Origin of the sequence: Pseudonocardia zijingensis, assembly GCF_042657305.1 — a bacterium.
GTDB classification, from domain to species: Bacteria; Actinomycetota; Actinomycetes; order Mycobacteriales; family Pseudonocardiaceae; genus Pseudonocardia; species Pseudonocardia zijingensis.
Genome location: NZ_JBHSKO010000037.1, coordinates 1 through 56,466, shown reverse-complemented (window position 1 = coordinate 56,466; position 56,466 = coordinate 1). Strand labels below are relative to the sequence as shown.

Annotated in this window: 49 protein-coding genes and 9 pseudogenes (1 of these 58 only partly in view); 34 read left to right on the top strand and 24 right to left on the bottom strand. The window is 71.2% G+C overall.

Annotated features, from left to right (window positions below; all coding sequences use genetic code 11):
* On the top strand, positions 1–940 hold the 3' portion of the coding sequence (locus ACFPL3_RS39225) for a tyrosine-type recombinase/integrase (protein WP_343947285.1). The gene continues 134 nt to the left of window position 1, outside the view; 940 of the gene's 1,074 nt are visible here — the last part of the coding sequence; the start codon falls outside the window, past its left edge; its stop codon occupies positions 938–940.
* Positions 826–1,305 (top strand): NAD-dependent epimerase/dehydratase family protein, encoded by a 480-nt coding sequence (locus ACFPL3_RS39220; protein ID WP_343947286.1) that lies wholly within the window; start codon positions 826–828, stop codon positions 1,303–1,305. The genes ACFPL3_RS39225 and ACFPL3_RS39220 overlap by 115 nt, the downstream gene beginning before the upstream one ends.
* 1,089 nt (positions 1,306–2,394) lie before the next feature.
* On the opposite strand, the gene ACFPL3_RS39215 is transcribed toward ACFPL3_RS39220, so the two are convergent.
* Positions 2,395–3,192, bottom strand: a complete 798-nt coding sequence (locus ACFPL3_RS39215; protein ID WP_343947315.1) for a transposase family protein — start codon at positions 3,190–3,192, stop codon at positions 2,395–2,397.
* Positions 3,193–3,339: 147 nt separating this feature from the next.
* Between ACFPL3_RS39215 and ACFPL3_RS39210 the strand changes: the two genes are divergently transcribed.
* Positions 3,340–3,939, top strand: coding sequence for an MFS transporter (locus ACFPL3_RS39210; RefSeq protein WP_343947287.1), 600 nt, complete (start codon positions 3,340–3,342; stop codon positions 3,937–3,939).
* A 56-nt stretch (positions 3,940–3,995) separates the two neighbouring features.
* Here ACFPL3_RS39210 and ACFPL3_RS39205 read toward each other — a convergent pair.
* The 8 genes and pseudogenes from ACFPL3_RS39205 to ACFPL3_RS39175 all read right to left on the bottom strand — a co-directional run.
* Positions 3,996–5,313 (bottom strand): annotated as a pseudogene (locus ACFPL3_RS39205) (peroxidase family protein); the annotation flags it as partial.
* Positions 5,310–5,474: pseudogene (locus ACFPL3_RS42075) on the bottom strand (transcriptional repressor); the annotation flags it as partial. The pseudogenes ACFPL3_RS39205 and ACFPL3_RS42075, both read right to left, overlap by 4 nt.
* Before the next feature lie 315 nt (positions 5,475–5,789).
* Positions 5,790–6,884 carry a 3,4-dihydroxy-2-butanone-4-phosphate synthase gene (gene ribB / locus ACFPL3_RS39200; protein ID WP_343947288.1) on the bottom strand — a complete coding sequence of 365 codons (1,095 nt, stop codon included), beginning with the start codon at positions 6,882–6,884 and terminating at the stop codon, positions 5,790–5,792.
* A 26-nt stretch (positions 6,885–6,910) separates the two neighbouring features.
* Positions 6,911–7,417, bottom strand: a complete 507-nt coding sequence (locus tag ACFPL3_RS39195) for a flavin reductase family protein (RefSeq protein WP_343947289.1) — start codon at positions 7,415–7,417, stop codon at positions 6,911–6,913.
* A gap of 46 nt (positions 7,418–7,463) precedes the next feature.
* On the bottom strand, positions 7,464–8,378 hold the full coding sequence (locus tag ACFPL3_RS39190) for a TIGR03620 family F420-dependent LLM class oxidoreductase (protein WP_343947290.1): 915 nt from the start codon (positions 8,376–8,378) through the stop codon (positions 7,464–7,466).
* A 44-nt stretch (positions 8,379–8,422) separates the two neighbouring features.
* Positions 8,423–9,190 (bottom strand): SDR family NAD(P)-dependent oxidoreductase, encoded by a 768-nt coding sequence (locus tag ACFPL3_RS39185; RefSeq protein ID WP_343947291.1) that lies wholly within the window; start codon positions 9,188–9,190, stop codon positions 8,423–8,425.
* 14 nt (positions 9,191–9,204) lie between these two features.
* The gene (locus ACFPL3_RS39180) at positions 9,205–10,215 is read right to left on the bottom strand and encodes an LLM class flavin-dependent oxidoreductase (protein WP_343947292.1); all 1,011 of its coding nucleotides are present in this window, start codon (positions 10,213–10,215) and stop codon (positions 9,205–9,207) included.
* 183 nt (positions 10,216–10,398) lie between these two features.
* Complete coding sequence (locus ACFPL3_RS39175; RefSeq protein ID WP_343947293.1) at positions 10,399–10,842, bottom strand: GlcG/HbpS family heme-binding protein; 444 nt, start codon at positions 10,840–10,842, stop codon at positions 10,399–10,401.
* A gap of 300 nt (positions 10,843–11,142) precedes the next feature.
* On the opposite strand from ACFPL3_RS39175, the gene ACFPL3_RS39170 reads away from it, so the two are divergent.
* From ACFPL3_RS39170 to ACFPL3_RS39145, 6 genes are read left to right on the top strand one after another with little or no spacing between them, the layout of a single operon-like run.
* Positions 11,143–12,006 carry an isocitrate lyase/PEP mutase family protein gene (locus ACFPL3_RS39170; protein WP_343947294.1) on the top strand — a complete coding sequence of 288 codons (864 nt, stop codon included), beginning with the start codon at positions 11,143–11,145 and terminating at the stop codon, positions 12,004–12,006.
* On the top strand, positions 12,006–13,433 hold the full coding sequence (leuC, locus tag ACFPL3_RS39165) for a 3-isopropylmalate dehydratase large subunit (RefSeq protein ID WP_343947295.1): 1,428 nt from the start codon (positions 12,006–12,008) through the stop codon (positions 13,431–13,433). The genes ACFPL3_RS39170 and leuC overlap by 1 nt, the downstream gene beginning before the upstream one ends.
* 7 nt (positions 13,434–13,440) lie before the next feature.
* The gene (gene leuD, locus ACFPL3_RS39160) at positions 13,441–13,977 is read left to right on the top strand and encodes a 3-isopropylmalate dehydratase small subunit (RefSeq protein WP_343947296.1); all 537 of its coding nucleotides are present in this window, start codon (positions 13,441–13,443) and stop codon (positions 13,975–13,977) included.
* A gap of 49 nt (positions 13,978–14,026) precedes the next feature.
* Positions 14,027–14,941, top strand: coding sequence for an acetaldehyde dehydrogenase (acetylating) (locus ACFPL3_RS39155; protein ID WP_343947298.1), 915 nt, complete (start codon positions 14,027–14,029; stop codon positions 14,939–14,941).
* Positions 14,938–15,972, top strand: a complete 1,035-nt coding sequence (gene dmpG, locus ACFPL3_RS39150; RefSeq protein ID WP_343947299.1) for a 4-hydroxy-2-oxovalerate aldolase — start codon at positions 14,938–14,940, stop codon at positions 15,970–15,972. The genes ACFPL3_RS39155 and dmpG overlap by 4 nt, the downstream gene beginning before the upstream one ends.
* Positions 15,969–16,754: a 2-keto-4-pentenoate hydratase gene (locus ACFPL3_RS39145; protein WP_343947301.1), complete on the top strand. Its 786-nt coding sequence runs from the start codon at positions 15,969–15,971 to the stop codon at positions 16,752–16,754. Before dmpG ends, ACFPL3_RS39145 begins: the two co-directional genes overlap by 4 nt.
* 588 nt (positions 16,755–17,342) lie before the next feature.
* Here the strand turns inward: ACFPL3_RS39145 and ACFPL3_RS39140 are convergent.
* Together ACFPL3_RS39140 and ACFPL3_RS39135 are read right to left on the bottom strand one after the other, a co-directional pair.
* Entirely contained in the window at positions 17,343–18,137 is a 795-nt protein-coding gene (locus tag ACFPL3_RS39140) for an SDR family NAD(P)-dependent oxidoreductase (protein WP_343947302.1), read from the bottom strand.
* On the bottom strand, positions 18,134–18,475 hold the full coding sequence (locus ACFPL3_RS39135; protein ID WP_343947303.1) for a hypothetical protein: 342 nt from the start codon (positions 18,473–18,475) through the stop codon (positions 18,134–18,136). Before ACFPL3_RS39135 ends, ACFPL3_RS39140 begins: the two co-directional genes overlap by 4 nt.
* Before the next feature lie 406 nt (positions 18,476–18,881).
* Between ACFPL3_RS39135 and ACFPL3_RS39130 the strand changes: the two genes are divergently transcribed.
* From ACFPL3_RS39130 to ACFPL3_RS39110, 5 genes are all read left to right on the top strand, one after another.
* Positions 18,882–19,892: an ABC transporter substrate-binding protein gene (locus ACFPL3_RS39130; RefSeq protein ID WP_343947304.1), complete on the top strand. Its 1,011-nt coding sequence runs from the start codon at positions 18,882–18,884 to the stop codon at positions 19,890–19,892.
* A complete protein-coding gene (locus ACFPL3_RS39125) occupies positions 19,889–20,656 on the top strand; it encodes an ABC transporter ATP-binding protein (protein WP_343947305.1) in 768 nt (255 codons plus the stop codon). The genes ACFPL3_RS39130 and ACFPL3_RS39125 overlap by 4 nt, the downstream gene beginning before the upstream one ends.
* A gap of 92 nt (positions 20,657–20,748) precedes the next feature.
* Positions 20,749–21,495 carry an ABC transporter permease gene (locus ACFPL3_RS39120; RefSeq protein WP_343947306.1) on the top strand — a complete coding sequence of 249 codons (747 nt, stop codon included), beginning with the start codon at positions 20,749–20,751 and terminating at the stop codon, positions 21,493–21,495.
* 98 nt (positions 21,496–21,593) lie between these two features.
* Positions 21,594–22,328: an ABC transporter permease gene (locus tag ACFPL3_RS39115; protein WP_343947307.1), complete on the top strand. Its 735-nt coding sequence runs from the start codon at positions 21,594–21,596 to the stop codon at positions 22,326–22,328.
* Complete coding sequence (locus ACFPL3_RS39110) at positions 22,325–23,995, top strand: class I adenylate-forming enzyme family protein (protein ID WP_343947308.1); 1,671 nt, start codon at positions 22,325–22,327, stop codon at positions 23,993–23,995. The genes ACFPL3_RS39115 and ACFPL3_RS39110 overlap by 4 nt, the downstream gene beginning before the upstream one ends.
* A 35-nt stretch (positions 23,996–24,030) precedes the next feature.
* Here ACFPL3_RS39110 and ACFPL3_RS39105 read toward each other — a convergent pair whose 3' ends face one another.
* Entirely contained in the window at positions 24,031–24,825 is a 795-nt protein-coding gene (locus ACFPL3_RS39105) for an IclR family transcriptional regulator (RefSeq protein ID WP_343947309.1), read from the bottom strand.
* Between the two features lie 233 nt (positions 24,826–25,058).
* Here ACFPL3_RS39105 and ACFPL3_RS39100 point away from each other — a divergent pair.
* A pseudogene (locus tag ACFPL3_RS39100) lies at positions 25,059–26,308 on the top strand (IS256 family transposase).
* A 111-nt stretch (positions 26,309–26,419) separates the two neighbouring features.
* Here ACFPL3_RS39100 and ACFPL3_RS39095 read toward each other — a convergent pair.
* Positions 26,420–26,707 (bottom strand): annotated as a pseudogene (locus tag ACFPL3_RS39095) (transposase); the annotation flags it as partial.
* Between the two features lie 127 nt (positions 26,708–26,834).
* Here ACFPL3_RS39095 and ACFPL3_RS39090 point away from each other — a divergent pair.
* Together ACFPL3_RS39090 and ACFPL3_RS39085 are read left to right on the top strand one after the other, a co-directional pair.
* Positions 26,835–29,078, top strand: coding sequence for a S9 family peptidase (locus ACFPL3_RS39090; protein WP_343947311.1), 2,244 nt, complete (start codon positions 26,835–26,837; stop codon positions 29,076–29,078).
* A 30-nt stretch (positions 29,079–29,108) separates the two neighbouring features.
* Positions 29,109–30,287 (top strand): DUF418 domain-containing protein, encoded by a 1,179-nt coding sequence (locus ACFPL3_RS39085; RefSeq protein WP_343947312.1) that lies wholly within the window; start codon positions 29,109–29,111, stop codon positions 30,285–30,287.
* Between the two features lie 10 nt (positions 30,288–30,297).
* Here the strand turns inward: ACFPL3_RS39085 and ACFPL3_RS39080 are convergent, their stop codons facing one another.
* Positions 30,298–30,564, bottom strand: a complete 267-nt coding sequence (locus ACFPL3_RS39080) for a helix-turn-helix domain-containing protein (protein ID WP_379590745.1) — start codon at positions 30,562–30,564, stop codon at positions 30,298–30,300.
* A gap of 1,295 nt (positions 30,565–31,859) precedes the next feature.
* Positions 31,860–33,032 (bottom strand): AAA family ATPase, encoded by a 1,173-nt coding sequence (locus ACFPL3_RS39075; RefSeq protein ID WP_379590728.1) that lies wholly within the window; start codon positions 33,030–33,032, stop codon positions 31,860–31,862.
* 208 nt (positions 33,033–33,240) lie between these two features.
* Between ACFPL3_RS39075 and ACFPL3_RS39070 the strand changes: the two genes are divergently transcribed.
* From ACFPL3_RS39070 to ACFPL3_RS39050, 5 genes are all read left to right on the top strand, one after another.
* The gene (locus ACFPL3_RS39070; RefSeq protein WP_343942442.1) at positions 33,241–33,561 is read left to right on the top strand and encodes a WhiB family transcriptional regulator; all 321 of its coding nucleotides are present in this window, start codon (positions 33,241–33,243) and stop codon (positions 33,559–33,561) included.
* A 30-nt stretch (positions 33,562–33,591) separates the two neighbouring features.
* Positions 33,592–34,461, top strand: a complete 870-nt coding sequence (locus ACFPL3_RS39065; RefSeq protein ID WP_343942443.1) for a MerR family transcriptional regulator — start codon at positions 33,592–33,594, stop codon at positions 34,459–34,461.
* A 135-nt stretch (positions 34,462–34,596) separates the two neighbouring features.
* A complete protein-coding gene (gene bla / locus ACFPL3_RS39060) occupies positions 34,597–35,208 on the top strand; it encodes a class A beta-lactamase (protein ID WP_379590743.1) in 612 nt (203 codons plus the stop codon).
* 26 nt (positions 35,209–35,234) lie between these two features.
* The gene (locus tag ACFPL3_RS39055) at positions 35,235–36,113 is read left to right on the top strand and encodes an alpha/beta fold hydrolase (protein WP_343942444.1); all 879 of its coding nucleotides are present in this window, start codon (positions 35,235–35,237) and stop codon (positions 36,111–36,113) included.
* 43 nt (positions 36,114–36,156) lie between these two features.
* Positions 36,157–36,543 (top strand): LLM class flavin-dependent oxidoreductase, encoded by a 387-nt coding sequence (locus ACFPL3_RS39050; RefSeq protein WP_343942445.1) that lies wholly within the window; start codon positions 36,157–36,159, stop codon positions 36,541–36,543.
* A 26-nt stretch (positions 36,544–36,569) separates the two neighbouring features.
* Here ACFPL3_RS39050 and ACFPL3_RS39045 read toward each other — a convergent pair whose 3' ends face one another.
* Positions 36,570–37,088, bottom strand: a complete 519-nt coding sequence (locus ACFPL3_RS39045; RefSeq protein WP_343942446.1) for a MarR family winged helix-turn-helix transcriptional regulator — start codon at positions 37,086–37,088, stop codon at positions 36,570–36,572.
* A 91-nt stretch (positions 37,089–37,179) separates the two neighbouring features.
* On the opposite strand from ACFPL3_RS39045, the gene ACFPL3_RS39040 reads away from it, so the two are divergent.
* The 5 genes from ACFPL3_RS39040 (at position 37,180) to ACFPL3_RS39020 (ending at position 42,323) form a co-directional block, all read left to right on the top strand.
* Entirely contained in the window at positions 37,180–38,151 is a 972-nt protein-coding gene (locus ACFPL3_RS39040; RefSeq protein WP_343942447.1) for an aldo/keto reductase, read from the top strand.
* A 126-nt stretch (positions 38,152–38,277) separates the two neighbouring features.
* Complete coding sequence (locus ACFPL3_RS39035; protein WP_379590724.1) at positions 38,278–39,408, top strand: Gfo/Idh/MocA family protein; 1,131 nt, start codon at positions 38,278–38,280, stop codon at positions 39,406–39,408.
* A gap of 179 nt (positions 39,409–39,587) precedes the next feature.
* Positions 39,588–40,310, top strand: coding sequence for an alpha/beta fold hydrolase (locus ACFPL3_RS39030; RefSeq protein WP_343942449.1), 723 nt, complete (start codon positions 39,588–39,590; stop codon positions 40,308–40,310).
* A gap of 168 nt (positions 40,311–40,478) precedes the next feature.
* The gene (locus ACFPL3_RS39025; protein WP_343942450.1) at positions 40,479–41,621 is read left to right on the top strand and encodes a Gfo/Idh/MocA family protein; all 1,143 of its coding nucleotides are present in this window, start codon (positions 40,479–40,481) and stop codon (positions 41,619–41,621) included.
* Positions 41,622–41,801: 180 nt separating this feature from the next.
* Positions 41,802–42,323 carry an alcohol dehydrogenase catalytic domain-containing protein gene (locus tag ACFPL3_RS39020; RefSeq protein ID WP_343942451.1) on the top strand — a complete coding sequence of 174 codons (522 nt, stop codon included), beginning with the start codon at positions 41,802–41,804 and terminating at the stop codon, positions 42,321–42,323.
* A 56-nt stretch (positions 42,324–42,379) separates the two neighbouring features.
* Here ACFPL3_RS39020 and ACFPL3_RS39015 read toward each other — a convergent pair whose 3' ends face one another.
* From ACFPL3_RS39015 to ACFPL3_RS39000, 4 genes and pseudogenes are all read right to left on the bottom strand, one after another.
* Positions 42,380–42,712 carry a YkvA family protein gene (locus ACFPL3_RS39015; protein WP_343942452.1) on the bottom strand — a complete coding sequence of 111 codons (333 nt, stop codon included), beginning with the start codon at positions 42,710–42,712 and terminating at the stop codon, positions 42,380–42,382.
* A 316-nt stretch (positions 42,713–43,028) separates the two neighbouring features.
* Positions 43,029–43,934 carry an NADP-dependent oxidoreductase gene (locus ACFPL3_RS39010; RefSeq protein ID WP_379590721.1) on the bottom strand — a complete coding sequence of 302 codons (906 nt, stop codon included), beginning with the start codon at positions 43,932–43,934 and terminating at the stop codon, positions 43,029–43,031.
* Positions 43,931–44,833 (bottom strand): LLM class flavin-dependent oxidoreductase, encoded by a 903-nt coding sequence (locus ACFPL3_RS39005; RefSeq protein ID WP_343942454.1) that lies wholly within the window; start codon positions 44,831–44,833, stop codon positions 43,931–43,933. Before ACFPL3_RS39005 ends, ACFPL3_RS39010 begins: the two co-directional genes overlap by 4 nt.
* Before the next feature lie 3 nt (positions 44,834–44,836).
* Positions 44,837–45,891, bottom strand: a pseudogene (locus ACFPL3_RS39000) (TIGR03619 family F420-dependent LLM class oxidoreductase).
* 180 nt (positions 45,892–46,071) lie between these two features.
* Here ACFPL3_RS39000 and ACFPL3_RS38995 point away from each other — a divergent pair.
* The 4 genes and pseudogenes from ACFPL3_RS38995 to ACFPL3_RS38980 all read left to right on the top strand — a co-directional run.
* Positions 46,072–46,989 carry a CPBP family intramembrane glutamic endopeptidase gene (locus tag ACFPL3_RS38995; RefSeq protein WP_343942456.1) on the top strand — a complete coding sequence of 306 codons (918 nt, stop codon included), beginning with the start codon at positions 46,072–46,074 and terminating at the stop codon, positions 46,987–46,989.
* Complete coding sequence (locus tag ACFPL3_RS38990) at positions 46,986–49,694, top strand: AAA family ATPase (protein ID WP_343942457.1); 2,709 nt, start codon at positions 46,986–46,988, stop codon at positions 49,692–49,694. The genes ACFPL3_RS38995 and ACFPL3_RS38990 overlap by 4 nt, the downstream gene beginning before the upstream one ends.
* 544 nt (positions 49,695–50,238) lie before the next feature.
* Positions 50,239–50,448 (top strand): annotated as a pseudogene (locus ACFPL3_RS38985) (family 1 glycosylhydrolase); the annotation flags it as partial.
* 103 nt (positions 50,449–50,551) lie between these two features.
* Positions 50,552–50,734, top strand: a pseudogene (locus ACFPL3_RS38980) (family 1 glycosylhydrolase); the annotation flags it as partial.
* A gap of 32 nt (positions 50,735–50,766) precedes the next feature.
* Here ACFPL3_RS38980 and ACFPL3_RS42125 read toward each other — a convergent pair.
* The 3 genes and pseudogenes from ACFPL3_RS42125 to ACFPL3_RS38960 form a co-directional block, all read right to left on the bottom strand.
* Positions 50,767–51,423 (bottom strand): HAD-IC family P-type ATPase, encoded by a 657-nt coding sequence (locus ACFPL3_RS42125; RefSeq protein WP_465269450.1) that lies wholly within the window; start codon positions 51,421–51,423, stop codon positions 50,767–50,769.
* Between the two features lie 113 nt (positions 51,424–51,536).
* Positions 51,537–52,052 (bottom strand): annotated as a pseudogene (locus ACFPL3_RS38965) (P-type ATPase actuator domain-containing protein); the annotation flags it as partial.
* Positions 52,013–52,561, bottom strand: coding sequence for a cation-transporting P-type ATPase (locus ACFPL3_RS38960; RefSeq protein ID WP_343942460.1), 549 nt, complete (start codon positions 52,559–52,561; stop codon positions 52,013–52,015). The pseudogene ACFPL3_RS38965 and the gene ACFPL3_RS38960, both read right to left, overlap by 40 nt.
* Positions 52,562–52,798: 237 nt before the next feature.
* On the opposite strand from ACFPL3_RS38960, the gene ACFPL3_RS38955 reads away from it, so the two are divergent.
* The 3 genes from ACFPL3_RS38955 to ACFPL3_RS38945 are packed head-to-tail and all read left to right on the top strand — an operon-like array spanning position 52,799 to position 56,198.
* Positions 52,799–55,492: a cation-translocating P-type ATPase gene (locus ACFPL3_RS38955; protein ID WP_379590718.1), complete on the top strand. Its 2,694-nt coding sequence runs from the start codon at positions 52,799–52,801 to the stop codon at positions 55,490–55,492.
* The gene (locus ACFPL3_RS38950; protein ID WP_343942463.1) at positions 55,489–55,935 is read left to right on the top strand and encodes a CBS domain-containing protein; all 447 of its coding nucleotides are present in this window, start codon (positions 55,489–55,491) and stop codon (positions 55,933–55,935) included. Before ACFPL3_RS38955 ends, ACFPL3_RS38950 begins: the two co-directional genes overlap by 4 nt.
* Positions 55,932–56,198: a DUF1876 domain-containing protein gene (locus ACFPL3_RS38945; RefSeq protein WP_343942464.1), complete on the top strand. Its 267-nt coding sequence runs from the start codon at positions 55,932–55,934 to the stop codon at positions 56,196–56,198. Before ACFPL3_RS38950 ends, ACFPL3_RS38945 begins: the two co-directional genes overlap by 4 nt.
* 21 nt (positions 56,199–56,219) lie before the next feature.
* On the opposite strand, the pseudogene ACFPL3_RS38940 reads toward ACFPL3_RS38945, so the two are convergent.
* Positions 56,220–56,466, bottom strand: a pseudogene (locus ACFPL3_RS38940) (zinc-binding alcohol dehydrogenase family protein); the annotation flags it as partial.

The following is a 56,466-nucleotide window of genomic DNA, read 5'->3' as shown; positions in this document are numbered from 1 at the left end:
CTTCCACGACTACATCCCGATCGTCGCCGCCGGGGTTCGCCCCGGCACCCACCGGGTCTACAGCAGCTACTGGAACCGGATCGACAACCACTGGGGCGAACGCCGGATCGACGAACCCACACCCTCGCAGATCCGCCAATTCCTGGTCGACATGCAATCCGAGCTCGTGATCCGCCGCAGCGGACGCGGCGGCCACAGCGCCACCGAACACATGATCGCCGCCCTGCGCTGCCTCTACCGCCGCGCCGAAGAAGACGGCCTGATCACCGCCGCAGCCAACCCAGCCAAGAAGGTCGACAAGCTACGCCGACCACCGTCGACCCGACGCGCGGTCGCCGACACCCGCCTCGCCGAGATCGTCCAGGTGGCCGCCACCACCGGCGACGATCCCGCCCTGGACGCGTTGATCCTGCGCCTGCACATCGAAACGGCATGCCGCCGCGGCGGCGCGCTCGCGCTGCGCCGGATCGACCTCGACCCCGACCAATGCCTGATCACGCTCCGGGAGAAGGGCGACACCACACGATCCCAACCGGTCTCCCCCACGCTGATGAACCACCTGCTCACCCACGCCACCGAACGCGGCGCGGACGCGACACCGGCCGGACCGCTGCTGCGATATCGATCCGGGCAGCGGATCACCCGCCGCCGCTACGACTACATCTGGACCCGAATCGGCAGCCAGCTCCCCTGGGTCACCGCCCAAGGTGTCAGCACGCACTGGCTGCGTCACACCACGCTGACGTGGGTGGAACGCAACTTCGTGCCGCTGCGGCGCCGACAAGCCCGTACGCGTCAAGCAAACTCGCCGCCGACAACGCCGCTTTGGACCTCGCTGGCACCGGCGCCATCGGCGCAGTCAGCCTGCGCGCGTTCAACATCGCCGGCGCGCTCCCCGGACACTCCGATCCTGACGAGACGCGGCTCATTCCTCGGATGATGGCGGTCCAGCGAGGCACAGCGCCCGAGTTGGTCGTCAACGGCAACGGTGACGCCATCCGCGACTTCGTACACATCGCCGACATGGCCGAGGCGTTCGCTCTCGCCCTGGAGGCATGCGAGCCCCGTACTGCTCGTGCCTACAACATCGGCAGCGGCCGACCGACCCGCGTGCGGGACGTCATCGCCATGGTCGAGCAGGTCACCGGTCGTCCCGTGGCACGGCGACACGTGCCGCCCGCTGCTGAGCCACAAGAGCTACTCGCCGACAGCAAGGCGATCCAAGCCGATCTAGGCTGGAACCCGCACAGGTCTGGCCTGCGCGAGATCATCAACGACGCCTGGTCCGCGGCGACCGGCCAATAGTCGCCAGCAGAATATTCTGGTTGTCGATATTCCACACCGTCATGCCACCTCACGAAAGCTCGGCCCCGCTCAGGGGCACCATGCTCCTTGCCTGCAGGGGATGACCCGATCGCCGTGGCGATAGCGTTCGTCGCCGGTCAAGACGACGGACCAGGAAAAATTCTGCGACTACACGCATGCGACACGGATTCATACTGCTCCGCATGCCGCGTCCGTCCGGTGCGCTGGCCGTGCCCGGTGGCTGCGATCGCCCTGCACGCCCTCGAACTTCGCGGCTCCGAAACCGCCCCTGTTGATCCGCCCCGCGGGCGCCTCTCATGACCGCGACGCGAATGCGGCACCGCCGCAAGCGAAAGGACCGCGGACACGGCCTTCAATTCTTTCCACCCGACACGCCGTACCAGGGCATCGCTCGGCACGCCCGTCGTCGCAACGCGTCACCGACCGATCAGGAACCCCGTGGCGGGCATCGCTCGCAACTGCCGACGACTCCGCAAGAGCCTCCCGAGGAGGACCCACACGACCGCAGTGAGGAGTCCTCATGAGCTACCACTGGCTCGTCTTCTACGCCATCAGCCACCCTGTCACGCGCACGACCATCCATCGAGCACCGGACCACGGATCGGCCGCCGCTCTCGCTCCCCCGCCACTGGGACGAGCAGTACTCGCCTGCCGCTGCGGGGTCGTACTCGACCTGAACGACATGCGCCGGCCCGGCCGTCGTCCAGACCGCGACCGCAGCGGCATACGAATCGAGCCAATCTGCTGCGCCGAGTGCGCGCGCGGCGCGACAAGCGCATGATAGGTCTGTTATAGACCGCCGGGGGCGACAGCCATGCAGACTGTCATCCCAGGATCGAGGCAGATCTCCAGACCGGGCTTGACCTGCAGTAATGGAGGCGATCGGGCGCCACGTTCGAGGGTGCAGCTAAGCCGGGGTTTCGCGCTTCCGACCCCTTGGCCCCAGGGTCGCCCGACAAAATGCGCCGAGCTGCGGGAACACGATACTCGCAGGTAGGACCGGGACCGCCCCGAGCAATTCAGGAACGTTTCGGACGAGTCAGGACCAATGAGCCTTTGCCAACCTGATCAAGCGTTGGTGATCATGAGGGTCTGAACGGCGGCGACGAGCTCGGCGGCCCGGCTCGGGCTGGAGCGGATCTTGCGCAGGATCTTCCAGTTCTTCAGCTCGGCGTTGACCCGTTCGCCTGGTCCGCGCCGGCGGGCGTGCGCGGCGTTGACCTCGCGCTGGTTGTTCGACAGCCGCCGGTAGCGGCCGGTGTCCGGGTCGAGGCGCCGCCGCCGCTGCGGAACGGCCACTGCAGGTCCGGCGCCTTGGTAGGCGGTGTCGGCGACCGTCGGGATCGCGGCATCGCAGATCGCGTCGATGATGCCGTGCTCGCGGGCGGCGCCCATATCGTGGCGCGCTCCAGGCAGCGGTGGAGAGATCCACACCAACCTGCCGACAGGGTCGGCGATGACCTGCACGTTCAAGCCGTGGGCCTTGTGCTTACCGCTGTAGAACGGGCGGTCGCGGCCCGAGGCCATGGCGACCCGGTCGATGCGCAGCAAGGTCCCGTCGAGGATGACGAATGCCTTGGCTTGGGCGACGTCGATGGCCTGGGCGAGCGTGGGCGCCATCGCGGCGAGCAGGGCCAGCGCCTCGCGCACGTACCGGTAGACGGTCGAGGTGCCGATCTGGAAACCGCAGGCCAGGTCGGCGTAGGTCTCGCCCATGCGCAGGTAGGCCACGACCAGCAGGGCCTGGCGGCCAGGAGTGAGTTTGCGCCAGCGTGTCGCGCGCTGGTTGCGGTGCGCGCGTAGGGCGTCGGCGAGCAGGCCAAGCGCGCGATTGGACACGGTCATCCCAGACGGATAGGACAGCACCTTGAAGCTCCTGGTCAGGCGAGTTGATCTCAGCAATCGCCCGTCGACCAGGAGCTTCACCTATTCGAGGCCACGCCACGCCGCACAACCGCTGACCAGGCCGGACGCCAAGTTGGCAAAGGGGACCGGCGCGGCGCGGCGCTGCTCATGGCGCTCGTCACGGCGCTGGTGACCGTCCCGCACCGACCGGTCCCGGCCACGGTGGCCGCCGCACTCGTCGCCGGGGCGCTCACCGTGCACCTGCACAGGCGCCCCGACGGGTTCCTGCCGGCCGTCCTGGTCCGATCGCCGGCCTTCCTGCTCGCCGGGGGAACGGCACTGTTCCTGGCGATCGTCAACTTCGGGCTCTTCTACGCCGCGCCCACCCTTCTGGCCTGGCAGACGGGATGGTCACCTGCCGCGGTTGGCGCGGCCATGCTCTGGCCGTACCTGCTGGGCGGGGCGCTGTCCTGGTTGGTGGTCGCGCTCACCGCCCGCCTGCGCCTACGCACGGTCGCGGCCGGTCTCGCGGCGGCCGTCGTCGCGGCGGGCCTCGTCGCGTGGTCGATGGCCGCGGTGCCGATCCTGCTGGTCGCGTTCGCTGCCGGATCGGTGGCAGCGGCGGCCGGTCAGGGGGCGCTCGCGCGGCACGCGGCCGAGGCGGTCCCGGGGCCGTACCGCTCGCCCGCCATCGGCATGTTCAACCTCTGCTACCTCCTCGGCACCGCGTTCGGCCCCGCGATCGTGGCGCTGATCCTCACAGCGTGACCCGTGTGATTCCTTTCCGGCAGGCTCCTGCCGACAGGAGCCACCGCGGCGCCGAGTCAGGCGATGTCGAACCGGTCGAGGTTCATGACCTTGTCCCACGCGGCCACGAAGTCACGCACGAACTTCTCCTTCGCGTCCGCACTGGCGTAGACCTCCGCGATGGCGCGCAGCTGGGAGTTCGCGCCGAGGACGAGGTCCACGGCCGTGGCGGTCCACCTGACCTCTCTCGTGGCGCGGTCGCGGCCCTCGTACACGTTCTCCGTCTCCGAGACCTTCCACTCGGTGCGCATGTCGAGCAGGTTCCGGAAGAAGTCGTTGGTCACGTCTCCGGCCGCTCGGTGAGAACGCCGTGCGGTGCCCGCCCGACGTTCGCGTTCAGCGCGCGCATGCCGCCGACCAGGACCGTCATCTCCGGGGCGCTCAGGTTCAGCATGTAGGCGCGGTCCACCAGCAGGGTCTCCGCCGGCAGCTTCTGCCCGGCTGGCAGGTGGTTGCGGAAGCCGTCCGCCCTCGGCTCCAGCACCGCGAACGAGTCGACGTCGGTCTGCTCCTGCGACGCGTCGGTGCGCCCCGGCGTGAACGGGACGGTGATGTCGTACCCGGCGTCCTTCGCCGCCTTCTCCACGGCCGCGCAGCCGGCGAGGACGATCAGGTCGGCGAGCGAGACCTTCTTCCCGGCCTGCGAGACGTAGAAGTCCCGCTGGATCTGCTCGAGGGTCTGCAGCACCTTTCCGAGCTCGTCCGGGCTGTTGACCTCTGCGGCGCGAGCCGGATCCGGGCCCCGTTGGCCCCGCCGCGCTTGTCGGTGCCGCGGAAGCTGGCCGCCGACGCCCACGCGGTGGAGACGAGCTGGGCGACCGAGAGCCGCGAGCCGAGCACCTTCTCCTTGGGCGCGGCGACGTCGGCGTCCCCGACCAGCTCGTGGTCCACCGCCGGGACGGGGTCCTGCCAGAGCTGCGGCTCCGGGATCCACGGGCCGAGGTAGCGCGAGACGGGTCCCATGTCGCGGTGCAGGAGCTTGTACCAGGCCTTGGCGAACGCGTCGGCGAGCTGGTCCGGGTTCTCGTGGAAGCGCTTCGTGATCGGCCCATAGGCCGGGTCGACCTTCAGCGCGATGTCCGAGGTCAGCATCATCGGCGCGTGCCGGGTGGACGGGTCGTGCGCGTCCGGCACCGTGCCCTGGGCCTCGGCGTTCTTCGGCGTCCACTGGTGCGCGCCCGCGGGGCTGCGCGTGAGCTCCCAGTCGTACCCGTACAGGTTGTCGAGGTACCCGTTGTCCCACGTGGTCGGCGCGGTGGTCCAGGCGCCCTCGAGGCCGCTGGTCATCGCGTACCGGCCGACGCCGGATTCCACGCTGTTCTTCCAGCCGATGCCTGGTGGGACACGTCGCCGAGGTCGCCACGGGCGACCCCGATGATCGAGCCCGTGTCGGCGTGCGGATGGTCGTGCACCGCGGACAGCACGGCCACCCGAGGCCGCGTCACCCGCAGTGCAGCCCCGCGCAACATGTGCTCGAAGTCCGACGTCGTTGGCACTGCGGCCCAGCGTGGACCAGAGTCTTGAACGACTCAACTCGGGGGAGCTCATCCCAGCCATCCGGGTCGCGGGGACTCCCGTGAGCCGGCGGGCTCGCCACTCGTCCACGGTCCCGCGCGCCGAACCGCTCATGGTCGGCGGCCGAACGAAGACGGTTCGAGTTCCTGCACCACGCCGGCGTCTGCAGCATCCCGCCGAGCTCGAGCACGCGCGGTGACACGGGCAGGGCGTTGTGCCGGGTGGTCATGGGGTGCTCCGCGTCCTTGCGGGCGATGCGCACCTCTGGACGAGCGGCCCTCGCGGGTCCACGCCGGTCAGCCCGCGATGGGCTTGGGGGTGACCGACCGGGGGCGGGTGCGGTGCTCGTCCGGCCTGGTCGCCGGAGCAGCCGAGTGGACGCCCAGATCGGTCAGGATCCACTCGACCGTGCTCACCGCGGCGCCGGCGTTCGCGGTCTGTCCGTGGTGGGGGAGGTCGCACGCTCGCGCGATCCCTTCCTGTCGCAGATAGATGATCACGCCGCGACCGGCCGTCGCGAAGCGGGTCATGACCTCGTCGAGTCGGCGGCGGCAGCGGCAGCCGACTGAGGCGAACACGTCGCCGCTGAGGCATTCGGAGTGGACGTGAACGGGCACGGCTCGCCCCGGCACGGCATCGAGCGTGCCGGCGACGAGTGCGACGTGCTCGGATCCGTCGATCGCGTGGACGTATCCGACCGCGGTGAAGGATCCGTGCTCGGTCGGCAGCGACGTGACGGCCGCCCGCCGGACCTGCTGCTCGGTGCGGCGCCGGTACCGGATGAGCTCGTCCACGGTGATGAGCACCAGGCCGTGGGCCGCGGCGAACCGCTCCAGCTCCGGTCCGCGCGCCATCTCACCGGGCCGGTCGACGGAGACGATCTCGCAGAGCGCTCCAGCGGCCGGCAAGCCGGACAGGTGTGCGAGATCGACTGCGGCCTCGGTGTGCCCCGGACGGGCCAGCACGCCACCGGCACGGGCTTTCAGCGGGACGACGTGTCCCGGTCGCGCGAACCGGTCGGCAACGGTGTCCGGCGCTGCGAGCGCCGCGATCGTCGCGGCACGCGAGCGCGCGGAGATGCCGGTGCCGGTCCCGATCAGGTCGACGGTGACCTGATAGGCGGTACCGAAGCGGTCGTCGTTGATGTGGCACATCGAGGTCAGGCCCAGGCGTGCGCAGTCCTCGTCGGGCAGGGCGACGCACAGGAACCCGGAGGTGTGGCGGACGGTGAAGGCCACCAGCTCCGGCGTCGCAAGTGCGGCCGCGAAGACCAGGTCGCCTTCGTCCTCCCGCTCGGCGTCGTCGACGACGACCACGGGCTGCCCGGCGGCGATCGCGGCGATCGCAGCCCGGACCCGGCTCTCGGCGGGGTCGGCGCGGAACAGGTCCACAACGGACTCCTCGGGAATCGGGCGGCTCAGCCGGCGGCGAGGCGGCGGAAGCGGCTGCCGTGGAACACCAGGGGTGGCGTCGCGGGGTCGGCGCGCAGGCCGTGGATGTGCAGCAGCACGATGTCGTGATCCCCGGAGGGGATCTCGGCGTGGATCGTGCAGTCGAGCCACAACGTGGCTCCCTGCACGAAGACGCTGCCGTCGGCGGCGGTCGACCAGTCGGTGCCGGCGAACCGGTCGCCGTGTCGGCCGGCCAGCCGGGTGCAGACGTGGTCCTGGCCCTCGCCGAGCACGCTGAGGCCCAACCGCGGCCGTTGCCGGAGGATCGGCCACGTCGTCGAGCTGTGCTGGATGCACACCGACACGAGCGGCGGTGTGACCGATACCGAGGTGAAGGAACTCGCCGCCAGCCCGACCGGCACCCCCTCCAGCGCCGCACACACCGCGGTGACCCCCGAAGGGAAGCATCCGAAGGCCTCGCGCAACTGCTCGCCCGTCGTTACGGGAACGATCCCGTCCATCGAGGTCGTCATCGTGCGGGCCTCCACATCCGTCAGTTGTCGAAGTTCGGCACAGCGGTCAGAGCGCGGCCGCCAGCGCCTCCAGTGCGGGACGGGGGTCGTCGGTGGGAGCGTCGCCGAGGACCTGGACGACGACGTGGTCGGCGCCCGCGTCGAGGTGCGCGCGAACGCTCTTGCCAGCGGTGTCCGGGTCGCCGATGCCGACGAAGGCTCGAGCCAGGCGCTCGGATCCGCCGTCCACCACGTCGACCTCGTCGAAGCCCTGGCGGCGCCACGACATCTGGTAGTTCGGCATGGCCGAGTAGACGCCGAGGACGGCGCGGGCCCGGCGCAGCGCGTCTGCTTCGGTCACCCCGCCCACGTCCGTCACCGCCACGGCCTGCATGACCACGACCCATTTGTCGGGCCCGAGTGCGGCGCGAGTCGCCGTCGTCTGCTCGGGCAGGACGTAGGCAGGATGCGCGCCGTCGGCCGCCGCGCCGGCCAGCTCGATCATCTTCGGCCCGAGGGCGGCGAGCAGGCGGGCCGGCCTGCCACCCGGCTCCAGTTCGTCGGGAACGTCGTCCATCCGGCGCAGGTAGTCACGCATCGTCGCCAAGGGCTTGCTGTAGGACCCACCCCGACCACCTTCGACGAGCGGACCGTGGCTGACCCCGAGCCCCAGGACGAACCGGCCGGGGTGCAGCGCAGCCAGGGTGCGACCACCGACCTCGGCGGCGATCGGGTCCCGCGCGTGGATGTTCGCGATACCGGTGCCCACCACGAGCCGCTCCGTAGCGGTGAGGAACGCACCAGCCTGCGTCAACGATTCCTTCCCGAAGGCCTCCCCGAAGAAGAGGGAGCCGTAGCCCATCCGTTCGATGTCCCGGGCGACCTCGCTCGCCTCCCCGATCGGCCAGGCTTCGCCGTTCCACCACACTCCGACGCGGGACGGAAATGCGATGTCGGGCCGCCCGTTCTGTCCGGTACCCACCCTTCGTTCCTCTCTGCTCGCCCCGGCTGACGCCGGATCGGGATTCAGCGTGCGGTGTAGCCGCCATCGATCGGAATGGCGGCCCCCGTCATGAAAGTGGACTCGTCGCCAGCCAGGTAGATCGCCAGCGGAACCACCTCCTCCGGCTGGCCGAATCGGTTGACGAAGTGCTCGGCGGCGTTCGCCTTCATCGCCGCGGCAGCCTCCTCGTCGCTGAGAAGACTGAAGAAGGCGCGTGGCATCGGGGTGTCGATGCTCCCCGGGCAGATGGCGTTGACGCGGATGCCGAGGGGTGCGAGATCGGCGGCGGCGCCCTTGGAGAACATCACCAGCCCACCCTTGGCGGCGCAGTAGACCGACATCCCCGGCATCGACACGAGGCCACCGGCCGAGGAGACGTTGATGATCGAGCCGCCGTCGGTCATCAACGGGACGATGGCCTTGGTCAGCAGGAACACGCTCTTCAGGTCGACGTCGAGGACCTTGTCCCATTCCTCCTCGGTGGTGTCGAGCAGCGGCTTGCCGAGGATGATGCCGTGGTTGTTGTAGAGCACGTCGACGCGTCCGTGCAGGGTCTCGCGGGCGGCATCGGCGATCTGGCCGATGCCCGTGGTCGTGGCGGCGTCGGCCGGGACGAAGGTGAAGGGCAGACCGTCGGCCCGCAGGTCCGCCTCGAGCTTGCGGCCTGCCGCCTCGTCGAGGTCGCTGCCGAGGACGATGGCGCCTTCCTCGCAGAAGCGGCGACAGGCGACCTGGCCCATGCCGCCCGCGGCACCGGTGATGATCGTGTGCTTGCCGGTGAGTCGGCTCATCTGGTCGGCCCCCCTCACTTCCGGAGTCCGGCTTCCCGCATGAGCGGCAGCACGTTCTCGCCGACGTAGTCGATCTCCTCGGCGTAGTTCAGGAAGCCCATCAGGACTCCCTCCATCCCGTGCGCGGCCATTTGCTGGAGGCCGTCCACGATCTGCTCGGGCGTCCCCACCAGCGAGGTGGCGCCGTGGGCGAGGATGAACCGCTCCTTGAACTTCGTCATCTGCTCGCTCCAGGAGTTGCTGTCGACGCCGTGGATCGCCATCAGGTTCTCGGCTGAGGTCCAGTCCGCCTTGTCGAGGATCTCGTCGTGGACCCTCTTGGCCTCGGCCTCGGTGTCGCGGCACACCACCAGCGCGGCTGTCATGGTCTGGATGTCCCGGCCGTACTCCTCGCGGGCCGCCTTCTTCAGGGCCGCCGAGTGGGCGGCCATCTTCTCGAGGTCGGTGGAGACGAAGAAGTTGATGTCGGCGTACTTGGCGGAGTAGTCCAGGCCGGTCTTCGAGTTCCCGGCGTTGATGACGATCGGTCGACCGTGCACCGGCTTGGGCTCGGACTCGCAGCCCAGCGCGCGGAAGAACTTGCCGTCGACGTCGAACGGGGCGTCGCTCGCCCACAGCCGATCGACGAAATCCATCCACTCGGCGCCGTAGGCGTAGCGCTCCTCGTGCTCCAGCAGCCCACATTGCATCATGGCCATCTCGGCCGAGTTCCAGCCCATCACGACGTTGAGCCCGAATCGGCCACCGGAGATGTGGTCGACGGTCGCGGCCATCTTCGCCGCGACGACCGGGTCGATCGTCGCGACGTGTGTGGTGGCGACGACGGCGATGTTCTCGGTGGCCTCCGCGATGCCCGCGGCCCAGGTGAAGGTCTCGAACGCGTTGCCGTTGAAGTTGGTGGAGCCGCCGAATCCCTTCCACCGGGCGATCGGGACCGTGACGTCGAAGCCCCACCGGTCCAGGTTCTGCGCGATCTTCTTCTGGTGCTCCCAGGTGACCCGCAGCGACCGGGGAGCCTCCGTCATGGAGATCCCGCCGCTCGCGTTCGGGGCGAAGGCGCCGATTTTCAGCGGCTGGTCGCCGAACAAGGGTGACGTCGGCTGCGACATTGCATGACCTCCTGACGGCGCGATCGCACGACAGGAGACCTGGCCTGCGATGGCGTTGGGGGGAACGGTTCACCGGGCACGGCCCGATCTCGATGCAGGTCAGACGGTGTAGCCGCAGGCCTTCAGCGCCTCTTCGACGACCGCCATGTCCTGTGTGTAATGGCCACCGCTGACGCCGACCGCCCCGACGACCCGCCCGTCGCACACGAGGGGGTAGCCACCGCCGAAGGTGACCAGCCGCGGCGTGTGGACGATCCCCAGCCGCAGCGGCTCGTCGTCCTTGATCAGCTCGTGCAGCTGGTGCGTCGGGGCGCCGAACGCCGCCGAGGAGTAGGCCTTGTCCTGCGCGATCCCGATCGTCAGCGGCGGTGCGCCGTCCATGCGAAGGAACGCCAGCAGGCTCGCCGACGCGTCGTACACGGCGACGCAGACCGGCAGCGCCGCCCGGTCCGCGGCGGTGACGACGGCCGTGACCAGCTCCTCGGTGCCTTCTTGGGACAGCGTCCGGACGTCACGCGTCCGACCTCCGGCGGGAGCAGACATCCGATTTCCTTCCTCGGGGACGGCATCAGACCGCCTAGCGGTTTCAGAAACCACTGTGCAGGCCGCACCTTGCCAGCAGCACCACCACCTGTCAATCCGTCGTCCGCCGCGACGCGGTGACGCACGGCACTTGACGGACCCACTGAGAACGACCTACGTTTCGACCGCACCGTGGATTCTCGAACCACGATACGGTTCCGGTGTGCCGTCGGCGTCGCCCGACGCGCTCGGTGATGCCGGCCCGGCGTACGCCGATCGAGGCCGCGAGCCCGCTCCCGTCGATGGATGAGGTGTGACCAGATGGACACGACGACGTCTCCACCCAGTGCGGTACTGCGGACCCGCCTCGCCCAGCCGGGCTTGATCCGGGTGCCGGGCGTCTTCGACGGCGTGAGCGCACACATCGCCCGCGACGCCGGCTTCGACGCGGCCTTCCTGACCGGTGCCGGGGTCTCCGCGTCCCGCTACGGCGTTCCCGACCTCGGGTTGATCACCGCGTCCGAGCTCGCGGACGCCGTGCAGGTCATCGCGTCCGCCTTCGGCGGGCCGCTGATCGTTGATGCCGACACCGGCTTCGGCGAGGTCCTCAACGTGACGCGCACGGTCGAGACGCTGGAACGTGCCGGTGCCGCGGGCATCATGCTCGAGGACCAGGTCACCTCGAAACGCCGCTGCGGCCACCTCGCGAACAAGGAGGTCGTCGCGGTCGGGGACTACGTCACGAAGCTGCACGCCGCGCTCGCCGCTCGTCGCGCGGACACGCTCATCGTGGCCCGCACCGATTCCCGCGGACCGCTGGGCATCGACGCTGCGATCGACCGCGCCCGGACGTTCGCAGCGGAGGGCGCGGACATCGTCTTCGTCGAGGCACCGACGAGCCGGGAGGAGATCGAGCGGATCGCCACCGAGGTCACCGGCGCCCCGGTGATCTTCAACGCTGTTCCGGGCGGCATCACGCCGGAGGTCAGCGAAGCCGACCTGGAGCAGTTCGGGTTCCGCCTCGTGGTCTATCCCGCGGTGATGCTCTTTCCGTCCGCACAGGCGATGGCCGATGAGGTGTCCACGCTCGTCGGAAGCGCCACCCCACGCATCACCAGCCCCCGTGAGCTCTTCGAGACCGTCGGCCTGAGCCGCTGGGCCGCCCTCGAGCAGTCGGTCTACTGATGCCCCGGACGACGCCCCGGACCATGCTGGGCAAGATCTGGGATGCGCACGAGGTCGCTCCGGGGCTGCTGTACATCGATCTCCACCTCATCCACGAGCTGAGCTCGCCGCAGGCGTTCGACGCCCTCCGCGAGGCCGGCCGCGCGATCCGCAGGCCGGACCGGACGTTGGCGACGGCGGACCACAGCGTCCCCACGGACGGGACCGCTGCCGGGTCCCTCATCGGCCGGCCCCTGGCCCGCCGCCAGGTGGTGACGTTGGAGCAGAACTGCGAGGAGTTCGGCGTCCCGCTCTACTCCCTCGGCCACGAGAGGCGGGGGATCGTGCACGTCATCGGGCCCGAGCTGGGCGTGACGCAACCCGGCATGACGATCGTCTGCGGTGACAGCCACACCGCGACCCACGGCGCGTTCGGCGCACTCGGGTTCGGGATCGGGACGTCGCAGGCCGAACACGTCTTCGCCACGCAGTGCCTGCCCATGCTCAAACCGAAGTCGATGCGGGTCGTCTACTCCGGGGAGCTGGGCCACGGGGTCTCCCCCAAGGACCTGATCCTGGCCACGATCGGGCAGGTCGGCACCGCCGGGTTCACCGGTCATGCCGTGGAGTTCGCGGGTCCGGTGATCGAGGGCATGGGCATGGCCGGCCGGATGACGATCTGCAACATGACCGTCGAAGGCGGCGGCCGCTCCGGGATGGTCGCCCCGGACGAGACCACCTTCGCCTGGCTCCGGGGGCGCCCTGGTGCCCCCGCGGACTTCGACGCCGCGGTCGAGGTCTGGCGCGAGCTGCGCACGGACGAGGGCGCCACGTTCGATCGGGAGGTCCACGTCGACGCCTCCCGGGTCTCGCCGATGGTGACCTGGGGAACCAGCCCGGGCATGGTCATCGGGATCGCCGACAGGGTCCCCGACCCCGACGCATCGGACTCCGAGAGCGGCCGTGCGGCGGGCCGGCGGGCGCTGGAGTACATGGGCCTGCGGCCGGGGAACTCGCTGACCGAACTCCCCCTCGACCACGTCTTCATCGGGTCGTGCACCAACGCGCGCATCGAGGACCTGCGGGAAGCCGCGGCGATCGTCGCCGGTCGCCGGGTCGCGGCCGGCGTGCGCGCAACCGTGGTGCCGGGTTCCCAGCAGGTCAAGGCGGACGCCGAGAACGAGGGTCTCGACCGGATCTTCCTCGACGCCGGGTTCGAGTGGCACCACTCCGGCTGCTCGATGTGCGGCGCGCTGATGGAGGAGGTGCAGCTGGCACCGCGACAACGCTGCGCCTCGACGTCCAACCGGAACTTCGAGGGCCGACAGGGTCACCAGGCGCGAACCCATCTGGTCAGCCCCGCCATGGCCGCGGCCGCCGCGATCGCGGGGCACCTCGTCGACATCAGGGATTGGAGTCAGGGGCATGCGACCGCTGACCCTCGTTGAGGGGGGTGTGACGTCCCTCGACCGGGACGACGTCGACACCGACCAGATCGTGCCCGCGCGTTTCCTCCAACGGGTCGAGCGCACGGGCTACGGGAAGTACCTCTTCCACGACTGGCGGGGTGACGGTGACGTCGACCTCCGACCGAACCCCGTGCTGGTCGCCGGCGCGAACTTCGGCTGCGGGTCGTCCCGCGAACACGCGGCGTGGGCGATCGAGGACTTCGGCTTCCGAGTGATCATCGCACCCTCGTTCGGCGACATCTTCGCCGGCAACGCCCTCAAGGTCGGGCTCCTGCCCATCCGCTTGGAGCGGGACGCGTGCAGGGCCGTCGTCGACGCCGGGACCGTGCGCGTCGATCTGCCCGAGCAGACGGTGCTGGCGAGCGGACGGCAGTGGACGTTCGACATCGACCCGGACTCGAAGCACCGCCTGCTGAACGGGCTCGACGACGTCGCGATCACCCTCCGGGAGCACAGCGATGCCATCACCGCGTTCGAGGCGCGCCACGACCTCCTACCCCTGCCCGACACCACCGCCCTCTGACCGACCACCCGGCTCCTCCCCCGTCACCCAAGGACAAGGTCCTCCACACATGCCCCAGAACTCGGCCGAGCCCGTCACCGCCGCGATCGTCGGCCCGGGAAACATCGGCACCGATCTGCTGATCAAGCTCAGGCGTAGTTCCGCGATCGACGTCGGGTACGTCGTCGGCGTCGTGGAGTCCGACGGGCTTGCTCGTGCCCGCCGACTCGGGGTGGAAGCGAGCGCCGAGGGCGTGGACTGGCTCCTGCGCCAGGACCCGCTCCCCCGGCTGGTGTTCGAGGCAACCTCGGCAAAGGCCCACATCGCGAACGCTCCGCGCTACGCCGAAGCCGGCATCCAGGCGATCGACCTGACCCCGGCACACCTGGGGCCGATGGTCTCGCCACCCGTGAACGGCGCCGACCATCTCGACGCCCCGAACGTCTCCATGATCACCTGTGGCGGTCAGGCCACGATCCCGATCGTGCACGCCGTCTCCCGGATCACCGCGGTGCCGTACGCCGAGATCGTCGCGTCGGTCGCGTCGCGTGGCGCCGGGCCGGGCACCCGCGCCAACATCGACGAGTTCACCGAGACCACTGCACGGGCCGTCGAGGAGGTCGGCGGGGCCGCGCGCGGCAAGGCGATCATCATCCTGAACCCGGTCGAGCCGCCCATGATCATGCGCGACACCGTGTTCTGCGCGATCGACGCCGAAACGGACCGGGACGCGATCGTCGCGTCGGTGCACGACATGGTCGCCGAGGTGCAGCAGTACGTCCCCGGCTACACCCTCCGGGCGGAACCCCAGTTCGACGAGCCACGGGCCGCCTGGGACGGCAACGCCCGGGTCGGGATCTTCCTCGAGGTCAAGGGCAACGCCGACTACCTGCCCGCCTACGCAGGCAACCTCGACATCATGACCGCCGCGGCCGCCAGGGTCGGCGAGCTCATGGCCACGACGACGAAGGAGACCCCGGCATGACGCGCCCGGCCCTGACCCACGACGTACGGGTCATCGACACCACCCTTCGCGACGGCAGCCACGCAATGGCCCACCAGTTCACCGAGGACCAGGTGCGCGACACCGTGCGGGCCCTCGACGGAGCCGGCATCGAGGTCATCGAGGTCTCGCACGGCGACGGGATCGGCGGTTCCTCGTTCAACTACGGGTTCTCCCGTACCGACGAGCTGCAGTTGATCGCCGCGGCCCGCGAGGAAGCCCGTACCGCGAAGATCGCGGTACTCCTCGTGCCAGGCATCGGCACGGCCGATGACCTGCGCCGCGCGCGCGACGCAGGCGCGGACATGGTCCGGGTCGCGACCCACTGCACCGAGGCCGACGTCTCACCCCAGCACTTCGGCGTCGCCCGGGACCTCGGGATGGAGGCCGCCGGATTCCTCATGATGGCCCACCGGACCACGCCGGAGGACCTCGCGAAGCAGGCTCGGATCATGGTCGACGCCGGCTGCCAGGTCCCGTACGTGACCGACTCCGCGGGCGCGCTGCTCATGCACGAGGCCCGCGCGCGCTTCGAGGCCCTCGTCGCCGAGGTCGGCGACGAGGCCTGGATCGGCTACCACGGTCACCAGAACATCAGCTTGGGTGTGGCGAACTCGGTGATCGCCCACGAGGTCGGTGTCCGCTACATCGACGGCTCGCTCTGCGCGCTGGGCGCAGGATCGGGCAACTCCCCCACCGAGGTCCTCGCCGCCGTGTTCGACCGGCTCGGCATCGACACCGGACTCGACGTCCTCGCACTGCTCGACGCCGCCGAGGACGTGGTCCGCCCGTACCTGCCGCGCTGGCCCAAGATGGACCGCAACGCCATCGTCCAGGGCTGGGCCGGCGTCTACTCGTCGTTCCTGCTCCACGCCGAACAGGCAGCCGAGCGCTACAAGGTCCCCGCGCACGAGATCCTTCGCCGCTGCGGCGAGCTCGGCTACGTCGGCGGCCAGGAGGACATGATCATCGACGTCGCGCTCGGTCTCGCCGACGAGAGGAGGCCGCGATGACCGCGACCGTGCCCACCCACCAGATGCAGGCCCTGGCCGCCGAGCTCGAGTCGGCCGAGGCCTCGGCTCGCCCGATCGAGCCGCTCTCCGAGCGGTTCCCCGGACTGACCGAGGCCGACGCCTACGCGATCCAGGACATCACCCTGCGGCGACGCCTCGCCGCCGGCGCGACCCTGAGCGGGCACAAGATCGGCCTCACCTCGGAGGCGATGCGCCGCCAGCTCGGGGTCGAGGACCCCGACTACGGTTACGTGCTCTCCTCCCGGGTGCTTCGCTCGGGCGATCGACTGCCCGCGAGCGAGCTGATCGCCCCCATGATCGAGGCGGAGCTCGCCGTCGAGCTGTCACGGGATCTCGAACCACCGGTCACCCCCGACCAGGTCGCCGCGGCGACCGCGGCCGTCCACGCCTCGCTCGAGATCATCGACAGCCGGGTGCGCGACTGGCGGATCGGGCTCATCGACACCGTCGCGGACAACGCCTCCTGCGCACGGGTCATACTGGGCGAGAGCACGGCCAACCCACCCGCGTTGCCAGAGGTCGGACTGCGCCTGTTCCGCAACGGAGAGCAAGCCGCCACCGGTCAGGGCTCCGACGTGCTCGGGGACCCGCTTCGAGCGGTCGCCTGGCTCGCCGACACCCTCCACCGTTACGGCCGTCGCGTTCGAGCCGGTCAGGTCGTCTTCACCGGGTCACTGCACGCAGCGCTGCCCGTCGTCGCAGGCGATCACGTCGAGGCCCGCTTCGAGGGCATCGGTGCCGTCTCGATCCACATCACCTGACTCTCTCCGGGGCGCGTGGTCGTCGTGGCTCAGCTCCCTCCGCTCACGGCCTCGCTCGAGGGCACATGACTGAGTCGGCCGGACAGGATCTCCGCCGTCCGCCGCGTCGCGTCCACGAAACGGGCCTCGCTCGCGTCGTCGAGGCTGAAGCTGGGCACCGAGACGGCGAGCGTGCCGACGAGCCGCCCGCCTGAACCGAAGATCCGCGACGCCGATCGCGGCCGGGTGCTCCTCGAGCGTCGCCCGGTCGCGCGTTCCGGTGGTCCGGGTCCGCTCCAACTTCCCGAGATTCCGGATGCTCCCCGCCGAGAGCGATCGCCTGCGCAACCGGGCCTGCGTGAACGTGTCGACGAACACGCTCAGGGATGGGCCTGCTCCCCGCGACCGCATGACCCGATCTGCGCTGGACCGGCGGAACCGCACGCGTGTCCCGCAGCCACGTCGGCGGGATCGAGCAGCGTCTCGTCTGGCCTGCCTGACCCACGAGAAACGACTCGAGCCCCGGCCGACTACCGGTCGGGGCTCGAGTCTCCCTGGGCGCCGGAAGGGATTCCTCCAGCACCCGACCTGGTGGGAAGGACCACGGGATCAACCGGACGCTGAGAGGTCCCAGGTGACCTCTGGGGCGCGCAGGCCGCCTGCCGGGCCGGGCGCCCCGCGGAAGCCGTAGGGTGCCGGCTCCCGGCCGGGCTGCACGTACCAGCACTCCCCCGGTGCGCCGTGCTCCACGACCCGCCAGACAGCAGCCGCCACCTCGTCCGCGGACAGGAGCGGGAAGTCGCGCATCTGCGCCTTCGCGTTCGCGATCAAGGCGGTGTCGGTGAACCCCGGGCACAGGGCCGCGACGGTGATGCCCTCGGAGCCGAGACTCGGCGCCACTGCTCGGACGTAGCCGACGACCGCGTGCTTGGTCAGCGTGTAGAGCGGGTCACCGGCCATCGGGACCAGGCCGGCCAGGGACGCCGTCACGACCACCGTGCCGCCGCCCGCACGCCGCAGCGCGGGTACCGCGGATGCCAGCCCGAACACGACGTGGTCAACGTTCACCCCGACGACCTGGCGGTAGTTCTCGAGGTCGAACCGGTCGTACCCGGACTGGCCCGACGTCCTGCCGGCATTGAGCAGTACCACGTCGATGCGCCCCAGCGTGCGCTCCGCCTCGATGACCGCCGACTCCATCGCGGCCGGGTCCGTCACATCGGCGACGACCGAGACGCCACGGACGTCGTCGGCCACTGCGGCGGCGCCGTCGGCGTCCCGGTCGACCACCGCCACCCGCGCGCCGCCCGCGGCCAAAAGCCTGGCCGCCGCAGCACCGATCCCCGATGCACCGCCGGTCACCAGCACCGCCGCCCGGTCCAGCTCCACCTGGCCCTCCCTCATCGTCGCAGGGCCGTCGTCGCGTGAGGCCAGGACGTATCGGCCGAGAAGGGAGCCACGGCCGCGAGGGCCTCCAGGGCGGGGCGAGGGCCCTCGGTCGGGGTGTCGCCGATGCCGAAGGTCGCCTGCGCGAGGCGATCGGACCCGCCGTCCAGCACGTCGGCGTCTCCCGAGCCGCCGATCCCCGTGACCGCCACGGCCTGCATGACGACGATCCACTTCTCGGGCCCGAGCGCAGCGAGCAGGCGGGCGGGACGTGCCCCCTTCTCCAGCTCATTGGGCCAGACACCGACACGGGATGGGAACGCGATCTCCGGCCGCGTGTCCTGTTCGGTTGGCACCCTCTGTCCTCTCCGTCAGGGCAGTCCTGCACGGACGGCGCGGCGATTCGATGCAGGTCAGACGGTGTAGCCGCAGGCCTTCAGCGCCTCTTCGACGACCGCCGTGTCCTGTGAGTGGTGGCCGGCTGGTGCGTCGGGGCGCCGAACGCCGCGACCATCTCCTCGGCACCCTCGCGGGTGAGCGTCACGATCTCACGGATCTTCTCGGCCGCTCCGCCTCCGTCCACCTGTCGGTTTCTGAAACCGCTCTGTAGGCCAACAGTGCCAGCGAGGCCCAGGCCTGTCAACGCTTGACGCCCCCCGATCGACCACTTAGCTTCAGCCACACAGTGGTTTTCAAAACCATTCAACGGTTTCCCGTCTGACGCTCGCAGACGCCCACGCCACTTCGCACAGGGAGAACCCCATGAACGCACCACGACGAGCGGCAGTGTCGGCGCTCGCCGGGCTGCTCCTCCTCACCGCCTGCGGCACGTCCGCCGCGCCCGGCGGCTCCGAGCCGACCCCGATCAGGGTGACCGTCGCCAACTCCACCGAGCCGGGCGTCATCCCCTGGCTCGTGGGCGACGACCAACAGATCTTCGAGAAGCACGGGGTGGCGATCGACGACATCGTCGCCGGCCAGGGCGGCAGCACGACGCTGCGCAACCTGGTGAGCGGCGGACTCGAGGTCGCCGACGTCGGGTTCCCGGCCGTCGTGGACGGCGCACTGGCCGGCACCCCTGTCACTGCGGTCGCCGGCAGCTCCCGCAGCGCCTACGGGCTCGACTTCTACGCCCTGACCACCAGCGACGTCCGTACCCCGGCCGACGTGCAGCGATGGGCGTTCACCAACCCGAAGTCGGTGACCGAGGCCCTCTCCTACCTCATCCCGAGAGCGGTCGGCATCGACCCGAGCACCATCGAGCACATCCCGTCAGGCGGGACCGGCGAGGGAATCGCGATGCTGGAGTCCGGCGCGGTCGACGTCGCGCTCGTCCCGGCGTCCGTCGCCGCGAAGGAAACCGGCAAGTACCGCCTCGTCGCCGCCAGCGCCGACCACCTCCCGGCCCTCCAGCAGGGCGTCCTCGCGGTCCGCGACGACTACCTGGCCGTAAACCCGACGGTCGTGGGCGGCGTGGTCGCCGCGTTCCAGGAGTCGGTGGAATCCGTCCGCCGCAACCCCGGCGAAGCGGCCCGGCTCTACGCCGACCACGTCGGGCTCGCCGAGGCCCAGGCACGCGGGATCGTCGACGCGGCGGTGCGGGCGAACTACTGGTCGACCGGGGTCGAATCGGTCGCGCTCGACAACGCGGTGCAGGCGATGGAGGCGACGAACGGGCACCGGGCCATCCCGTGGTGCGAGATCTTCGACCTGAGCCACCTGCCCGACGGAGCCCCCAACCAGCTGCCGACGCCCTGCGGGAGCCCGTCGTGACCCACGTGGTGGCCCGGGATGTCGTCAGGACGTTCGGTGGTGTGGACGCGCTCGGCCCCATCTCCCTGGACATCCGCGAGGGAGAGTTCGTGTCGGTGGTCGGGCCGAGCGGCTGCGGGAAGTCCACCCTCATGGAGATCATCGGCGGGCTCCAGGACCCCGACGCGGGCAGCGTCGCGATCGGTGGCACCGACCTCGCCGGACCCCGCGATGAGACCTCCATCGTCTTCCAGGACTCGGCGACCCTCCCGTGGCGCACCGTGCTGGACAACGTCGCGTTCGCACTGGAGGCGAAGGGGGTTCCGCGTGCCGCCCGGCTCGAGATCGCCCGCGAGCGGCTCGCGACCGTCGGACTCACCGACTTCGCGGCCCACTACCCCACCCAACTCTCCGGCGGCATGCGGCAGCGGGTCGCGATCGCCCGCGCGCTGACCACGGATCCCGACCTGATCCTGGCCGACGAGCCGTTCGGCGCGCTCGACGAGCAGACGCGGCTCCTCATGTCGTTCGAGCTCCTGCGCGTCGTCGAACGCCTCTCCTGCAGCGTCCTGTTCATCACGCACAGCATTCAGGAGGCCGTCCTGCTCTCGAACCGGGTCGTGGTGATGAGCGCCCGGCCGGGCCGGATCCTCGACGACATCCCGATCGACCTGCCCCTCCCCCGCGGCCTCGACGTCCTGACCACACCCGTCGCGACCGAGGCCGTCGGCCGCATCTGGGCCCTCATCCGCCGCGAGGCCCAGCTGGCGATGGGGTTGACCTGATGGTCCTGATGACGGCGGCGAGAGCGACCGCAGCACCACGCCGGTACCGGATCCCACGCTACCTCCGCCCCCGGCCCCGGACCGTGCTCGGCATGACATCGTCGGCATGGACCGTCGCACTCGGGCTCCTGTGCGTGGTCACCCTCGAGACCGTGTCGCGCGCGGGACTGATCAGCGACCTCTACCTCGTGCCGCCGAGCACGATGGCGACGCGGGCAGCGTCACTGGTGACCGACGGCGGCTTCCTCCGCCAGGACCTGCTGCCCAGCGTCGCACTGATCGCGGTGACCTTCGCGGTGGCCGGCCTGCTGGGCATCGCGACGGCCTACCTCCTCTGGCGCTCCGACTGGTGCCGACGGGCAGCGCTCCCGTGGCTCGCCGTCTACTACGCGATCCCGGTGTTCGCGATCTACCCGTGCCTCGTCGTGCTCTTCGGCGTGGGTCCGGTCCCGATCCTGGTCGTCTCGGTGGCGTTCGGGACCGTCGTCGTCGTGACCAACACCCTGACCGGCTTCGACTCCGTACCGCAACCGGTGGTGAAGTTGGCCCGGGCGCGCCGCCTCGGTGCCGGCCAGTACCTGCGGAGGATCCTGCTGCCGGCAGCCGCGCCGGACATCCTCGCCGGACTCCGACTCGGGCTCGTGTACTCGATCATCGGGGTCCTGGCGACGGAGTTCATCCTGTCCACCCACGGGCTCGGCCACTACATCGCCGACGCCTACCACACCTTCCGGGTCACCGACATGTACGCGGGCATCCTGCTGATCTGTGTGGTGGCGCTCGTGCTCAACGTCGGCTCGGCGACGGTCGCAGGCCGGCTCGATTGGCGGCGACGATGACCTCCAGCGCACGGACGACCGCGGCGGAAACCACCGTTCCCGCCGCGTCGAACACTCCCGGGTCCGCACGGGGCCGGCTGCTTGCCGCGTCAGCCCCCGTGCTGCTCCTCGCAGCCGCAGTCGGGGTGTGGTGGCTCGTCGCCCTGCTCGTGCAGAGCTCGGTCCTGCCCGACCCGGCGACGGCGGTGACTCGCCTCGTCCACAACCTCGGCAGCTCCCGCTTCCTCGGGAGCCTGGCCGGGACCCTCGCCCGTCTCGCCGTGGCGTACCTGGCCGTGGTCGTGATCGGTGGTGCCGTGGGGTTCGCCCTCGGCCTGAGCAGGTTCTGGACCGATGCGATCAGCCCGCTCGTCTACACGCTGTACAGCATCCCCAAGGTGGTGCTGTTCCCGCTGTTCCTGGTGTTCCTCGGTCTCGGCGGCGCGAGCCAGATCGGTTTCGCGATCTTCTCCGGCATCCTTCCCATGATCCTGATGATGGCCCACGCGGCCGCCGGGGTCCCCCGGCTGCCGCTCAAGCTCGCCGCGAGCCTGCGGATGGGGCGCGTCGCCGTGCTCCGCACCATCGCGGTGCCCAGCGTGCTGCCCGCGTTCACCAGCGCACTGCGCCTGACGTTCGGTCTCACCTTTCTCAGCCTGCTCATCGTCGAGATGTTCTCGGGCGTCTCCGGACTCGGTTACGAGCTCCTGCGCACCATCCCGCTGGCGCGGATGGGAGACATCGTCGGCATGACGATCCTCGTCGTCGCGGTCGCCCTGGCCCCGGTCAGCGTGCTCCGCGTGATCGAGCAGCGGGTAAACCGCCGATTCGGCGAGTCGAAGGAGATTTCATGACCCCGGTGTCGGTCTACGACGAGAAGCCCTGGCTCGCCCGCTACCCCGAGGGGCAGCCCGGCTCCATCACTTGCGAGCATCCCGACATGGTCGCCCTGTTCCGGGCCACCGTGGCGCGGCACGGCGATCGCGACGCGCTGCGCTACTTCGACGGCAGGATCACCTACCGCGAGCTCGACGTGCTCTCCGACGCGCTGGCCGCGGGCCTGCTGGCGGACGGGTTCACCGCGGGCGAGAGGGTCGCGATCTTCGTGCAGAACGACCCGCAGTACGTGATCGCGCTGCTCGGCACGTGGAAGGCGGGCGGCATCGCCGTCAACGTCAACCCGATGAACCGGGAGCGCGAGCTGCGCCTGATCCTCACCGATTCGGGCGCGAGCGTGCTCGTCACGCTGGAGGGCCTGTACCGGGACGTCGCCGCGGCGGTGGTCGGCGACACGGCGGTCCGCACCGTCCTCACCACGTCCGAGTTGGACCACCAGACCCGACGCGACCTGCGGATCCTGGCCGATGTCGAGCGGATCGGGGCCGCCGCGGGCACCGTGGACCTCGGTGCGCTTCTGGAGCGGTTCCGCGGGCAGCGCCCCCCGACGGTGTCCCCGGCACCGGACGATACGGCGGTGCTGACCTACACCTCGGGCACCACCGGTCCGCCCAAGGGCGCCATGAACACCCACGCCAACCTGGTGTTCAGCGCCCACACCTACCGCGGCTTCTGCGGGCTCGGCCCGGACGACGTCGTCCTCGGGGTGGCGCCGCTGTTCCACATCACCGGCCTGGTCGCCGGGGTCGCGGTGGCGATGCTGCTCGGGGCGCCCCTCGTGCTGTTCCACCGCTTCGAGCCCGCGGCGGTCGTCGACCTCGTGCGAGCCGAGCGGCCGACCTTCACCGTCGGCTCGATCACGGTGTTCATCGCCCTGATGAATGCTCCGAACGCCGACCCTGACGCCTTGCGCAGCCTGACCCGGATCTGGTCCGGGGGAGCTCCGATCCCGCCCTCGACGGTGACGGCCTTCCAGGAGTTGTACGGCCAGACCATCCACAACGTCTACGGGCTCACCGAGACCACCTCGCCGAGCCACTGCACACCTCGCGACGCCGACCCCCCGGTCGACGAGACCTCCGGCGCGCTCTCGGTCGGTGTGCCCGTCTACGACACGATCGTCCGGATCGTCGACGAGAACGGCCGCGAACTGCCGCCCGGCGAGGTCGGCGAGATCGTCACCACCGGTCCGCAGGTGGTGAAGGGGTACTGGAACAAGCCCGAGGAGACCGCGGCGGCGCTGCCCGACGGAACGCTGCACACCGGCGACGTTGGTTACATGGACGCCGACGGCTGGTTCTACGTCGTCGACCGCAAGAAGGACCAGATCAATGCGGGCGGCTACAAGGTGTGGCCGCGCGAGGTCGAGGACGTGCTCTACGAGCACCCCGCGGTCCGCGAGGCCGCAGTCGTCGGAGTGCCGGACCCTTACCGCGGCGAGACGGTGAAAGCCTTCGTGAGTCTGCGGCCCGGTACCTCGGCCACCGAGGAGGAGCTCATCGCCTTCGCCAAGGACCGGATGGCGGCGTACAAGTACCCGCGCCAGGTCGAGTTCCTCGACGACATCCCGAAGACGGCGAGCGGGAAGCTGCTGCGCCGGGAACTCAAGGTGCGTACCCAGTAGCCGCAGGAACACATGGACGGTGCCTGGCGGGCACCTCAGGGCGCTCCGGCCTCGGCATCCGCCGACGCCACGTACCCGAGACGGCCCGACAGCGTCTGTCCCGTCCGCCGCGTGGCCTCCATCAGGCGGGCCTCACCCCCGTCGTCGAGCCGGAAGGTCGGCAGCGAGATCGCGACGGTGCCGGCCAACCGCCCGCCAGGTCCGAACACGGGCGCCGCGACCGAGCTCAGACCTAACTCCCGCTCGTCGCGCGCCACCGCGACCCCGGCCTTCCGGATCACGGCCAGGTGCTCCTCCAGCGTGGCCCGGTCGGTTACGGTGCTGGGCGTGTAGGCGGCCATTCCGGCGCGCATTCCCGCCTCGAAAGCACCGGGGTCGAACGCCATGAACGTCTTTCCCGACGCACCGGCGTGCAGGACCATGCTCCCGCCGATCGGTGTCCTGCAGAGGATCGACCGCATGGGCTCCACGGTCGCGACCGTGATGCGCTGCGCCCCGTTCCGGACCTGCAGCGAGGCCGTCTCCTCCGTCTGATTGCGGAGGTCCTCGAGGAGCGGGACCCCGAGACTGATCAGGCCTGAGCCCGCCGAGGCCGACGCCGACCAGGCCAGCACCCGGAGACCCGCCCGGTAGGAGTCTCCCTCGCGCTCCAGGAGGTTTTCGGCGACCAACGATTGCAACAACCGGGCACAGGTCGTGGGAGGCAGACCGGACCGGCGCTTCACCTCACCGATGTGCAACACGGGAGAATCGAGAGTGAAGCAGTCCATCACCGTCGCGGCCTTCGCGAGCACCTGTATCGGCGAGCTGGAGAAGTCTTGCTGGCTCATCGCCACCCCTGATCCGTACCGTGGTTCGAGGGTCCACCATATGACTTCCTGTGGCACGAGTGCCGCCGCAGTGCCACAGGAACCTGGTCATCCGCAGCCCGATCGCGAGGCTGCGTCCTCGGAGGTGGTGTACGAGTCCCTCGCTGGTGCGCGGCGTGGCGTCGTGATGTGAGACGGCCACCGCGTGATCTTGATGAGTACCGACCAAGGAACTCACCGAGAGGATCACGACGATGGCCGCACCGCACGATATCGAGGTCACCACACTGTTGGAGCAGCACCTGGCCGGCGCGTCACCGGATCTGCTGCGGCAGATCGGCTCGCTGGCGAACGCGATGATGTCTGCTCAGGCCGATCAGGTCTGTGGCGCCGGCTGGGGCGAGCGCAGCGACGAACGCACGAACCGGCGCAACGGGTATCGGATGAGGGAGTGGGACACCCGGGCCGGCACCGTCGAGCTCGCGGTGCCGAAGCTGCGCGAGGGCTCCTACTTCCCGGACTGGCTGCTCACCCACCGCCGGCGTGCCGAACAGGCCTTGGTCACCGTCGTGGCGACCGCGTATCTGCTCGGTGTCTCGACCCGGCGGGTAGAGCGGCTGGCCGAGCAGCTCGGGTCAAGTCGCTGTCCCGCTCGCAGGTCTCGGAGATGGCCAGCCACCTCGACGCCCAAGTCAGCGCGTTTCGCGAGCGTCCCCTCGATCAAGGGCCGTACACGTTCGTCTGGGTCGACGCCCTCACTGTCAAGGTCCGCGAGGACGGCCGTGTGGTCAACGTGCACGCCCTGGTCGCCACCGGCGTGAGCTGCGACGGACACCGGGAGATCCTCGGCCTGGACGTGGCCTCCGCCGAAGACGGTGCGGGCTGGCTGGCGTTCCTGCGCGGGCTGGTCGCGCGCGGCCTGTCCGGGCTCCAGTTGGTGATCTCCGACGCCCACGCCGGGCTCGTCGCGGCGATCGGGTCCGCGTTGCCCGGTGCGGCCTGGCAGCGCTGCCGCACCCACTACCTGCGCAACCTGCTCACCAAGGTGCCCAAGTCGGCGCAGCCGCACGTGGCCACCCAGGTGCGCACCATCTTCGACCAGGCCGACGCCGACGCCGTGCACGCCCAGTACGACCGCGTCGTCGACGCCCTCGAGTCCCGCTTCCGGGAGGCGGCCGCCCACCTCGAAGCGGCCCGCGCCGACCTGCTCGCCTTCACCAGCTATCCACGCGAGATCTGGCGCTAGATCTGGTCCAACAACCCGCAAGAGCGGCTGAACAAGGAGATCCGCCGCCGCACCGACGTGGTCGGGATCTTCCCCAGCCGCGACTCCCTGATCCGCCTCGTCGGTGCCGTCCTGGCCGAACAGAGCGACGAATGGACCGAAGGCCGCCGCTACATGAGCCTGGAACTGCTCACCAAGTCCCGCATCCGCATCCTCACCACACAACCCGAGCCGACCACCACCGAGCCGCCCGTGACAACCGGGGCACTCACCGCATAACCTTCACCAAGATCACGCGGAGGCGATCTTGTACACCACCTCCGCGGACGTGGCCGATCGCGAACCGCACCAAAGTGACCGGGCGGACCACCGGATGGCCAGCTCCGCGGCGAAGAAAGACGCGGCCGACTTCAAGATCTGGTTGGCCCGCCGCAGCTCACGGTTCTCCCGCTCCAGCTCCGCGATCCTGGCCGCATCACCCGAGGTCGTCCCGGCACGGTCACCCGCGTCGGTCTCGGCCTGCTTCACCCAGGTGCGCAACGCCTCGGGATGGATCCCCAGCTGGTCTGCGATCCGCTTGATCGCACCCGCCGCTGACGAGGGATCCCGTCGTGCATCGACTGCCAGACGCGTCGCCCTCTCACGCAGCTCGTCGGGGTACTTGCGTGGTGCCGCCATCGGTCCTCAACTTCCGGGTGTTCGACGTCTCCATCAAACCCGGGGCGAGACAGCTACTTGACCGTGCCGCAACGGCCGGGTGTGACCTGGCACCCCACGGTCGAGGACTTCGAGGGGGGAACCAAGAATGATTTCGATCGGCGCCGAGGACTACGCGCGCGCTGAGTCGATGCTCGCGCCGTACCGGAGGCAGGCGGTACCGGGCGCGTCCGTGGCGCCGCAGTGGCTCGCCGGCGGCCGGCGCTTCGTCTACGAGGTCGGCGGCCGGCACGTCCTGGTCGACCCGGCCGCGGGTACGCGCCGCGACGCATTCGACCACGCCCGGCTCGCGGCCGCGCTCTCCCTGGCGTCCGGGCACGCGGTGGACGCCGCAGACCTGCCCGTGATGCTGCTGGAGTTCGAGCTCCCCGGACGTGACGAGGACGTGGTGCGCTTCCTCGCCTTCGGCCAGACCTGGGAGTTCTCCCTCAGCGACGGCACCTGCGAACGGGTCGAGGCCGCCGACCCGCCCACCCGGGTGGAGCTGGTCTCCCCCGACAAGGCCTGGGCCGCGTTCACCCGCGACGGGAACATCTGGGTCCGCTCACGGGACGGCGGCGAGGAGTTCGCACTCACCGAGGACGCCGAGCCCGACCACGCCTACGGCGCGATGCTCGACTGGGCCGGGATCTTCCAGTGGCGGGCGCTGGGCATCGACCCGCCGTTCGTCGCCGAGTGGTCGCCGGACTGCACCCGCCTGCTCACCCACCGTCTCGACCAGCGGGGACTGCCCGAGCAGGTGCTGGTGGAGTCCGCCCCGGCAGGCGGGGGCCGCCCGGTGGAGCACCGGCTGCGCTACCCGGTGCCGGGCGACGAGCAGGTCGCGACGATGTCCTGGGTGGTGCTCGACGTCGCCGCCCGCAGCGTCGTGCACCAGCAGGATCCCCCGACCCCGATCGTGCACACCACCAGCCTGGCGTCGCGGTGGTGGGTCGGGGACTCCGTCTACTTCCTGCGGTACTCCCGGGACGCGCTGACCCTCGACATGCACCGCCTCGACCCCGCCACCGGAGCGAGCACCCTGCTCGTCCAGGAGACCGGACGGACCTGCGTCGACCCGGGAGCCTCGACCGTCGAGCCGCCGCAGGTGCGGGTGCTCGACTCCGGGGAGGTCCTCTGGTGGTCCCAGCGCGACGGGTGGGGACACCTGTACCTCTACTCACCGGACGGCGGGAAACACGTCCAGGTCACCTCGGGCGAGTGGCTGGTGCGCCGCGTGCTGTGGGTCGACGAGGGCGCCCGCCGGGTCTGGTTCCTCGCGAACGGGCTCGACGAGACCGACCCCTACCTGCGCCAGATCTGCCGGATCGACCTCGACGGGACCGGATTCACCCGGCTCACCGACGACGAGCTCGACCACGACGCGATCAGCCCACCCGACGGCGGCTACGTCGTCGACCGGGCGTCGACCGCCGCCACCCCGCCGCGGTCGTCGGTGCTCGACGGCGACGGCAGGGTGCTCGTCGAGCTCGAGACCCCCGACACCGCCGCGCTGGCCTCCCGCGGCTGGGCACCGCCGGAACGGTTCCGGGCCACCGCCGCCGACGGCCGGACCCCGATCTACGGGCTGCTGTGGCGTCCGCACGGGTTCGACCCGGACCGGCGCTACCCGGTGATCGACCACGTCTACCCCGGCCCCATGGTCTACCGCGCATCCCCGGCCTTCGACGCCCCGCCCTTCACCGGGGAGGCCGAGGCGCTGGCCGCGCTGGGGTTCGCCGTCGTCGCCATCGTCGGACGGGGCACCGCCGGGCGCAGCAAGGCCTTCCACGACCACTCCTACCGCAACTTCTCCGCCGCCGGGTTCCTCGTCGACCACGTCACCGCGATCCGCCGGCTGGGCGAGCGCCACCCGTGGCTGGACACCACCCGAGTCGGGATCACCGGCAGCTCCGGGGGCGGGTACGCCACCGCCCGCGCGCTGCTCGCCCACCCCGACTTCTTCGGCGTCGGCGTCGCCCGGGCCACCCCGAACGACATCGGCAGCTACTACCCCTACTGGGGCGAGCGCTACTACGGCGACCTCGACGACGACGCCCGCCGCGACCTCGACAACGCACGCCTCGCCGCGAACCTCCAGGGCCGGCTGCTGCTGATCCACGGCGAGCTCGACGACAACGTCCTGCCCGCCCAGACCCTGCGCCTGGTCGACGCGCTGGTGAAGGCCGACAAGGACGTCGACCTGCTCGTCGTCCCCGGCGCCGAGCACCTGTTCAACGGCAGTAAGCACTACGTCCTGCGCCGCACCTGGGACTACTTCGTCCGCCACCTGCACGGCGCCGAGCCGCCCTCGTACCGCCTCACCCCGCTCGCGCCGAGCCTGCCCGTCTGAGGGGCAGCCCCACCTCGCGTAAGGATCGTCGTGTCCACTTCCCCTCAACCCGTCGCAGGGCCGATCGCACCCACGCCGCTGTCGCAACGCCTTCTGGCGCCGGACCTCGCGCGGGGCGTGATGCTGCTGCTCATCGCGCTGGCCCACTCCCGCCAGCTGCACGCCGGGGGCAACTCGCTCACCACACCTGCCGGTGGCGGGCCCGTCGACGTCGCCGTCCAGTGGCTCCTGACGTCCTTCGTGGACGGGCGCGCCGCCCCGCTGTTCGGGATCCTGTTCGGCTACGGCCTCGTCCAGATGACCCGGCGCTACACCGGCCTCGGCGGCGACCCGACCCAGGCCCGGCGGCTGATCCGCAGGCGCGGGGCCTGGCTGATCGTCTTCGGCATCGCCCACGTCATCCTGCTCTACAGCGGAGACGTGATCGGCGCCTACGGCGCGTTCGCAGTGATGTTCGCCGGGGTCGTGTCCTGGTCGAGGCGTCGCATGTGGACGGTCATGGCGATCACCCTCGTCCTCGGCGTGGCGGCCGCCTCCCTGCTCCAGATCCTGACCCCTTCCGACACACCACTCGCCGTGGGCCCCACCCTGCTCGACAGCGCGATCCTGCGCACCTCAGCGCTCCCGGTGCTGCCGATCGCCGCAGTGGGGATAGCACCGTCCGTCCTGATCGGAGTCCTGGCCGCGCGGATGCGGCTGCTCGAACAACCCGACCGCTACCGGCCACTGCTGCACCGGTTCGCGCTGATCGGGTTCCCGGTGGCAGTGCTCGGCGCGCAGCCCGTGGCCCTGCAGGCCGTCGGCCTGTGGACCCCCGGCTCCCCCGGCACCGACGCCGCCGGCCACGCGGTGTTCGCGGCCACCGGCATCGCCGGCGGCCTCGCGTTCCTGGCCGCGATCGCACTCGTCGCCTACCGGCTCGGTGACCGGCGAGGACCGGTCACGACCGCACTGGTCGCGTGCGGCCGGCGCTCGATGACCTTCTACATCGCCCAGTCACCGGTCTGGCTGGTCGCCACCGAACCATCGCTGCTCGACCTCGGCGGGAGGCTCGGCGCCGCCACCGCCGCCGGGCTCGCCGTCGCCACCTGGGCGGGCACCGTCTTCATCGCCCACGCCCTGGACCGCACCGGGCGGCGTGGCCCGTTCGAGGCCCTCCTGCGACGCCTGACCTACCGCAGCCGCGCTCGCCCCCGCCCGGCCGCGTGATCCCGGACGGTCAAGGGAGCTGCAGTTCCCGCAGCTGTCGACGGGAGGTGATGCTCAGCTTGCGGAAGATGCTGCGCAGGTGGGCCTCGATGGTGCGCGGGCTCAGGAACAGCTGCGCGCCGACCTCCCGGGAGGTCGCCCCGGTGGCCACCAGTCGCGCGATCGTCAGCTCCTGCGCGGTGAGCTCATCCGACGGCTGGACGGATCGGCTGCGTGGGTGCTCGCCGGTGGCGCGCAGTTCGCGGGCGGCGCGCGCGGCGAACGCTTCCGCGCCCATGTCCGTCAGCAGCTGGTGGGCGGTGCGGAGCTGCTGGCGGGCGGCCTGGCGGCGGCCCCGCCTGCGCAGCCACTCGCCGTAGACGAGATGTGCGCGGGCCAGCTGGGTGACCATCCGGCTTTCCCGGAGCCGCTCGATCGCCTCGCGGTAGTGCTCCTCGGCGACCGGGCCGGTGCTGGCCAGTGCCCGTGAGCGCGCTGCCAGCCCGAGCCCCCACGGGGTGCCGCTGGCCAGCGCCCGTGAGCTGAGCTGGTCCAGCGCATCGGCCGCGCGCTCCGGTTTGCCGGTGCGGCATGCGGCTTCGATGAGTTCGGAGTGGGCCAGGTTGCTGTGCGTCAGCTCGTCGGACTCGAATGCCCGCTCCGCCGCGGCCAGAGCCGCTGGGTAGTCGCCCAGCCCGTTGTGCAGGACCGCCATGGCGTACTGCGCCAGTGCGTCCTCGGTGCCGCGCCCGCGTCCGGCAGCTTCCCGGACGAGGGTCGCGTGGATCTCGGTGCTCTCGTCCGAGCGACCGCGCCAGGCAGCCAGGATGAGCTGGGCGTGGAGCAACGGCACGGTTCTGGTCGCGGCCGCGATCGCGGTCTGCTCGGCGGCCCGGGAGAACTCGCCGGAGAGCACCAGCATGACGGACTGGACGAGGAGTGCTGCGGGGAGCGTGGCCAACGCGCCGGCCTCACGGGCCAACCGGACATGACTGGCGGCCAGCGCGTGGACCATCTCGTCGTCGAAGAGCGACATCGCGCTTCGGCTGGCCAGCCACAGCCAGCGGCGGTTGGCGCTGTCGTTCACGCCATGAGCGTCTCGCTCGTCGTGGGCGAAGGCGTCCAACGCCCGCCGCAGCCCCGGCACCCCTGCCGCGTAACCCCGCGTGAACGTCGTCACCAGCCCGTCGAGCAAGAGATCCGCCGGCCTCGGCGACTCCGGTGATGCGGGCGCGGCCCGGGCGGCTTCGGCCACCGCTCGCACGCCGCCGCCGGGGCCGAGGCCGGTGACGATCGCCGCATCTAGCGCGTCCAGGTAGGTCTCCCGGGACAGCGCCGGGTCCAGTGGGGCGAGGCTCCTGGCGGCGCCCAGCAGCATCCGCGGGCCGTCGCCGCCCCTCGCCAGGTGGAAGGCGATCTGGGCGCGCAGCAGCTCGAGGCGGGCCTGCGCCACGGCGTCCAACGGCCCGGTCGCCGCGACCGTCAGCAGCTCGCGCGCGGCCTCGGACGCACCGGCCTCGTGCTTGGCATGCGCAGCCTCCAGGGCCCGACCCGCCCGGACGGCCGGCTCGGGGGTCAGCTCGGCCGCACGCTTCAGGAACGCCGCCGCGGCGGCCGGTCCGCCACGGGCGCGGGCCCGTCCGGCCGAACGCTCCAGCTCAGCGGCGACCTCCTCGTCGGTGCCCACCATCGCCTGCGCCCGGTGCCAGGCGCGGCGGTCGGGGTCGACCTGCGGGTCGGTGACGGCGGCCAGTGCGCCGTGCGCTCGGCGCTGGTCGGGCGGTGTGGCCGCCCGGTAGACCGCGGAGCGCACGAGCGGGTGCCGGAACCGCACCCGGGTGTCGAGCTCCAGCAGCCCGGCGGCCTCCGCCGGCGCGGCCGCCTCCGGGGCGATCCCGAGCTCCGCGGCCGCGCGCCACAGCAACGCCGCATCGCCGGTCGGCTCGGCCGCGGCCACCACCAGCAGCAGCTGCGAATCGGGCGGCAGGCTGCCCGCGCGAGCAGGAAACCGTCCTCCACCCGGCGCGCAACGCTCACCACGTCGGACAGCTCGAAGCCGCCCGCGAGCTGCACCTCCGGCGCACCCCGGGGTAGCTCCAACAACGCCAACGGATTGCCGCGCGCCTCGGCCACGATCCGGTCGCGCACCACATCGTCCAGCGGTGCGCGCACCGCGGTGGCCAGCAGCGCCCGGGCGTCGGACTCCCCCAGCCCCGCCAGGCGCAGCTCCGGCAGTCCGGCGAACGCATCGACCTCGGTCACGCCGGGGTCGCGCAGCGCGAACACCAGCACCACCCGCTCGGCCGCCACCCGCCGGGCCACGAACGCCAGGACCTGCGCGGACGCCTGATCCAGCCACTGCGCATCATCCACCACACACAGCAACGGCCCGTCCTCGGCCACCTCGGCCAGCAGGCTCAGCACGGCCAGCCCGACCAGGAACCGGTCCGGCGCAGCACCCCCGCGCATCCCGAACGCCACCCCGAGGGCGGCCTGCTGCGGCTCGGGCAGCTCCGCCGCCCGCGCCAGCATCGGTGCGCACAACTGGTGCAGGCCCGCGAACGCGAACTCCGCCTCGGCCTCCACCCCGGCCGCGTCCTCGACCCGGAAACCGGCCGCCACGGCCGACCCACGCACGTGCTGCAACAGGGCGGTCTTGCCGATGCCGGCCTCCCCGCACACCACCAGCACCCCGCTGTCGCCGCCCTCGGCCCGGGCCAGCAGCTGCTCGAGCGCCGCGTGCTCGGCGCGCCGTCCCACGAGCATCGCCTGGTCCTCCCCTGGCGCCGGCACTGGGCCGATCACGGTAATTGTCACCGACGCGAAGCCCGCGGGCGCGACCGGGTCGTCGAGATGCTGGTCTCCCCGCGCCGGTGTCGAGGACGGGATCAGGGACTTCCACCGACGTGGACAGGGCGCCGTCCTCGCGAGTCTGACACCCGACAGCAGAACGACCGGGGAGCGAGCAACCGCCATGATCAGCACCGAGCCCGTCACCGTTGTCGTACGTACCGGCCGGGCCGGGCAGTACGCCGACTGGCAAGTCGACCCCGAGTTCCCGCCGTCGTGGCACCGGCAGGTCCTCTACCGCGCGGTCGACACCGAGGTGTTCTTCCCCGCCGACGCAGAGTGCCCCCCGCAACGGCTGCGCCGCGAGCGGATCTCGAAGGCGATCTGCGCCGCTTGCCCGGTCCGCCGGCAGTGCGCCGTCCACGCCATGGCCCACCGGGAGCTGCGCGGCGTGTGGGGCGGGCTGTCGGAGGCCGACCGCCAGCGCCGGCTCGCGCACGCCTGACGGCACGAACGACACGTGGAGGGAACAGCTGTGGCCTGGAGTACCCGCGAACTCGCCGACCTCGCCGGCACCTCCGTACGGGCGGTGCGGCACTACCACAACGTCGGCCTGCTGGAGGAGCCACGGCGTCGGGCCAACGGATACAAGCAGTACGGCGTCGCGCACCTCGTCCGCGTCCTGCGGATCAAGCGCCTCGCCGATCTCGGTCTCACCCTGCCGCAGATCGCCGAACTGGGCGACGCGGACCAGCACCCCCGGGAAGCGCTCCGCGGGCTCGACGCCCACCTCGCCCGGACCCTCGACCGGCTGCAGCACGTCCGCACCGAGATCCAGGAGATCCTCCAGCAGGCCGCACCCACCGACCTCCCGCCCGCACTCGCCGGGATGGTCCGGGACGTCGACCTGTCCGACGCCGACCGGGCCCTGCTGGTCGTGCTGACCAGGGTGCTCGACCTTGCGGTGGTCACCGACTTCGTCGACTCGCTGCGCGGCCTCCCACCGAGCCCCGCGGCGACCGCGTTCGACCTGCTTCCCGCCGACGCCGACGACACCACCCGCCACGAGCTCGCGATCAGGCTGCTCCCCCGGAGCCGGACCCTGCGCGTGATGCTCCCCCGCCTGCGCAGCGCAACCGCCGGCCTGAGCGCCGCCGCCACCCGGACGGTCGACGAGGCCGTGCGCGACCTCTACAACCCCTCCCAGTTCGACGTCCTGCGCCGAGTCGGGCTCCTGCTCCGCTCGCGTCCCGGCCCGGTCCGGACTCCGCGGGTCGGTGGCACGCGGGGCAGCGATCGCGTCACGGCCGCCACGCCGGTCGGATCGACCGTGCCGCATCAGCACGGTGTGCACTCCGGCGCGATCACTGCAGTCCTCTCGTCGAGCACCCCCGGAAGGCCATGAACCAGCAACGCATCACCCGACGCAGCGTGCTCACCGCGACCCTGGGCGCAGCCCTGACCGGTTGCGGGATCGCCGCGGCGCCCACGACCGCTCCCGCTCCCCCGGCACCGCCGTCCGCCGCTCCGCCGCCCCGCGCTGCTGGACCGGCTCGTCCGCTACGGCCCCGAGGAGTTGCTGGAGTACGCCCCGGTGACGACGCAGAACGTGGCGACCGGCATGACCGTCGCCGACCTGTGCCTGGCCGCTCTCACCGTCAGCGACAACACGGCGGCGAACCTGCTCCTCGAACTCCTCGGCGGACCGGCCGCCGTGACCGCGTTCGCCCGCGGCCTCGGCGACGCGCCCACCCGCTTCGACCGCTCCGAGCCCGAGCTCAACGTCTCCGCCGGCCCGGACAACGAGCGCGACGCCACCACACCGGCCGCCATCGTGGGGAGCATCCGAGCGGTGACCCTCGGTGACGACCTCCAGCCGGCCGGACGCGAGCAGCTCACCGCCTGGCTCGTCGCGAACACCACCGGCGACGCCACCATGCGGGCCGGGGTGCCGGCCAGGTGGGTGGTCGGGGACAAGACCGGGACCGGAGAACAGGGCGAGCGCAACGACGTCGGGATCGTGCTGCCACCGGACCGCGCGCCGCTGGTCCTCGCCGTCTACACCGACCCCGACGACCCGGACTCCACGGCCGGCAACGCCACCATCGCCGAAGCGACCGCGATCGCCGTCCGCCGGCTCGTCGGCCAATAGCAGACACGCAACCTCGGAAGGACACCATGGGACACGTCATCGTCGGGAACGAGAACAGCACGCCGATCGAGCTGTACTACGAGGATCACGGTGCAGGTCAGCCGGTCGTCCTCATCCACGGGTATCCGCTGAACGGTCACAGCTGGGAGCGCCAGACGCGCGAGCTGCTCGCCGCGGGGTACCGCGTCATCACCTACGACCGTCGCGGCTTCGGGCGGTCGTCGAAGGTCGGCACCGGCTACGACTACGACACCTTCGCTGCCGACCTGAACGCCCTGCTGGAGGCCCTCGACCTGCGCGACGTCGTCCTCGTCGGGTTCTCGATGGGCACCGGCGAGCTCGCCCGCTACGTCGCCAGGTATGGCCACCAGCGGGTCGCGAAGCTCGCCTTCCTGGCCTCCCTGGAGCCGTTCCTCGTCGCCCGGGACGACAATCCCGAGGGCGTGCCCCAGGAGGTCTTCGACGGGATCGAGGCCACGGCCAAGGGGGACCGCTACGCCTGGTACGAGCAGTTCTTCTCCGACTTCTACAACCTCGACAACAACCTCGGCCCTCGCATCAGCCAGGAGGCGGTCAGCGCCAGCTGGAACGTCGCCGTCGCCAGCGCTCCCGTGGCCGCCCATGCCGTCGTCTCCTCGTGGATCGAGGACTTCCGCGCCGACGTCGACGCCGTCCGGGCCGCCGGTGTGCCGGCCCTGATCCTGCACGGCACCGCCGACCGGATCCTCCCCGTCGAGGCCACGGCCCGCCGCTTCCGCCGAGCCCTGCCCGAGGCGCAGTACGTGGAGATCGACGGCGCCCCGCACGGGCTGCTGTGGACCCACGCCGACGAGGTCAACGCCGCCCTGCGGGCCTTCCTGGGAGACCCGCTCCCCTCGGGCGTTCACCAGGAGGAGTCGCGATGACCACCGCCACCGTCGCGGTGGCCTGCGCAGACGTGGACGCCGCGTGACCTACGGGCACACGCTCGATTCCGGTGTCCGGCTGCCGATCAGCGGTGCCGACCCGGCGCTGCCGGTGCGATGGGCCCGCCTGGCCGAGGAGCTGGGTCTCGACCTCGTCGTCGTCCCCGACCGGCCGGCTCTCGCCGGCCCGGAGGCGTGGACGCCGCTGTCGTGGATCGCCGGTGTCACCGACGCGGTCCGACTCGCGACCGATGGGCACGACGGCACCGCCCGGAACCCGGAGCAGCGGGCCGAGCAGGTGGCCGAGATCGCGCTGCGCCACGGGACCTCCGATTTCATCATCGCCTCCGACGGACCCGGGCGCCCCCGAGATCTTCGGCAGGGAAGTCGCGCACGCGCCCGCGAGATCGTCGCCGCCGGGAGGGGGTGAGGCACGAACGACCCCGATCTCGATCGTCATGTGTCGGACGGGGCCGACGACGTGGGGCCGGGATCGAGCGGCCCTCGGCCGATGGCGGCGTCGACCGCGGTGCCGATGCGCTGCAGCGTCGCCAGCTCGTGGGGTTCGAGCAGGTCGATGAGGTACTCGCGGACCGCTGCGACGTGTCCCGGAGCCGCGGCGACGACCGCCTCGTAGCCCGCATCGGTCAGCGTCGAACTGGTGCGTCGACCGGAGCCGGGGAGCCGGGCCCGGCTGAGCAGTCCGCGCTTCTCCAGGCGTCCGACGACATGCGAGAGGCGGGACAGCGACGCCGACGTCCGCGCGGCCAGGTCGCTCATCTGCAGCGTGCGGTCCGGTTCCTCGGACAGCACCGAGAGCACCATGTACTCGAAGAACGTCAGGGCGGTCTCGCGGCGCATCCGCGCATCCAGGGCCGCGGGCAGGCTGATCATGATCGCGGAGTTGGCCCGCCATGCCGCCAGCTCCTCGCGGCTCAGCCATCGCGTCTCCGACGCCGCTGTGGTTCTCGCCATGCCCCCACCTTAGCGACTTGTTGACACTTCAAGTCGAGACGCGTAGATATTGAAGCGTCAAGTTCGTCGTGGATCGCGGAGAGGGCATCGAATGCACGTCACGTCGCTGGGAGCGCTCGAGGTCTCGCGCATCGGGTTCGGGGCCATGGGGATGTCGGCGTTCTACACCGGCGCCGGCCGTGGCGACGCCGAGTCGATCCGCACCATCCGTCGCGCGGTGGACCTCGGCGTCACGCATCTGGACACCGCGGAGGTCTACGGGCCCTACGTCAACGAGGAGCTGGTGGGTCGCGCGCTGAGAGGCCGCCGCGACGAGGTTGTACTCGCCACCAAGTTCGGCCTCGTCTCCCACACCGGCCGACCGGGCCCGGACAGCACGCCCGCCAACATCCGCGCGGCTGTCGACGGGTCGCTGCGGCGGCTCGGAACCGACCACATCGACCTCTACTACCAGCATCGGGTCGACCCGGACGTCCCGATCGAGGAGACGGTGGGGGCGTTGAGCGAGCTGGTGGCTGCGGGAAAGGTGCGCCACATCGGACTGTCGGAGGCGGCTGCAGCGACGATCCGCCGCGCTCATGCCGTTCATCCGGTGGCCGCCGTCCAGACCGAGTACTCGCTGTGGACCCGCGACCCCGAGGTCGACGTGTTGCCCACGCTGCGTGAGCTGGGGATCGGTCTGGTTCCCTATGCGCCGCTCGGGCACGGATTCCTCACCGGTCGCATCCGCTCCCTCGACGGCCTGGATGCCGCCGACTGGCGCCGTACGAATCCTCGGTTCATCGGCGACAACCTCACGCGCAACCTCCGCATCGTCGACGAGGTACGCGAGGTCGCGGTCGACGTCGGGGCCGCGCCCGCACAGGTCGCTCTGGCCTGGCTGCTCGCACAGGGCGCCGGCATCGCGCCCATTCCGGGCACCACGCGTGTCGACCGGCTCGAAGAGAACAGCGCCGCCGACGGCATCCGACTCGCCGCCGAGCAGATCGCCCGGCTGGACGATCTGACGCCCGCGTCCGGTGATCGCCATGCCGCACCGGACATGGCCGCCATCGACCGCTGAGAATGTGTTTGAGAAGCCCTCATGTGGGCCGCAGGCTCCGATGATCCAGCAGGTCCCGGCCGCTCTGGGCGGCCCGCTTCGCGCTTCTCAAACACATTCTGAGGAACCGGACGGCACGGAACGTCCGTGCCGGATCGCAGACGAAGGAATGGAGTTCACAGCATGTCGAGCAATGTGATTCGAGTCGGCATCATCGGTGCGGACACGAAGGCGAGCTGGGCGGGGGCGTCGCACATCCCCGCGCTGGTTGCGCAGCCGCAGTTCGCACTGGCGGCCGTGGCGACACGGCACGAGGAGAGCGCCCGCAGCGCAGCCGGGGCCTTCGGCGCGCAACGGTGGTATGCCGACCCGCTCGAGCTCGTCCACGATCCGTCGATCGATCTGGTCACCGTGGCCGTGAAGGTCCCGGCCCACCGCGAGCTCGTGCTCGCAGCCCTCGCGGCCGGCAAGGCCGTGTACTCGGAGTCACCGCTGGGCGCGACCGTCGCGGAGACGGAGGAGATGGCCGACGCGGCCGGCTCGCTGCACACGGCGATCGGTCTGCAGGGCAGGCTCAACCCCTCGGTACGCCGCGCGGCGGAGATCGTCGCGGAGGGTCGGCTCGGGCGCGTGCTGTCGGCGCGGGTCGCCGCGACGACGTTCGGGAACGGCCCGGAGTCGGTGAGCGCGTACGAGTACTTCGACAAGGCGGCCGCGGGTGCCGGATTCCTGCCGATCGCGGCGGGCCACGTCCTGGATGTCGTCGAGGCGGTTCTCGGGGACATCACCGAGATCGATGCGCGCACGGAGCTCCTCTGGCCGCAGGTGAAGCTGGTGGACACGGGCGCGATCTCCCTCCGGGAAGTCCCGGATCACCTCGACGCCATCGCCAAGACCTCGTCGGGCGCCCCGGTCGGGGTGCAGATCCTGGCGGGCGTGCCCGCGCCCGACGCCCACTTCAGCCTGGAAATCCGCGGATCGGACGGCTGGCTGAAGCTGACCGGAAATCACCCCGCGGGTGTTCAGGTCGGCGACCTCGTGCTGTCATCGAACCTGGGCTTCACCGCACCGGACAGCCCCGCCGCCACCGGCACCGGCCCGACCGCCGCCGAGATCTGGAACGGTGCATCCATCAATGTGGGCGAGGTGTACGCCAGCCTGGCGCGCGACATCGTGAACGGCACCCACCACACCCCGGGATTCGGGCACGCCGTCCACAACAGCCGCCTGATCGCCCGAGTCGAACAGGCCGCGAGAACCGGTCATCGACAGTCGTGACCGATATGGCGACTGATGCGGAGCGCGGGCAGCCGACGTAGGTTCGGGCATGCCGGAGGGCCGCGCCGGCCCATAACCCCGATCGCTCACGTGCGGGCGCAACGAATGGCGACGCCGTTACCGCCTGACTCGGCCGACCGGCCATTCAGCCACGACAACAATCAATTGGAGAATCCGAAATGCCTGCAGTCCTCGTCCATGGCGTACCTGATACCCACCGGATTTGGGACACCGTCCGTCCCCATCTTCAACGCGAAGATATTGTGACGATCGATCTCCCCGGGTTTGGCGTACCCCTACCAGCGGGATTCACGTCGACGAAAGAAGAGTATCTCGATTGGCTTGTCAGGAAGATCGAAGAAATCGGCGAACCCGTCGACCTGGTCGGTCATGATTGGGGGTCTCTGCTCACGGGCCGTCTCGCGTCTATCCGACCAGATCTGGTGCGGACCTGGACAGGCATCAGCGGGCCAATCGATCCGGAGTATCCGTGGCACTATCTTGCCAAGATCTGGCAAACGCCAGGCGAGGGCGAGCAATGGATGGCGGACCTCGACCTCGAGGCGTTCGCAGCAAGCCTCAACGAGGCGCAGATGCCGCGCGACGCGGCAAACGAATCGGTCCGGCATCTCGATGTCACTATGAGAGCAAGCATTCTCGCCCTTTACCGTTCGGCGATCGAGGTCGGGGCGGAGTGGAAGCCAGGTTTGAGCAACGTGACCGCACCAGCGCTAGTGATCTGGGGCCTGGACGATCCGTTCCTTCCTCACCGCTTCGCCGACGAGCTCGGTAATGCCACACGCGCACGTGCCGTCTTCAAGCTGCGCAGCTCGCACTGGCCGATGATAGAGCGTCCGGCCGATGTCGCGCGCGAACTCGAGGCCCACTGGGCTCACATGTAAAACCTGCGCTTGGGTCACTCGGGCTCCAACCCCGCGGCCGCTACGCGAACGGCAATAATTGATCGCTCGCCATGGTGAGCCCGAGTGCCCACGCATTTGTCCGGAAACGGATCATCGTGACGCAGCCCGGAGAGCGGTGCCGCGGCTGCACAAGGCAGGAGCATCCTGATGACGAATTCAGCAAATACCCGGATCGGCGTCGGCCTTATCGGGGCCAGTGCCGATCGGGGTTGGGGCGGAATTGCTCACGTCCCGGCGCTGCAGGCGCTCGACGCGTACCAGATCCGCGCCGTCAGTACGACTCGTATGGAGAGCGCGAACGCGACCGCTCGTCGACTGGGCGCCGATCTCGCCTTTGACACACATGAGGCTCTGGTCGTGCGACCGGAGGTCGACCTGGTGGTGGTTGCGGTCAAGGTGCCGGAGCACAAGCAGATTGTGTCCGACGCGCTGGCCGCGGGCAAGATGGTTTATTGCGAATGGCCGCTCGCAAGAAACCTATCGGAGGCCGAAGCGGTGGAGGGGTTTGCCCGCGAGCGGCGGCTGCGGACGGTTGTCGGGTTGCAGGGCGGACTGCACCCGCCGATCCTCTTCCTTCGCGACCTCATCGCGCAAGGCGTGATCGGCAAGCCGCTCAGCACGAGCATCCGAGCGCATTTGACCGACGACATGTGGGTCGGCCGATATGACCCGTCGGTCGAGTACATGGCTCACGCAAAGCATGGCGCCACGCTTCTGAGCATCATGCTAGGCCACGGGCTCGAACCGCTTGCGCGCGTGCTCGGCACGTTCGAGAGTCTGTCCGCCGTCGTCGCCAATCAGCGCGGTGACGGCGTCCGCCTCTCCGATGGCGCGTCGCTGCCGAAGGACGCGCCGGATGAGATCGTCGTCGCCGGCGTTCTCGAAGGCGGGATCGTCACTTCGCTGCACTACAGTGCCGGGCAGTCTGCCGGCTCGGCGATGGTATGGGAGATCCAGGGCACCGAGGGCAGTGTGCGTGTGGAGTCGGCGTCGGGCTACATCCATTTCACCGATTTCACCATCACGCTGCGCCGCGGCAGCGAGCCTGTCCAAGTGCTACAGGTCCCCCCCGCTTATGCGGCTCCCGACCTGCAACTCGATGCACCCGCAGCGGGGGTCGCCCGCCTCTACGCCCAGTTCGCCGCCGACCTCCGCGACGGAACCGCCGATGCGCCGGATTTCGCGGTCGCACTCGATCGCCACCGGGTACTCGAGGCGATCACACGGGCCGCTGAAACAGGTCATCGGCAGCATCTGTCCCACCCCGACCGGATGAACGCCAATCTTTGAACCCGGGAGCGGCACTGCCGCAGGACCCGAGGAGATGGCGATCCGCGAGCTAATCCTGACTTGATCACACAGAGCTGACCCACACCGCGTGCCGGCCCATAACCCCGATCCAGGAGTGCTGATGATCTGTGTCCTCTTTCACCACGGCGCCGGCGCCGCTCGGCGGGAGGCTCACGACGTATGACCACGTCCGCACGGGCCGCGGTTCTCGAGACGCAGGACGGACCGTTCGAATTCCGCGACATTGAAATCGAGGACCCTCGACCCGACGAGGTCCTCGTCCGCGTGGTCGCGACCGGAATATGCGCGACCGACGCTCACGTGCGGGCGCAACGAATGGCGACGCCGTTACCGGTGGTGCTGGGGCACGAGGGCGCGGGAGTCGTCGAGCGTGTGGGGGCCGCCGTCACCACCGTCGAGCCTGGTGACCACGTCGTCCTCTCCTACCACTCGTGTGGCCGCTGCAAGGCCATGATCGACGCCGGCCGACTCACGCTCGGCCAGTCGCTGCAGGGCATCATCCAGGGAGATGCTGTCTCGTCGCTGCTGATCAACGATCTTGCCCAGCTCTATCGAGCGGGCCGGTTCCCGATCGACCGGCTGCTGTCCTTCTACGACTTCTCCGACATCAACACCGCGTTCGAGGACGCGGGCTCCGGTCGCGCCACCAAGGCGATCCTTCGATTCACGGCACCGGGATAGCCCACCCTGCAGCGTCGACGGGCCGCCGACGGCCTCCCTCGGAAGACGAGGCGGAATCAGGCCGAGTCGCGGTCGCCGTGGAGGGTTCGCCGACCCAGTCGCCCCAGGTCTACCCCGCCATCGCTGAGGATGCGGTGCGCCTTCACCAACTTGTAGACGAACAGCACCACCGCGACGGTAACGCCGGCGTCGTCGACCAGCCCGAGCGGACCGAGGACCGCCTCCGGCACGACGTCGATGGGCAAGACGAGGTAGACCGCCGCGGCGCCCATGGCTATCAGGCCACGCGGCGGGATGCGGTAGCGCCACATCACGTACCCGAGCACCATGACGACGAGCAACCCGAGTACACCGACGATCAGCAGGGTGGTGCGCAGCCAGTCGGGCATGGCCCCAGTCTGCCGAGTCCTCGGGCACTCCGCCGGATGCCGGGAACGGTTCCCCGAAACAAGCGAGCTGCTCACCTTCCTCCGCCGAGGCCCAGCCCGGTCTGCCTGCCGTCCGATCCGAGGCGCACCCGTTGACTGCCGACCGGCGTTCTATTCCGCCGGCGGAATCATGATCAGGTAGACGTGGGGGCTGTCAGATCTTCCCGCGACAGCCCTCAAGTCTATGTGATCATGCTCCGAGCCGCGTTCAGCGGAACGCACCCGCCATGATCAGCGGAAGTGGTGCGGGCGCGGCAAGACCGTCGTCCTGACACCGCTACGGAATCAGCAGCAGCTTCCCCCCGGTGTGCCCGGCTTCCAACATCCGGTGGGCCTCGGCCGCCTGGTGCAGCGGGAAGGTGCGGCCGATCCGGGTACGCCATTCACCCGCGGCGATGCGCTCCAGCGCCTCCCGCACGGGGCGGCTGTCCCGGTTCCCGGGGTGTCCCGCGCTGAAGGTGACGCCCCGGGCGGCCGCAGCCGGATCCGCCAGGGTGACGACGCGCCCGGCTCCGCCGCGCAGTTCGATGAGCGTCGACACGAGTCCCTTCCCCGCGGTGTCGAGTGCTGCGTCGATCGGGCCGGGCGCGACCGCACGCACGCGGTCCGCGAGGTGGTCGCCGTACTCGACGGCGGTCGCCCCGAGGCTTTCCACGTACTCGAGGCTGGAACGTCCACAGATCCCGATCACGGTGAGTCCCTGCAGGCGTGCGAACTGCACGGCTGCGCCGCCGAGGGCTCCACTCGCCCCGGTGATCACGATGGTCTCACCGGGGCTCGGCCGCAGGAGCGCGAGGCCCCGCGCGGCGTTGTCTGCGCCGATGACGGTCGCGGCCGCGTCCTCGAAGGTCACCCCGTCGGGGATGGTCGTGTAGTTGCTGCTGAGAGTGAACTCGGCGTAGGAGCCCTGGCTGAAGCTGTCGGGCCACCCGGCGACGCGCGCACCGACCTCGACGCCGGTGACGTCGTCGCCGATCGCCGCGACGGTGCCGGCAAACTCGAACCCGATGATCGCCGGGGCCGGCAGGCCGAAGCCGCCGGACCGTGCGATGAGTTCGGCGGGGTTCAGTCCCGCTGCGCGGACCTCGACCAACGTCTGGCCGGGCCCCGGCACCGGGGGGTCCACCTGGGCTTCGTGGAGCACATCGGCCGCGCCGAAGGATGTGATGACCGCTGCTCTCATAACTGCTGTTCTCCCTGGTCCGTCCGTTGTCCGGCGTTGATCTCCGCGCCCTGGTCCGGTCGCCCGGCGGCGACGTCCCGGCGCACCTGCGGTGCGGTCTCGTCGGCGAATCGGGTCAGCACGTCGACGTCGTCGGTCGCGACGATGAAGGTGGAGAACCCGTGCTCGACGGCGAGCTCGGCGAGCAACTCCGCGGGTTCGTCGCCGAGCACGTTGAGCAGCCGGTGGATGTCGCGGGGGTCCCGGCCCGCGCCGGCGGCCGACTCGTCGATCCTCGCGTGGTCGTCGGCGATCGAGCCTCGTCGAAGGTTGGGCAGGCCCGGGAGCCAGCCGTCGCCGGTGCGGCCGATCAGTCGCAACATCCGAGGTTTGTACGCGCCCAGCCAGATCGGGATCGGATGGGCGGGCGCGGGGCCCCGTGCCGCTCCGGCAACGGGGTAGAACGCCCCTCCGTGCAGCGGTGCGCGAACTTGCGCTGCCCAGAGCCCTCGCATGAGGTCGATCGCCTCGTCGAGTGCCTCGACCGCATCTCCCGGACCGAGCCGTCGTCGCCCCATGGCGGCGATCGCGTCCCAGAACACGCCCGCTCCGAGGCCCAGCTCGAATCGCCCACCCGAGAGCAGATCCAGCGACGCCGCCGCACGCGCCGCGACGAGCGGGTCGCGCATCGGAAGGCTCAGCACGTTCGGCGACAGATGGATGCGCGTGGTGGCGGCGGCGACGTAGGACAGCAACGTCCACGTGTCGAGGAACCGGCGCTGGTAGGGGTGGTCCTGGAAGGTGACGAGGTCGTATCCGAGTCGTTCGGTGAGCTGCGCGAGCCGGACCGGGACCTGCGGTTGCCCGTTCGTGGGGGTGATGAACGCGCCGAAGCGCAGCGGGTGGCCGTAGTCGGTCATGGTTCAGTCGCGCCGGGATCCACCGCGGGCGGCGTCGAGAACCCGGCCGACCAGCTCCACCGCGGCGTCGCCGACCTCGTCCTTGTCAATGAAGTCGACGAAGACGTCCGCGACGTCGGTCTCGGCGGCCACGCGACGCAGCACCCGGCCGATGTGTGCGGGGTCGTCGTCGGCAGCGACGTTGTAGCGCAGCGCAGCCCCGATGGCGTCGGCCGGGCGGCCCGCGGCCACCGCGGCATCCCCCAGCCGCTGCCACGGCCGGTTGACCACGGCGTCGAGTTGATCGACCGTGTCCGGCAGCAGGACCGGCAGGAAGCCGTCGGCACGCTCGGCCGCCCGCTGCATCGGACGCCGACCCGACCCGCCCAGGTAGATCGGGATGCCGTGGGGTTTGACCTGCACGTGCGACGGCATGATGGTCCCGGTGCGCCCCTCGTGTGCCACCGGGTCGTCGTGCCACCAGGCGGCCAGGACGTCGCGGCACTCGTCGAGCCGTGCCCCGCGCTCCTCCCAGGGCACCCCACCGCGGCGTACTCGTCGGGGCTCCACCCGATGCCCAGCCCGAGCACGAGCCGCCCGCCACTGACCTGGTCGAGGGTCAACGTCTGGCGGGCCAGCAAGGGCGGCGGGTACCACGGCGCGTTGATGGTGCTGGTGCCCAGTAGGACGTGGGAGGTGACCGCGGCCGCCACGCCCAGGAGGGTGAGCGGGTCGTGGCTCGCGCGCATGACGGCCGGTACGTGGTCGAGGTCGCCGTAGTTGACCGTTGGGTTCACGGGGGCGAGCAGCCGGTCGCCGACCCACAGGCTCTCCGCCCCGTGCTCCTCGGCGCTCGCCGCGAACCTCACGACCTGGTCGATCTGCGCCGCCCCTCGTCCGAACTGTGGGAGGACGAATCCGATCCGCACTGCGTTGCTCCTCAGCTGTCGTCGTGGCGCCGTGGAGGCGTTGACGCCGCGGTTCCGCGCGTCTCGAACAGCCCCGATCTCTTCGTACCGGCTTCCCGTCGCGAGTGAATCAGGGAGCGGATCCGTCGCCGCCACCCGACGGAACTTCATGGAGACCCTTGACCCTGCCCCAAGGGCACACTGTGTGCTCCCTTCCGCGCGTACACCGTGCCGCGTTCGACGTAGGTCGCCCCGTCGACGGAAGATCTCGAGAAGGTTCCCATGCACAGGCCAGTTTCCGGTCGTCCTCGTTCCGCTGCGGCCGGGCCGTCGCACTCCACGGGCGACGCCGTGACCCGGCCCATCACCACGGCGGTCAACGGCACGCGGCCCTTCGGCGCGCATCTGCGGATGAGCTGGTGGAAGCCACTGGTGCTGCTCGCGACGCTGCCGGTGTGCCTGATCGGCTCCCAGGTGCTGGCCTGGTCGGTCGTCGGGGCCATCGAGGGTTCCGACGATCCGTTCTCCTCCGAGTTCACACCCCTGAAGTCCCTGGCCGCCAATCTCTCCATCGGGGCGACGGGCGTGGTAGCGGTTCTGCTGCTCGCGTGGATGACCCGGGTCCCGTGGCGGACGCTCCTCAGCCCCCTGCGAAGGTTCGACCGACGACGACTCGCCGACTACTCGGCCGTCGCGGCGGTCCTGGTGTCCGCCGGCCTCGGGACCGTGGCCGTGGTCGCGCCCCAAGCCACCGGGTGGACCGGATTCGCGATCACCGACACCACCGTCGCGCTGCTGGCCGTCACCCTGATCACCATCCCGATCCAGGCAACCGGCGAAGAGCTGATGTACCGCAGCGTCCTCCTCCCCGCGACGGCGAGTTGGGTACGCGCCGTGCGCCCGGCCCTGGCCGTCGGCCTCGTCGTGTCCTCGCTGGCGTTCGCCGCCTTGCACGGCTCGACGGACGCCTGGTTGGCCGGGTACATCGCCCTGATCGCCCTCAGCACCGGTCTGATGGCCATCATCAGCGGGGGCGTCGAGGCACCGATCGCCTTCCACGTCGTCAACAACGTGCTGGCCGGCATCGGCAACAACGTCATGACCGGGGGCGGCACCTCGGCCGTCGACCGTTCCACCGAGACCGGCGGCCCACCGTTGCTCATTCTCGGCGCGGTCAACGTCGCCATGGTGGTGGTGGTCTGGCTACACGAGAAGCGGCGCCGAGCCGTCCCTCCGCACCGCGAGTTGAGTGGTGAGTGGACGCGATGAGGGCGACCGGTGTTCCGGCTCGGCTCGTCGGACGACAGGCGGAGATCGATGCCGTGACCGTGGTGCTCGACCGAGCCCGCCGTGGCACCGGTGGCGCCCTGGTGCTCTGGGGTGAGCCGGGCATCGGCAAGACCGCACTGCTCGACCACGTCACCGCAGCGTCTCCCGACATCGCCGCGTGGGCGGTACAGCCCGCACGGTGCGAGTCCGGGACCCCCTTCGCCGGCCTGTACACGCTGCTCCGGCCGGTCGAGCACCTGATCGCGACCCTTCCGGTGCCCCAGGCGGCCGCGTTGCGGGGCGTGCTCGCGGGCGAGGCCACCGGACCGGGCCGGTTGCTCAGCGCCGTGGCGGTCCTGTCCCTGTTGTCGGCGCCGGCCGTCGACGGTCCGCTCCTGATCGTCGTGGACGACGCACACCGGCTCGACGCGGAGACCGCGTTCGTCCTCGGATTCGTCGCCCGGCGGGTGCGGACCGACCCTGTGGTGGTCCTGATCGCCGGCCACGACACGCCCGCCGGCGGACCGTGGGAGGGGGTCGATCCGCTCGCAGTGGGTCCGCTCGCCGACCACGACGCCGCCCAACTGCTCGCCGCCGCCCACCCCGGCCTCGACGCCACCGCGGTCACCCGCGCGGTCGCCGCAGGTGGGGGCAACCCGCTGGCACTGCACGAGCTGCCGACACGGTTCGACGATCTTGCCGGCACGGTGCCCGTGGGGCCCCGGCTGCGGAAGGCCTTCGCCGAGCGCCTGCAGACCATGCAGCCCCCGGCACGCGAGCTCGTCGTGCTCCTGGCCGCGGCTCGTGCCGACGGTGACCAGCTCACGCTCGCACGGGCAGCACATTCCCGCGACGCCGAGGAGCCGGTCTGGGAGGAGACGCTCCGGTCGGGGCTGCTCGCCGGGACACCCGACCGGCCCGCGCTACGGCACCCGGTGGTCCGGGCCGCTGTCTACGCGAGCGCCTCCCCGTCCGAGCGCAGGACCGGCCATCGAACCCTGGCCGCCGCGCTTCCCCCGGGCAGTCGCGGGCATGTCTGGCACCGGGCGGCGACCGTTCCCGACGTCGACGAGGAGATCGCCGGGCTGCTCGAGCAGACGGTGCCCTCGGGCGCCGGCGCCGTACCGATCCTGCGGCGGGCCGCCGAGCTCTCCGCCGACCCGGCCGCTGCGACCCGCAGGCTCGCCGGCGCGGCCGTGGCCGCCTGGCACGGCGGGGACGCCACGATGGCGCACCGGTTACTGGCCGACGCCGCGAGCCTGACCGACGAGGTCCAGGCCACCCGCGCCAGCCGCGGCCTGCGCGGGGTACTCGAACTCGCCGAGGGGTCTCTGGAACGGGCCCACCGATCGCTCAGTCGCGACATCGCCGAGTTCGACGGTCCACGCACGAGAGTGGAGCTGGGCGCCGCTGCCCTGCACGCGGGATGGTCCGCGGCCCGCGACGACCTCGTCGGCGAGACACTCACTCGTCTCGCGGGGCTGACGACTCCCGGACTGCCCGACATCCTCCCGATCGTCCGGACGTGGTGGGGACCGGCGACGGACTCGGCCCGGGCCGAGTCGTCGGCCGATCTCGGTGCCGTCGATCTCGGTGACGTCATGGCGCACATCTCCCGGGTGGAGTCGCAGCTGCTCCCGACGTCGCCGCTCGGACTGGTGTGGGGCCTCGACGAGCCACTCGCCGATGCCGTGCACGCCCTTGCCCGCAGGCACCGCCGTCACGCCGATGGCACCTCGCTCGCTGCGGCGCTGGCTCGGATCGCGCGACTCGACATCGCCGCGGGCCGCTGGGCCGCCGCGGAGGACGCCGCGGCCGAGGGGCTCGCGTCGGCCGAGCGGATCGGCGCCGAGCACATCGCCGCGGAGTGCCGGAACTGCCTCGGATGGCTCGCCGCCGTCCGCGGTGACGGCCGCAGCGTCGGCCAGCTGACCGTTCGGACCCTGCAGCTGGCCGCGCCGCGCCGCGACCGTGCGGTCATCGCCTCGGCCCACTGGAACCGTGGCATGGCCGCTCTGGCGGCCGGTCGCGCCGATGCCGCCCTCGACCTGCTCGCCCGCCTGGACGAGCACGGGCACGAGGCAGCGCATTCGACCGTCGCGCTGCTGGCCAGCCTGGACACGATCGAGGCCGCCGTGCACGCGCGGCGGCCGGAGATCGGCCGGCGCCGCGCCGAGGCGCTCGACGCCTGGGTACGGCGCACCGACGCGCACTGGGCGAGATTCACCGCTCACCTGGCACGCGCACTGCTGGACGAACCCGCCGCCGAACGGTCCTACCGGGCGGCGCTGGACGTGCCCGGCGCGTCCCGGCGCCCGTTCGATCACGCACGTGCCCGCCTGCTCTACGGCGAGTGGTTGCGGCGACAGCGGCGGCGCCAGGACGCCCGCCGGCATCTCGACGCCGCGGCCGAGACCTTCCACGCCCTGGGAGCGCGCCCGATGCTCGAGCGGGCCCGGCGCGAGCAGCGCCTCACGAAGGCGCCCGCACGCCGTGCCACTGCCGCCGGCACGGGCCTGGCAACGCTGACCGCACAGGAACGCCGGGTGGCCCAGCTCGCCGCCGGCGATCTGACCAACCGGGAGATCGGGGCCCGTATGCGGATCAGCGACCGCACCGTCGGGCATCACCTGTCCCACGTGTTCGCCAAGCTCGGGCTCCGCTCCCGGCGCGACCTCGCGGCCATGCTCGGGCGCGACGGATAGCACAACCGATGCCTCCCACGACGGACCTTCCTACCGTGGCCTCGGCGACGACGAAAGGCCATCAGATGCCGAAGCCCACCCCATCACCGGATGCCCTCCACCAGCACCACGGCGGCACGTACGACGCAGGGACACGGCGGGACGAACACACCTCGGGCAGGTCGTCGACTCCTGGCTCGCCGATCACGCCGTCCTCCCGGGTCTGGTGCTGCACGCGCGCCGTGCTCCCGGCTGGGCAGCACCGGGCAGCTTCGCGCGGCACATCGGGTTCGTCCTCGGGCACCATCGGAGGATCGAGCGCGTCGCGCTCGCCGTCGGTGGTCGCGTCCCCGCCGTGCTCGCGCCCGCCGGTCGGCTGTGATCTGACCGACGTCCTCAGGCCCGCGCTGGCCCGGCCGCAGTTCACCAGCCTCCGCTGGGTGGATTGCCAGGAACGCGCAGCGGGGTCGTTCTGACGAGCCGGCCGGGCAGCGAGGGCGTTTCGCATTCACCTGGCTCGCGACCCGTCAGATCAACCGGCAGGCACGCGTCGCAGGGGTTCCTCATGAGCGTCGAGCGCAGGTTCCCGGACGGATTCCGGTGGGGAGTCGCCACGTCCGCCTACCAGGTGGAAGGAGCCTGGGACGAGGACGGCAAAGACCCCTCGATCCGGAACACGTTCTCCCACACGCCGGGCAACGTGCGGAACGACGACAACGGGGACGTCGCCAACGACCGCTACCACCGCTACGTCGAGGACGTCGCCCTGATGAAGAGGCTCAACGCGAACGCGTACCGGTTCTCGATCGCCTGGCCGCGGATCTTCCCCCGACGGGACCGGCAAGCCGAACCCGCAAGGACTCGACTTCTACCACCGGCTGGTCGACAAGCTCCTCGACGCCGGCGTCGAACCGTTCGCCACGCTGTACCACTGGGACCTGCCCCAGGCGCCGCAGGACAGCTACGGCGGCCGGCAGGGCGAGGAGACCGCACTCGCGTTCGCCGAGCACGCCGGCCACGTCGTCGCAGGGCTCGGCGACCGCGTGCGGCACTACTTCACGATCAACGAGTTCGCCACGTTCGTCGAAGGCGGCTACCAGGGACTCGAGGTGCCGGTCGGTGGCGGGAAGACCGTGCACCTCGGCGCAGCCCCCCGGGCTCGCCCTGTGATGCCCAGGTCCCGACCGATCGCCGCGGCCGTGGCCGCGTGGTCACCAGTGATCATCTTGACGCTGATGCCCGCCCGGTGGCACTCCTCGATCGCCTCGACCACACCCGGGCGCGGCGGGTCGATCAGCGCGACGAGGCCCAACAGCTCGAGTCCGGCGGCGAGTGGCCCGTCGTCGGCCGCGACTCCGCCGGTGCGGGCCACCGCCAGCACGCGGAGCCCGTCGGCGGCGTACCGGCCGAGGACCTGGTGGGCGGCGGCGGACGCGTCGGCGTCGACGTGGGCGAGCAGGACCTCGGGCGCGCCCTTCACGTAGGTCACCGCACCCGCTGTAGGTGTGCTGGCCATGTACCCGCGCTGCGAGTCGAACGGGAGCACCGACCGCGGCGGGTGGTCGCGGAACAGCGCGGCGAGGTCGACTCCCTCGCGCTCGGCCGCCACCAGCAGCGCCCCGTCGGTCGGGTCGCCGAGCACGACGCGTTCGGCGCCTGCGCCGGCCAGGTGCGACTCGTTGGCCAGCGCCGCGGCGCGCAACAGCTCTCCGATCGCGGCACCGGGGTGCGCCGACGGCGCCCCGCGCACCCGTACCCCCCGCCGGGGGCGTACCCGACGCCGTCGAACTCGGCCTCGGCGCCGCCCGGCACCCAGGCGCGGCGAACCACCATCTCGTTGCACGTCAGCGTGCCGGTCTTGTCCGTGCAGATCACCGAGGTCGAGCCGAGCGTCTCCACGGCGGGCAGCTCGCGCACCACCGCGCGGCGCCGGGCCATCCGCTGCACCCCGACCGCCAGCGCGATCGTCACGATCGCAGGCAGGCCCTCCGGGATCGCGGCGACCGCCAAGGTGATCGCCGCCAGCACCGCGTCGGCGACCGGGTACCCCCGCAGCAGGGCAACCACGAGCAGCACCACGGCGACCACGCCGATCACCTTCGTGACCGCCGCGCCGAGCCGGCCGATGCTGCGGGTCAGCGGCGTCTGCGTGACCTCGACGCCGCCGACCAGCCCCGAGACGCGGCCGAGCGCCGTGCGGTCGCCGGTCTCCACCACGACGGCTTCGGCCGCCTCGGACGTCACCACGGTGCCGCCGTGCAACATCGAGCGCCGCTCGGCGAGCTCCGCGGCGGGGTCGACGGGGGCGTGGTCCTTGTCCACGGGGACCGACTCGCCGGTCAGCGCCGACTCGTCGGCACGCAGCCCGCGGGCCTCCACCACGCGCAGGTCGGCCGCCACCCGGACCCCGCCTCGACGGCGACCACGTCCCCCGGGACGAGGTGCTCGGCGGCCGTCTCCGTCCACCGGCCGTCGCGGCGCACCCGGGCCGGTTGCGACACCAGCCGGGCCAGCGCCTGGATCGCCCGGCCGGCGCGGTACTCCTGCACGAACCCGATCAGCGCGTTGAGCACCACGCCCCCGAGAACGACGGCGCCGTCGGGCACGTCCCCGAGCACGAACGCCACGCCGGCGGAGAGGAGCAGTGCGTAGATCAGCGGGCTGGCGACCTGGCGGGCGAGCACGGCCCAGGCAGAGGGGCCCTCCTGGCGGGTCAGCCGGTTCGGCCCGTACACGTCGAGCCAGCGGAAGGCCTCGTCGCCCGTGAGGCCGGCCCGGTCGGTCGACAACTGCGCGAGCGCGTCGTCGACCCCCACGGCGTGCCACCCCGGTTCGCTGCCGCGCCCCTCGTCGGCCGCGGGCTCCCCACCCGTCCGCTCCGCCGTCAACCCGAGCGCTCCCACAGCCGGCGTGGAAGCGGCGGAAGACCCCTTCCGAAATGGGCCGTTCCACCACGATCTTCCACGGGTGCGTCGCCGGCCCCGGTCACGGCACTCCGATGGCACAGCCCTCCGGCCCTGCCGACACCTGCCGGACGGCACGTTCCGAGTGCCCCGCTCCGGATCGACGATGGGCGGGCTCCGCGGCACAGCTGACCGAGCCACCGCGTTGGGCAGGAGGGTGAAATGACCATCGGCCCGACGGGCCCGGTGCGCTCGAGCCCTCCCGCGACAGCCGGGTTGAGCACCGCGGAGGCGCGGCGCCTGCTGACGGTGCACGGCCCGAACACGCTGCCCGCTCCACGGCCTGTCTCACCGGTGCTCATCCTGCTGCGCCAGATGACCCACTTCTTCGCCATGATGCTGTGGGTGGCCGCCGCACTCGCCGTCCTCGGCGGGATGCCCCAGCTCGGATCGGCCATCGCGGTCGTCGTGGTGGTGAACGGGGTGTTCGCCTTCGTCCAGGAGTACCGCGCCGATCGCGCCGGGCAACGGCTGCGCGACCTGCTCCCAGCGCAGGCCACCGTCGTACGCGACGGCGACCGCACGGTGATCGAGGCCGCGGACCTCGTCCCTGGCGACCTCGTGCTCCTCGGTGCGGGCGACCGGATCAGCGCCGACCTCACCCTCGAGCACGCAGACGGGCTCGCTGTCGACGAGTCGACCCTCACCGGCGAGAGCGTCCCCGTATCGGCGACATCCGGCGCGACCGCGTACGCGGGCACCTTCGTCACCCGGGGCGAGGCACGAGCTGTGGTCACGGCGACGGGGGCCGCAACAAGGCTCGCCGGGATCGCCGCGATGACCCGGGGCGCCCATCGGCCGCCGGGACCGCTCGCCGAGCGGCTCAACCAGGTGGTGCGTGTCATCGGCGTCGTCGCGGTGGTCGTGGGTTTCGTCTTCTTCGGCGTCGCACTGTGGCTCGGCATGGACCTGACGGCCGGCTTCCTGCTCGCGGTAGGTGTCACCGTGGCACTCGTCCCGGAGGGACTGCTGCCGACCGTGACGCTGTCGCTCGCCCGCGCCGCACACAGCATGGCCGCCCGCAATGCGCTCGTCCGGCGGCTCGAATCGGTCGAAACCCTGGGGTCGACCACCGTCATCTGCACCGACAAGACCGGGACGCTGACGGCGAACCAGATGTCGGTGGTGCGGGTCTGGGCGCCCGAAGGCGCAGCCACGATCCGGGGTTCCGGGTACGACCCGCGGGGGGAATTGACCCTCACGCGGGATGCCGGACGGGCGGTCCGGGATGTCGCGATCGCCGCAGCGCGCTGCGCCGAGGGCCGTGCCGTGCTGCGCGACGGCCGCTGGGCACCGCTGGGTGACCCGATGGAGGTCGCCCTGCACGTCCTGGCGCTGCGCTCCGGGATCGACGTGGGACGGGATGAGGCAGCACGCCCCGAGCGGCGGCGGGTTGCGTTCGACCCGGCTCGCCGCAGGACCCTGGTCGTCGTCGATGATCCGGGGGCTGAGGCGGTGCTCGTCACCGGTGCGCCGGACGCGGTGCTGCGGATCTGTGGGGGAACGGCCGCGCTCGACGAGGTCGAACGGATGGCCCGCAGCGGCCTGCGGGTCCTCGCGGTCGCGTCCGGGCCCCTCCCGGACGGGATCGAGCCGACTGGACCGGCGGAGGACCTGGAAGCCGGGCTGCACCTGCTCGGGCTCGTCGGGCTGCAGGACCCGCCTCGCGACGGCGTCATGGAGGCGGTGCACAGCTGCCGCGAGGCGCACATCGGGCTGCTGATGATCACGGGTGACCACCCGAGCACCGCCAGGGCGATCGCCGAGCAGGTGGGACTCGCGCTGCCGGCCAGCCCCGTTCTCGTCGCGGCGGACCTGCCGCCCGACGACGTCGACGGCGGGGCGGCGCTCGCCGCGGCCGTCGACGTCGACGGCGCCGTCGTGGCCAGAGCCACCCCGGAGGACAAGCTCCGTATCGCGCGGGCGCTGCGCAGCCGCGGGCACATCGTCGCGATGACAGGCGACGGGGTGAACGACGGACCGGCGCTGCGCGAGGCCGACATCGGCATCGCGATGGGCGCAAGCGGCACCGACGTGGCTCGCGAGGCAGCCGATCTGGTGCTGCTCGACGACCACTTCGCCACGATCGTCACCGCTGTCGAGTACGGGCGGGCCACCTTCGCCAACCTCCGCCGGTTCCTCACCTACCACCTGAGCGACAACGTGGCGGAGCTCGCGCCGTTCCTGCTGTGGGGACTCACTGCCGGCGCCGTCCCGCCGGCCCTCGGCGTGCTGCAGATCCTGGCCATAGACATCGGCACCGACATGCTCCCGGCCCTCGCGCTCGGCGCGGAACCGCCCAGCGCCTCCGCGCTGCGCGGGCCGGCCCGCACCGGCCGCCTCGTCGATGCACGCGTACTCGGGCGGGCGTTCGGCCTGCTCGGGCCGACCGAGGCGGCGGTGCAGCTCACGGCGTTCCTCACCGTGCTCTCCGTCGGTGGGTGGAGCTGGGGCGAAACCCCACCGGTCGCCCTGCTCGCCGCCGCCTCCGGCACCGCCTTCACCGTCGTCGTGGTCGGCCAGCTCGCGAACGCGTTCGCCTGCCGCAGCGAGACCCGGCCGGTCGGTCGCTGGTCGCTGCGGCGCAACAAGCTGCTGCTCGTCGCCGTCGCGTGCGAACTGGTGCTGCTCGGGCTGTTCCTCGCGGTGCCGCCGGTCGCCCGGCTACTGGGACACGCGCCGCCGACCCCGCTGGGCTGGGCCCTCGCCGCGCTCGCCGCGCCGGCCATCCTCCTGGTCGACGCCGCGCAGAAACGCATCTTCACCGCGCACCGAGCCGAGGACCGGAAGCCCTCCGGAACCCGAGCGGACGGCCCTGCCAGGGACGCGGCACGGCGCGGACGCTCTCACCCGTGACGACGTCGACCGTCGCGAACCTGATGATCCGCCGTGTGCTGACCACCCGACCCGCCATGCCGCTCGAGGAATTGGCCGGGGTGCTCACCGAGCACGGACTGATCGCGCTGCCCGTGCTCGACCCAGCCGACCGCCTCGTCGGGGTGGTGTCGGAACGTGACCTGTTCTCGAAGCCGGCTCGGCCTCTGCCGGGACGCCGGCGCTGGTGGCAGCACCACCGGGTCCACGAGGAGACCAGGCGCGCCGAGGGCGACACCGTGGGGCGCGTGATGACCGGCACCGTCGAGCAACCCAGCACCGCCGAAATCGGCGTGCGCCTCGTCAACCGCCTCAACGTCGTCGACGTCGCGTCTGCCCTCGAGTACCGGCTCGACGACGGCGGCACCGGAGGCCGAGCCCGGTCCGCCGCACACCGCACCACGACCGCGAGGAGCAACCGATGATCGCCGCCAAGCGCTGGAACGTCGTCGTCACCATCGACGAGCACGACGGGCACACCCGCGCCGCCGCTCGCATGCACACCCGCGACGGCGACCTCGTCGGGGTCGGCCTGGCCCGCTGCAACCCGGCGGAGCGCGACGTGCCCGAGATCGGCGACGAGATCGCCGTCGCCCGCGCCTTCGCCGACCTCTCCAACCACCTGCTCGCCTGCGCCGCAGCCGATGTCGGGGAGAACACCGATGAGCGCGGGGTGCGACGCGGCTGATCACCGGCCGGCCCCTGCGGCTCAGCGAACCAGCACGGCCGCGCCGACGAGCCGGTCCGCTGCGAGGTCCGTGAGCGCGGCGTCGGCGGCGGCGTCGGCGAGGGGCCGCGGCGACACCGTCGGCCGCACGCCCAGCGCCGCGGCGAGGCGCAGGAACTCCTCGCCGTCGGCGCGCGTGTTGGCCGTGACGCTGCGCAGCTGCTTCTCCCGGAACAGCTCCTCGCCGTACACCAGGCGCGGCACGTCGGTGAGGTGGATCCCGGCCACC

Coding starts and splice junctions, on each gene's coding strand:
- ACFPL3_RS39015 (WP_343942452.1), bottom strand. CDS start 42,712: ATGCCCGACTGGCTGCGCACCACCCTGCTGATCGTCGGTGTACTCGGG.
- ACFPL3_RS39080 (WP_379590745.1), bottom strand. CDS start 30,564: ATGGGCGCGGAAGCGTTCGCCGCGCGCGCCGCCCGCGAACTGCGCGCC.
- ACFPL3_RS39155 (WP_343947298.1), top strand. CDS start 14,027: ATGCCCCAGAACTCGGCCGAGCCCGTCACCGCCGCGATCGTCGGCCCG.
- ACFPL3_RS39110 (WP_343947308.1), top strand. CDS start 22,325: ATGACCCCGGTGTCGGTCTACGACGAGAAGCCCTGGCTCGCCCGCTAC.
- dmpG (WP_343947299.1), top strand. CDS start 14,938: ATGACGCGCCCGGCCCTGACCCACGACGTACGGGTCATCGACACCACC.
- ACFPL3_RS39025 (WP_343942450.1), top strand. CDS start 40,479: ATGACGAATTCAGCAAATACCCGGATCGGCGTCGGCCTTATCGGGGCC.
- ACFPL3_RS39040 (WP_343942447.1), top strand. CDS start 37,180: ATGCACGTCACGTCGCTGGGAGCGCTCGAGGTCTCGCGCATCGGGTTC.
- ACFPL3_RS39140 (WP_343947302.1), bottom strand. CDS start 18,137: ATGAGGGAGGGCCAGGTGGAGCTGGACCGGGCGGCGGTGCTGGTGACC.
- ACFPL3_RS39175 (WP_343947293.1), bottom strand. CDS start 10,842: ATGTCTGCTCCCGCCGGAGGTCGGACGCGTGACGTCCGGACGCTGTCC.
- ACFPL3_RS38990 (WP_343942457.1), top strand. CDS start 46,986: ATGAGGGCGACCGGTGTTCCGGCTCGGCTCGTCGGACGACAGGCGGAG.
- ACFPL3_RS39010 (WP_379590721.1), bottom strand. CDS start 43,934: ATGAGAGCAGCGGTCATCACATCCTTCGGCGCGGCCGATGTGCTCCAC.
- ACFPL3_RS39020 (WP_343942451.1), top strand. CDS start 41,802: ATGACCACGTCCGCACGGGCCGCGGTTCTCGAGACGCAGGACGGACCG.
- ACFPL3_RS39180 (WP_343947292.1), bottom strand. CDS start 10,215: ATGACGGAGGCTCCCCGGTCGCTGCGGGTCACCTGGGAGCACCAGAAG.
- ACFPL3_RS39130 (WP_343947304.1), top strand. CDS start 18,882: ATGAACGCACCACGACGAGCGGCAGTGTCGGCGCTCGCCGGGCTGCTC.
- ACFPL3_RS39005 (WP_343942454.1), bottom strand. CDS start 44,833: ATGACCGACTACGGCCACCCGCTGCGCTTCGGCGCGTTCATCACCCCC.
- ACFPL3_RS39090 (WP_343947311.1), top strand. CDS start 26,835: ATGATTTCGATCGGCGCCGAGGACTACGCGCGCGCTGAGTCGATGCTC.
- ACFPL3_RS39185 (WP_343947291.1), bottom strand. CDS start 9,190: ATGAGCCGACTCACCGGCAAGCACACGATCATCACCGGTGCCGCGGGC.
- ACFPL3_RS39195 (WP_343947289.1), bottom strand. CDS start 7,417: ATGACGACCTCGATGGACGGGATCGTTCCCGTAACGACGGGCGAGCAG.
- ACFPL3_RS39145 (WP_343947301.1), top strand. CDS start 15,969: ATGACCGCGACCGTGCCCACCCACCAGATGCAGGCCCTGGCCGCCGAG.
- ACFPL3_RS39030 (WP_343942449.1), top strand. CDS start 39,588: ATGCCTGCAGTCCTCGTCCATGGCGTACCTGATACCCACCGGATTTGG.
- ACFPL3_RS39055 (WP_343942444.1), top strand. CDS start 35,235: ATGGGACACGTCATCGTCGGGAACGAGAACAGCACGCCGATCGAGCTG.
- ACFPL3_RS39170 (WP_343947294.1), top strand. CDS start 11,143: ATGGACACGACGACGTCTCCACCCAGTGCGGTACTGCGGACCCGCCTC.
- ACFPL3_RS39105 (WP_343947309.1), bottom strand. CDS start 24,825: ATGAGCCAGCAAGACTTCTCCAGCTCGCCGATACAGGTGCTCGCGAAG.
- ACFPL3_RS39210 (WP_343947287.1), top strand. CDS start 3,340: ATGGCGCTCGTCACGGCGCTGGTGACCGTCCCGCACCGACCGGTCCCG.
- ACFPL3_RS38945 (WP_343942464.1), top strand. CDS start 55,932: ATGATCGCCGCCAAGCGCTGGAACGTCGTCGTCACCATCGACGAGCAC.
- ACFPL3_RS39075 (WP_379590728.1), bottom strand. CDS start 33,032: ATGCTCGTGGGACGGCGCGCCGAGCACGCGGCGCTCGAGCAGCTGCTG.
- ACFPL3_RS39070 (WP_343942442.1), top strand. CDS start 33,241: ATGATCAGCACCGAGCCCGTCACCGTTGTCGTACGTACCGGCCGGGCC.
- leuC (WP_343947295.1), top strand. CDS start 12,006: ATGCCCCGGACGACGCCCCGGACCATGCTGGGCAAGATCTGGGATGCG.
- ACFPL3_RS38955 (WP_379590718.1), top strand. CDS start 52,799: ATGACCATCGGCCCGACGGGCCCGGTGCGCTCGAGCCCTCCCGCGACA.
- ACFPL3_RS39120 (WP_343947306.1), top strand. CDS start 20,749: ATGACATCGTCGGCATGGACCGTCGCACTCGGGCTCCTGTGCGTGGTC.
- ACFPL3_RS39045 (WP_343942446.1), bottom strand. CDS start 37,088: ATGGCGAGAACCACAGCGGCGTCGGAGACGCGATGGCTGAGCCGCGAG.